This is a genomic window from Leuconostoc sp. S50, from assembly GCF_016624925.1.
GTDB lineage: Bacteria > Bacillota > Bacilli > Lactobacillales > Lactobacillaceae > Leuconostoc > Leuconostoc pseudomesenteroides.
This window is the reverse complement of record NZ_JACVUE010000009.1, coordinates 1-57,671: the sequence shown is the minus strand read 5'-3', so window position 1 is coordinate 57,671 and position 57,671 is coordinate 1. Positions and strand designations below refer to the sequence as shown.

The window sequence follows — 57,671 nt, the reverse complement described above, 5'->3', positions numbered from 1 at the left end:
CATACAAGTCTAGAGGAATAATATGTCAGCAGATATTTTGAATAGTTTGAAAATTTTCAAGCGTGAATTGACGCCAGCCCAAGTCGTAAAAAAATCTCGAGAAGATCGCTTCATGGCACGTGAAATTATTGATGGTATATTCACTGATTTTGTTGAATTACATGGTGATCGATTGAGCGGGGATGATATGTCCGTTATTGGTGGGATTGGGGCTTTAAATGGTCAGCCAGTGACGATTATTGTCATTGACAAGGGAACTGATATTCATGATAAGTTGAGTAAACGCAACGGTTCGCCAGAGCCTTGGGGCTATCGCAAGGCGCAACGTTTAATGCAGCAAGCGCAACGGTTCCATCGACCAATTATCACGTTTATCAATACACCGGGTGCCTTTCCGGGCAAAGAGGCTGAAGCACAGGGACAAGGCGAAGCGATTGCCAAGTCTATACTTGAATCAATGAAGCTGACGGTGCCAATGATAGCCATTGTCTATGGTGAAGGTGGTTCGGGAGGTGCACTAGCGCTTGCCACTGCTAACCAAGTATGGATGTTTCAAAATGCCACGTATTCTATTTTGTCGCCAGAAGGATTTGCATCAATTCTTTGGAAAGATAGTAAGCGCAGTGATGAAGCTGCCGCCGTTATGGGGCTAACAGCAAAGGATTTGTTTGAAAAAGACATTATTGAGTATATTGTGCCGGAATCGCACAATCATCCCCGTGTCTTTAATTTAATCAGAAAAAGACTGGATGACGAAATTAAAGCGCTGAACCAGTTAACACCGAGTGAACTAGTCAATCAACGACGTGCGCGTTTTAGAGCTTTTTAAACATGATTGATATTTAACCTGTGTTACAATTAATATGATGACAGTTTATAATAAATGGTTCATTATATTTTGGGTCTGTTTTTTGGAATTCGACAGGCTGTTTAGAGCATTGGCTGCGTTTCGCCGTCCGGGCGTTAAACGGGCAGACATTTTAACTGCAAAAAACGAAAACTCTTACGCAATCGCTGCTTAAAAACCAGCAATACGTAGCTTAATCTTGGTTTCTGACGTCTGAGATTAGGCCATAAAAGGTCAGATCGCTTTGTTGTTTACATCTGGAATGGCAATGTTAAATTTATCAGATTAGTTAATTTGATTAGCCGTGTGTTATGGCGTACAAATTGATGAAATTCAAATGATAGCACTATAAGCGTAGGCGCCAATGTATCGGACGGTTTGGACAGGGGTTCGACTCCCCTCAGATCCATTTTAGCATTTCAAGACGTTGCATAGGGTTTCAAAACCTTGATGTAACGCCTTTTCTTTTGAAATACTTGATGGCAGTGTCGATAAAATTACCAAAAATCAATAAGTTGAAGGACGTTTGTATGGCTTTGTCAAAGAAAGAATTAATGATTGCTATTATTGAGTGATTTAGGGGAGAGAAAGATGATGTGGCAGATGATTTATTGGGTTGTTATTGTTTTAATTGTACTAGTTGGCTGTTATTTGGTGTACAGAAGCCACAAGCATCGTGAAATTGAGCTGGTTTGGTGGGATTATTTGCTATATATATCTGTATTTATATCATGGATTATGGTCGGACAAACAATGGATACTACAGGTTTTGTTTCTCTGGGCACCACTTTGGTAGTACTATGCTTAATGTTAATGACACAAAAGAAAAATCAATAAAAAAGTCAAGTGCTGAACTCATTTAGTACTTGACTTTTTGGTAAGCGAAAAATTATGTTGTCTTTTCGAATGCTTTACCATATTTTTTTGGTGTATTTGCCGTTAGTGTGATTGATTATTGTTGCTAAAATCGAGGGCGGTGCATTTTTTCTATTGTGAGCGTGATTAACGTTGCTTTGCAAACCAGTCATCTTGAAAGATGGCATAGTAATCAATGTCAACCCATTTGCCATCATAAAAAATTTCATCTTTTGTGGTACCTTCCTTGACAAAACCGACCTTTGTGTATGCTTTTACGGCACCAGTATTGAATGGATAGACGGATAACTTGATTTTATGCATATTAAGGTTATTAAAACCATAATCAAGAATCAGGTTCATTGCTTCTGTACCGTAGCCTTTAGAACGGTCTTCAGCTTTAGGAAAACCAATCCCCAATTCGCAGGAGTGATTACGAACGCTAATGTCGGTTAGCGTCACATAACCAACCAAATTATCATCATTTGTTTTTCTGATTGTGAACGCCACATTTTCAGAACTGTCAGTGTTTTCTAAAAATATTTTTTCCCAGTCATTAGCTGGGTAAGGATGAATCATATCACTAGTTAATGTGGACAGGAAGTTTTCATCCCATTGCCAGTTTGCTAAGTTTTCACCATCTGTTTCATGATAATGTGATAGTTTTACATTTTTTCCAATAAACATGTTTTAATTCTCCTGTTTTGAATAAAAATTAACATCTATAAAAACTGTTTCCGCACTTGCCTGTGATTGCCTTTGTGTCTGACAATGACGTTATAGATTTTCTGACTCTCGTATGAGTGCTAATATTTCTTTGTTTGCTTCATGCTCAAACAAAAATTCGGCACATTTTATAGCACCTTCGTTAGTTTCTGATAAACCTAATGAATAGTTATACATAGAAGCATTCATCAACATAGCAAGGCGCCAAGCTTCATCATTGTATTTGATAACATTAGTTTCAATGACGGTAGCAAAGTCAGACTCACTAAATTTCATGTGACTTAACATCAAACCAGCGTTTTTAATACTTCTTTTTAATTCTTTTTGCATGGCGAACTTCCCATATATCTTTATGTACTCACTCAGTGAGTGCTTTTTTATACTAGCTAATCAGTCATCTAACTCAATATCAGGACGGCGTTGGACAACAATCTTTTTATCTAAGGTAATTGATACACCTTGTTCAAAGTACCTACTAGCTTTTACCGTGGCTTCGTTTTCGTTAACTTTTAACACTATAAATGGTCCACCACTAAAATCATTAGAACTATCCCCAATGACGATATTGCCTTGTTCATTATCGGTAACGATTGTGTTTTCGGGTGTAATTAGTTGCCAACCATAAGCTACTGTTTGTGTATTAGTTTCTTGACTATCTTTTGACATTGTTTATTTTCCTAACTGTTTTATTGAATGCTTTTAATGTGGTTCTTCACGTACTATTTGATGTTAAGTACCGAACTAATTACCTAAAAAGCGCGATTATTGCGATTAATAGTAATGCTGACACGCCAACCAAAAATAAGTCCCATTTTAAATATGATTTTGAGTGCGTGTTCTTGTATCTATCAACTGCCAGGGCAATCCACAATATAACAAGGAGTATAACTTGAGTTGCAGACAAATATATTGAGGAAGTATTTGTTGAGAGTTTATATAGAAATGTGCCTAAAAATCCTAGTGTGGCAATTGTTCTAAAAAGAGTTGCTTTTGTCATTTTATTATCTGCGCTCCGGTAATCAATGTATGCAAGGAAGTGAGACACAAAGTTGGCTTTCCTGTTAAAATAGCTCGTTATTTTTCGTTTCATGTCACTGAGGAAAGATGTGTCTAATTCATAGGGAGTGCTTTTTCCATTTGCGAATTTTGGTTCTAAATGTTTTAAACGGTGCGACAGAATTGATATGAACCCATTTCCATACTGGCCATTGTGCGGGTGTCGTTGCCCACTGACGTTTATTCGGTTCAAAGAGGACATCGTCCGGCAGTGATTCAACTAAGTGGCAGAGTTCTGCCACACGTGAGTTTAATAATTCAATCAATTCTGTTAACGAGTAGTTACTGTAAGTTTCATAAAACGAGGTATATAATCCACCTAGATTGTTCCATTTGTAGCCTTTTGCTGGTACATCAACTTTTTTACCTGCTTTCTCATCTCGTTCCCAACTTAATAACGAGGTGAGCCAGCCAAGTTGATATGAAAGATTTTCAGCTGGTGTGCGATCGACTTCTTCAATGCGTTTATCTTTCAAATCATTTGGTATGTTACTAAATTCATTGATGTATTTTTGATAGTTAGTCTTAATGGCCATAATTAACTCATCTTTACTACCATACGATTGCATTTTAAAACGCTCCTATGTTTTAATTTTTCGGGGCAATAGTTTATTGCGTTGGTTGTAGGTATTGCCATTAATGTTAAATAGTGGAAATTTTTAAATTTTGTCCTGTTACTAGTTTGATAGTCTCATTATTCTCGTTATTTTAAAATGATTAACAACGCAATGACAGTGATTGGCTCCTAAGTTTTAAAAACTAAACGCTTAGCACGTGGTTTTGCTTTTAATGAAGGGGTTGAAAGCAAAGTTATCCACAGACAAATACTGATCAATGCGTGATTGACTGCTTGACAATATTCAGCGCCTTTTCAGCTTCTGGGATGGGAAAAGTAACAAATACATGATTCATTTTAGGAAAAATATAGAAATTGACATTATCATTATCGCGACGTGATAATTTTTTCACATCGGCATAGAGAATATCATGCGTACCGGAAAAAATATCAACGGGTGGGAATTTGCTGAAATCAGCGTTGATTGGGCTAACAAGAGGCGCGTCAGTCTTGAAGCTACCACTATATATTTCACCTTGATAAGCTAGTGCTTCTATATTTAGGAGCGGATCCGTGTGCTGAATTGATTTCATGTCAGGATTTGAGTTGCTGATATCTAGCCAAGGAGAAAATAACATAACACGATGGGGTTGCGCTATTGTTTCATGTTCTAATAATTGTAATAGTGACAAGCAAAGACCACCACCGGCAGAATCGCCCATCAAAGTGAGCGCGGATGACATAATATGGTACTTGTTAATCGTTTTTTTGTAGTTATCTAAGATATATGGCAACACATCGTCAGCAGTGTAGCGTGGCGATTTGGGATAAACTGGCATGATGACTCTTGCTTGATTCTCATCAGCTAATTTTTGTAGCATTTTGAAGTGTAAATTAGAAGGTTGCCACCAGTAGGCACCACCATGAAGGTAATATATCGTTTTAGAAATTTTGTTATTTTGTGGCTGTATTTCAAAAGTAGTTTCATCTATTTGCGCAACTTTGTGAATGTTGAATTTTTTTTGCGCTGCTTTGGGTAGTTGATAGGGTGTTTCACTATCAATCAGTGCTTTTTCAAAATTTTGCTCCTTTCTTTCGTCTTTGACTAAGGGGATGGGTCGGATTATTTTTTCCAATAACATGGCGCGCCAACTTCTTTTATTATTCAGAGATACGATAGAAATCATAATGTGTGTCCTTCTCCTTAAAATTGTTTGTTCTTCATGATACTTTTTTGCGTTTCGTGTTCATGATTTATTGACTTAATAATATCAGACATGCTAGTACATTAAAAGCGATTATGAGGTATTCATGGGGAAAAAGTCATTATGGGTTAATTAAACAAATTTTTGTAATCGGATTTCGTATGATTAATTGTCAGGATAGGTTTTTTTTCGTAAATACCTTTTGATCATGATTTTTTTGATTAACGACCATTAATCATGTATTATCACATTAAGAATAGTTTTTGAACAAAGGGAGCCAGTCATGACACTAAAAACAGCAGAATATGTGATGAACATTAGTTTATTGAGTAGTATGCTATTATCTTGGATTATAAATGCTTTATGGTTTAATATTTTAGCGAGTATCGTTATCACTACATCATTATTGAATTACTTTATTATTTATAAAAGACAATCAAGTGGTGATAAATAACGAATTAGGAGAGGTTTATGAAAGAGAGTTACAAAAAGTTCTTGATGTCTGGTTTTATTAATACGGATTTGAAACACCCTAAAAATTTTTTGGCTGGATTACCAAAAAAAATAGAATTTTATTTAATCGAACCAGAAAATATTGGCTATTCAATCACAAATGACACGAATGAAGTCGTATCGGTTGATAATATTTATCCCGATGATTTGCCATATAGTGATGATGTCGCTTTGCAAAAGTCTGAAGAACTTAAAAAATTAGCTTTGGAATTTTATAAGGATTTTGGTGATACCGAAGACACGATGTGGGTACAATACTTTGTTCAGAAAAGTATTGAAATTATTTTGGATATCTCATGAGTGCAGCCAATCAGTGTTAGATAAAAATAAGATTACAAAGCTATTTTAAGTCTGGTCAGATGATATTGCCGTATGTTGAAAGGGGTGTTATTTGTCATGTTAAGTATGTACGCACTCGACGAGTGCATGATTTTCAGTAATTATTGCTATTTACTACCGAAGAAATAATAGCTGCGAAGAACATAAAGTACAATACCATGATTGCGATGGCAATGATAAATTGAACGATTCCAGCACGGTTCCAAGTTGCCTGTACAGCTTTGAATGTCTCGACATCCTTATAATCGCCTTTTTGCCATGCCCATTCATTGCCTTTAAAACCGCAGACAAAAATCCACACAAAGTTGAAAACTGGAATCAGGCAGAGCAGTGGTAAGTATGTTTTATTACCAATACCCCAAAAAATGTTGTACATAAAAGCGCCCCAATTCCAACCTTTAACTTCTGCTGGTACATTGATACCATTTTCATCCATAATTTCTCTCCCGAATGCTTTTAACGTGGTTCATTGCACGTAATTTTTAGCACAATTAATATTCAACATTGAGTGCTGGTTATTTCTTTAATATGTTAGCTTAATTTTGATATGGTCGATAGATATTGTGTTTTGCTGCGTATTCATCAATGGCAATGATTTTATGATTATCAAATTGAATTTTTGATACGCCATCAAAGCAGTAGTTCTGAGTTTCTCGAGCTTTGAAAAACCACTCGACGAAAAATGTTTGGTCATCTATTTGCTGAATGTTTTTTATTTGCCACATTAAAACAGTTTGTTTTTGTAATGATGCCTTGATCCATGCTTTTAATTCAATCATGCCAATATACATAGCACCAGTGCATTCGTGATAAGTGATGTTACTCGAAAAAATGCGTTGTAGTTGTGTAAAATCGCGTTTAACCCACATCTCAAAATATTCGGCAATTATTTTTTCTGCCACAATAAATCCTTTCAAAAACAAATATTTTAGTTGTTTCACCGCCAACTTGTTTCATCTGATATCTTCTTATATCATACCAAACGTAATGATTATTTAAAAATTAGTAAAGTGGTCACTGCTATGACAAACAATATGAAATAATGAGAGATAAGATGATTGGTAAAACAACAATGAGCCAATCGTACTTAAATTAAACGATAATCACAAAGTATTTCGCAAAAATCGGCGTCTAAGCCGTTTTTTATTGGCATTTTTTTATTTATAGTTGTCAAAAGTAGGAGGGTGATATGAAAAAAATTGGGTTAATTTGGTTGGCAGCAGGTGCTTTTTTGAGTAGTGTCGGTATGAGTTTTATTTGGCCATTGACCAGTGTGTATTTGCATAACGATTTGGGGATATCATTAACAATGATTGGGATTGTTTTGTTTTTCAATTCATTGGCAAGTGTGATTGGAAGTTATGTTGGTGGTGCAATGTTTGACCGTTTTAATCCTGCACAACTTATACGTTATGGTATTTTTGGCGCGCTATTGAGCTTTATTTTGTTAGCTTTTTTTCATGGGTGGCCAGCTTTTGGTATTTTGTTGTTTTTGAACGGATTAAGTGCTGGCTGGAACTCGACATTGGTTTATGCAATGGGAACTAACGTTGATAGCAAAGATAGTCGGCGTGTCTTTACAATACTTTATTTTGTTCAGAACATGGGTGTTGTGATAGGGACATCTTTGGTCGGCTTTGTTTATGATGCTGGTATAACTTATCTCTTTATGATTGCTATTTTCCTCTATTTGATCTTTTTATTGATTGCTTGGACAAAATATTCTTCGTCTGGTGCAAACGTTACGAAATCATTAAATTCTGATGAAAAAAATAAAGGCAAAGCTGTCGTGCCAAAGCCAAATTTGATTGTTTTATTTACGCTGTTTATTTCACTGATGATCATCTGGACAATGTATCAGCAATGGGATTCTAATCTTTCAGTATACATGACAGATTTAGGTATTCCGCTTAGTCAATATTCGTTATTGTGGACACTAAATGCTTTCTTGATTATGGTCATGCAGGTGATTATTATTTGGTTGTCACGCTACTATGAAAACTACATTGTACAAATTATATTTGGGCTGATTTTTGTGACAATATCATTTGTGACGCTTGTTTTTGCCCATGATTACGGTTATTTTGTTGTCGCGATGATTTTGTTAACTATCGGTGAAGCAACTGCTATTCCAACAATTCCGGCCTTAGTTAATAACTTGGCACCATTGGGCACCAAAGGACGCTACCAAGGGTTAGTTAACTCATGGTCGTCAGCGGGTCGTGCAATTGGTCCATTAATTGGTGGTATTATTATAGAAAAGAAATCATATACGTCTCTATTTGAAATAGCAACTTTGGCGTTAGCAATTGTCGTTATCTTAGTTCTGATATCATGGCTGCTAAACAGGAAAAAGATCACAATGTACTAGTAAAGGTTGGTTGCTAAATATGGATTGACCGTGTTATGATGGAAAAAATAAATCGCAATCGGTTGGGTGAAAACTTCAAGATTGGTTAGTCGGGGAACTAACCATTTTTGAAGTTTTTTTGATTGCAAAAAGGAGAAACACGTGTCATTTTTACTGATTATTGTACTGATTATTATTACTATTTTATTAGGAAAATTAGCTGTTAAATTAGGATTTTCGGAAGTTGTAGGGCAGCTATTGGCTGGTGTTATTTTGGGAACCAGTGTGTTAAATTGGGTGCAGTCAACGGCACTTATTCACCTCTTGGCCGAAATAGGCATTGCAATGCTAATGTTTCATTCTGGCTTATCATCAGATTTGAAAGTCATGAAGCAACATATTAAAGCATCTTCTGCTATTGCCGTATTTGGTGTTGTGGTACCTGTGCTAGTGATGCCGCTGGCATTTATTTTGTTAGGGTATGATTTACGGGTTGCTTTGTTTGCTGGTGTTGTTTTTGCAGCAACATCAATTTCAATTACATTAGCTGTTTTAGCTGAGCAAAGGAAATTAGCCACATCTCTAGGCGCTATTATTTTGTCAGCAGCGATTCTTGATGATGTGATTGCTTTAATTGCCATGACAGTATTTTCTGTTGTCTTGGGTGGTCAACTGGGATTGGGCGGATTAGTGCCACTAGTGGCTTTTACCGTGGGGATACTCATTAAAAAATATACCCTAGCTGACTATTTGGGAAAAGGCACTGCAATGGCAGGAAAATGGTTTTTCTATCCAATTTTCTTTGGGTCAATTGGCCTTACGCTAGCTTTGCCCAGCACATCTGACAAGATTATAGCGATAATTATTTTTAGCATTTTAGCTATTTTGACCAAACTGATTGGCTCTTTTTTGGGTGCAAAACTATCAGGATTATCGTCTTCTGTGGCCACTGCCATTGGTGCAGGAATGGTATCACGAGGAGAAATGGCACTAGTCATTATACAGATTGGCATTAGCTCTGGTATTGTCAGTCAAAATCTCTCAAGTGAAATGATTGTGACAGTGATGATTACAACAATCGTGGCGCCTCTCATCATGAAACCATTGTTTAAAAATATCAAGGAACTATAGGACCATCGCGTTGGTGGTTAGTTTTTGTACTATAATAAGGATATATTTAAGCCTATACAAGTGAGGGAAAAGACTATGAATGTTATTGTACATATTGATGAATCAGAAAAGTGGCAAACGGTCCTTTCAAATTTGAAGCATTTAGTTGAATGGTACGAAAACAATGACATTGTGGGTACGATTGAACTTTTGGTTAATGGTGGCGCAGTTCAGCAAGTTGTTAAACAATCTGACTTGCAGTTGAACAAGTTGATTAGTTCTTCTGTTGTTATTTCGGTATGCAAAAATTCACTTGATCAAAGGCATATTTCATCTACCGAATTACAAGATAATATCGTAATTGTTCCTTCAGGCGTTGTGGAATTGGCAATCAAGCAAAATGAAGGCTACGGTTACATTAAACCATAATGACAGTGCCTTACGACTAATTGAAGCAATGATTTTCACTGCTTAAACTGATAACAAAATAAAGCCCACAATTATGAAAAACAATAGCAAACCAATGTTTAAAAACGAGAAAGTTTTGAAGAATCCAAACGTACTGTGATGATGTGATAAAGCAGCATATTGACGTAGAGCTAAAAGGTTAGCCAGTGAAGCAATGAGCGTACCTAATCCACCGACAGTGACACCTAAATATAAGCCATAACTATGTTGGGTGAATTTGGAGATTAGAATAGCAGCAGGCACATTACTGATGAATTGGCTAGTTATCATACCGGAAAAAAACGTTTCTAAGCTTGATGTGGTATGTTGATATAATAAAGTCTGCACGTATTTGATACGACTGATTGCGCCGACAATAATGAAAAAATTAACGAAAGTTAAAATAATCCCGTAATCAGCATGTTTGAAAACCGTCTTTTGTAAACAAACCGCCGCTAAAATACTAACGATTAGTGCCATATAAACAGGTATGACTGACAAAATCCCTAAAAGAACGATTAACGTGGCGCCTAACAATAGCCAAGTTTTATGTTGGTTAATTTCAATTGATGGTAAAGTAACATCATCAATGGGTTGATTTTTGATGACTAATAAAACAACAAACATGGATAATAACGCCACCAAACCAAAAGGTAACGACATCATCATAAATTGACCAATTCCGAGATGGTAATGAGACACCAAATAAATGTTTTGTGGGTTACCAAAAGGTGTTAAAGCGCTGCCAAGATTGGCATATATAGTTAATAAACTGATTGTTAATATTTTTGGTACATTAATTTTTTGAGCAATATTAAAAACAATTGGCACAAGGGTCAAAATTGCAACGTCGTTTGTAAAAAACATTGACCCCAAAAAAGAGCAAAGTAAAAGCACTAAAATGACAGAACGGATCGTGTTACATTTTGCAACAATGTAATTTGCTACGAATTTGAGTATATTGAGCGCTTGATAAATTGTAATGAGTAGGATTAATGCCGCTAGTGACGTAATAGTATTAGCATCAATGTCTGATAATTTTACAATACCAAACGTTATTGAGAAAACTGCAAGGATTAAGGTAATTAAAAATGTTTTATCAGTAATAATTCTTTTTAAAATGGCGTTCATCAAATTGACTTTCTTTGAAGCAAATAGGTTTTGTAAATGATAATATTACAATTAGTATAGCATTTTAGGTGGCTGTTAAAACCAGTAACATGGATAAATATGAACTATTGGTAAAATATAATCTATTTAACTAGCAGTATATTTTGATATAGTGAAAAAAATAACAATATTGGTGATATCTTAAAAATAAGACAATAGTTTAAACTATGTTTTTGTAACCAGTTACTATTAAGCTAATTATTTGATGTTTATTAAAAATTAGAATATAATAATGTCTGTAATTAAAACTTGCGTGGCAAATGCTGCGCTTTTTTTACGCACTAAAATACTTATCATGTGATAAGTATCATATTTTTATCGGAGGATATCATGGAGAAAAATAAAGTATTGGTGCTGGCGGGCACTTTAGCGGTTTCAGGGGCAATGTTATTGCACAGTGATGTTGTGAACGCTGCAAGCACAACTGGCTCAGCGACTGTTACGACTACGGCGGCTTCCAGCTTGCAGAATGGCAGTTACACGGCAACTGCTAATTTTCACAAATCGGGGACTAGTGAGGACTCAAGAATGAGCACAATGCTAGTTAACCAAGCTGACATTGTGATAAAAGATGGCAATGCAACGATTCAGTTGTCATTTACAGAGGCTGATACTGCTAAGATGGTAGCTGGTTGGGCTTTTGATGGCGTGGCCGCTGAGATTGATGGTGCGAAGGTTACAGTTACAGTGCCAGTTGCAGATTTAAACAAAGTTATAACTTCTGAAATTAGTATTCAAGCGGGAACTTTTAGTGAAAAACAACCTGTTGATTTGCAATTGACTGATTTGAAGTTTGTGGCACGTGACCCAGAGGAAGTTGCTGCCGAAGAAAAAGCTAAGGCTGATGCAGCTGCCAAAGCCAAAGCTGACGCGGTCAAGGCAGCAGCGGCGGAAAAAGCTAAACAGGAAGCGGCTGCTAAGGCTTTAGCAGAAGCAGCGGCCAAAGCAAAAGCAGAACAAGAAGCTGCCAAAAAGTCGCAAAATGGTACTTACACGGCGACAGCTAAATTGTACAAATCTGGTACAACAGATGATTCAATGATGTCGTCAATGGTGTTGCCAACCGCAAATGTTGTGATTAAAAATGGACAAGCCATCATTACGTTGCAATTTAAGGACTTAAATACGAGTGATATGGTAAAAAGTTGGGTCATTGATGGTGTTACTGCGGTTAAAAAGGGCAACAATTTTAATGTGGTCTTACCAGTTTCAGATTTAAATAAAACACTCGATTCAACCATACACGTGGAAACAATGATTGGCCCAATGCCATTTACTGAAACCCAACCGGTTGACATTAATGTGACTGATTTGAAGTTTGTGGCACGTGACCCAGAAGAAGTTGCTGCCGAAGAAAAAGCTAAGGCTGAGGCGGATGCCAAAGCAAAAGCTGACGCGGTCAAGGCAGCAGCGGCGGAAAAAGCTAAACAAGCAGCTAAAGATAAGGCGGCGGCAGAAGCCGCTGCTAAAGCCAAAGCAGAACAAGAAGCTGCCAAAAAGTCGCAAAATGGTACTTACACGGCGACAGCTAAATTGTACAAATCTGGTACAACAAATGATTCAATGATGTCATCAATGGTATCACCAACTGCCTATATCGTCATTAAAGATGGTCAGGCAATAATTACAATGGCGTTTAAGGATATGGCAACCATTAACATGGTTAAAACATGGGTTATAGACGGTGTCTCTGCGGTGAAAAGTGGGCAAAGTTTTGTTGTTGTTTTACCAACTTCTGAATTAGGTAAGACGCTCAAGTCGACAATACATGTGGAGACGATGATTGGCACGATGCCATTTACTGAGACGCAACCTGTTGACTTAAAGTTAAGCGATTTTAAACGAATTCCATCGTGGTCAATGCCAGATAACCCAAGTAACTTGCCAAACAATTATGTATCGTCTGACCAAACAATTGGCAATGACGTGCCCTTGACATCACAATTATCAAGTACATCAAAATTGCCGAACACAGCTACTAACGAGACGACAACTGCAGCACCACTTTTGGCAGCGTTAGTTTCTGGTGTTTTGGCTTTGGGTATTTGGTTTAAGAAGGTTTTGCGTTAATGCGACGATTTCAATGGTTTATGCTAACTTGCGTTAGTTTACTATTAGGGTTCATTAATGTTACCCAAACAGTATCTGCAGAAACTTATTCAGTGCCCTTTAGGGTCGTCAAGGATGGCACAACAGAAACATCTGTTGCTGATCAATACTTTCAAAAGCCTGCAACGGTGGCGATTGATGGTGACCACTATGTTGTCATTATGACAATCAGAACGACACACGATTTGGGTCTTTTCCCTGTATCTGTGACGGATTTTAATGGTCAAACACCGGCAATCTCAAGAACAACGCAAGGCAATACAGATTATTACCAGTATCAGTTCACAGCGACCAATTTGGACTCGCGTTTGGATGGTCACATGACAGTCAACATTCAAGCAATTCGCTACAACCACTATTATGGTTATGGTGTGGTTTTTGATACGAGCAGTCTTCCTAAAATTGGCGAGAATAAAGAGCCTGCGTCGTCGTCATCAGCGAGTTCAACCAATGCGACATCTGAATCAACGGGCAGCTCATCAACATCATCGTCACAATCTGCTTCGAGTACCTCCTCGCAAGCGTCATCATCATCAAAAAAACTACCAGTCAAAGTAGTGCCTCATGTGTCTGTTAGTAAGAAAACTACTAAAAAAGCATCACCAACAAAAACGAAAAAAATTATTTTGTGGCCATGGCTGTTGGTGATTGTTGTAGGTATTGCAACCGTCATTTTCTTTGAGAGACGATCTCGCAAATAATTTGTAGCGCCACTATTAATGTGACTTGACGATAGCATTATTTTAAGGTAATATTAAAAATATCTTAGAGGAATAAGCAAGCGCGTGTTTAGAGAGTTGATGTATGGTGTAAATCAACCACGTTAATGCCCAAGGTTGCTAAGGATTAACTCATCACATTAAAATAAATTAAGTGGTCGTTTCGTAACGACAATTTAGGTGGTACCACGCGTCAGCGTCCTATATTAGGATGTTGACGTTTTTTTGTGGTAACGCTTTAAAATGAGTTGACAAAGTAGCTAATTTACTGAATATATAAAGGAGAAATAACAATGCGCGATATTGATATGTCAACAAAATATAATCCCACTGCTGTTGAAGCTGGTCGGTATGATAACTGGCAAAGCAAAAAGCTTTTTGCACCAGAATCGAATCAAGAAATTCAGGGGAATGAACCAGAACCTTATTCAATCGTCATTCCACCACCCAATGTCACAGGTAAGTTGCATTTAGGGCATGCTTGGGATACGACATTGCAAGATATGATTATTCGTCAAAAGCGCATGCAAGGATTTGATACTTTGTGGTTGCCTGGCATGGATCATGCCGGCATTGCAACACAAGCGAAGGTTGAGCAGCGTTTGCGCGGTGAAGGTATTTCACGCTATGATTTGGGTCGTGAGAAGTTCGTAACACAAGTTTGGGATTGGAAAAATGAATACGCCGCCACTATCAAACAGCAATGGGGTAAAATGGGGCTTTCATTGGATTTTGATCGTGAACGTTTCACATTAGATGAAGGTTTGAACAAAGCAGTTAACAAAGTCTTTATTGATTTGTACAACAAGGGATTGATCTATCGTGGTGAATACATCATTAACTGGGATCCACAAGCACGTACTGCGTTGTCTGATATTGAAGTAATTTATCAAGATGATGAGGGTGCTTTCTATCATGTTAAGTATCCATTCACCGATGGTACGACTTTTAATGGTAAGAATTACATTGAAATTGCAACGACTCGTCCAGAAACAATGTTTGGTGATGTTGCTGTTGCCGTACATCCGAGTGATGAACGTTACAAAGATTTAATTGGAAAAACAGTCATGGTACCACTCGTTGGTCGTGAAATTCCAATTATCGCTGACGAATATGTTGAAAAAGATTTCGGGACTGGTATGGTAAAAATCACACCAGCTCATGATCCTAATGACTTCCAAGTCGGCAATCGCCATGATTTGGAACGCATTAACACAATGACTGAAGACGGTCATTTGAATGAGCATGCTGGCAAATATAACGGCATGGAACGATTTGAAGCGCGCAAAGCAATCGTGGCAGACCTTGAAGCGGGTGATTACATGCTCAAAGTTGACCCAATTGTTCACTCAGTTGGTCATTCAGAGCGGACCGGCGTGCCAGTAGAATCACGCTTGTCTACGCAGTGGTTTGTCAAAATGGCACCATTGGCAAAGCAAATTTTGGACATGCAGCAAAATGAAGACGAGAAAGTTGAATTTGTGCCAGCACGTTTTGAAGACACATTCACGCATTGGATGGAAAATATTCGTGATTGGGTTATTTCACGTCAATTGTGGTGGGGACATCAAATTCCTGCGTGGTATAAGAACAAAGGCACGGCTGACGAAGAAATTTATGTTGGGACAGAGGCGCCTGAAGGGGATGGTTGGGAACGTGATCCTGATGTGCTTGATACTTGGTTCTCAAGTGCACTTTGGCCATTTTCAACAATGGGTTGGCCGGAAAAAATGGATGGCGATTTTGCCCGCTATTATCCAACCAATACATTAGTAACTGGTTATGATATTATCTTCTTCTGGGTTGCACGAATGATGTTCCAGGGTAAGGAATTCACTGGTCAGCGACCATTTAAAAATGTCTTAATTCACGGTCTTATTCGTGATGGTGAAGGTCGCAAAATGTCAAAGTCATTGGGTAATGGTGTTGACCCAATGGACGTTATTGAAAAGTACGGTGCTGACGCATTGCGTTGGTTCTTAGCAACAGGTTCAACTCCGGGACAAGATGTGCGTTTCACTTACGATAAGATGGATGCAGCTTGGAACTTTATCAATAAGATTTGGAATGCTTCGCGGTACGTTATCATGAATCTGGCAGAAGACACGCCATCACAATTGCCTGATTTGGATAAATTAACACTAGCCGATCAATGGATTTTGGCACGTTTGAACACAACAGTTGCTGATGTGACACGTAATTTTGATAAATTTGAATTTGGTGAAGCCGGTCGTTCATTATATAACTTCATTTGGAATGATTTTGCCGACTGGTACATCGAAATGACCAAAGAAACATTGAATGGCGATGGTGACAAAGCACCTGTTCAACAAACATTAGCTTATGTTTTGGATCAGACGTTACGCTTGTTGCAGCCAATTATGCCATTCGTAACAGAAGCGATTTGGCAAGAAATGCCAGATCAGGCGGGAAAAAATGCTGATTTTGCTATCACACGATATCCTGTTGTACATGACGAATTGACTAATGACGCAGCAGAAACAGCGTTTAAGTCGCTGCAAGATTTGATTGTTGCAGTGCGTAATATTCGTTCAGAAGCCAACGCACCAATGTCAACTGCCATCGACTTGTTGATTAAGACAAACGATGACAATTTGATCCGTATATTTAATGACAATGCAGATTATATTAACCGTTTTGCGCATCCTAAGTCATTGACGATTGCCGCTGATGTACAAGCACCGGATTTGGCAATGTCACAAGTGATTACCGGCGCAGAAATATATGTGCCACTTGCTGAATTGATTGATATTGATGATGAGATAGCACGTCTTGAAGGAGAAACTAAGAAATTCTCTGGTGAAGTGAAACGTGCTCAAGGCAAATTATCTAACGAAAAATTCGTTAATGCTGCCCCAGAAGCAGTTGTTGCTGCTGAAAGAGAAAAATTGGCTGATTGGCAAGCTAAACTTGCCGCCACACAAGAACGTTTGACGTCTTTGCGCTCAGCAAAATAATAAACAAAAAACATGATTATACGAGATAATCATGTTTTTTTATTTTGCGATGATATTTCGAGTCTGCGCTAAGAATACTTTAGCAATTAATAAGAGCATACCAATCACCATCACCCATAACAAATTAAATGTAGGTGTGTGCCAAATACCATCATGATAGTAAATAATGCCGCGCATACCGTCAATTAAGAATCGCATTGGCAGCCAAGGATAAATGCTGTCGCGGTAAAAGTGAGATAGCATTTCTGGGGCTAATTGTAGAATTGGTAGGGCAAAGAACATCAATAAAACGAAGAGTGGCAAACCAATAAAGCCCGTCCAACTCAATATTCCTAGAATTATCATGATGAATGAAAATTCAGCAATTGTCGCAAACAGCGCAATGGTCCAAAAATTTTGGAAGTGATAGTCGAGTAGCCATGTTGTATACAACGGCGTCATAATACCAATAAAAATCGCTAAACTAGCAGCAGTAATGAGTTGCATGGTAGCAAGATGGTATTTATTTTTACCACGAAGTTGACTATCTTTAGCAGCGTAGAAAAGCATTAGGCTGATAATAACACTGCTGAGCCAAAGGGGCTGAAAATAAATCGCTGTTGCATTAACTTTATTTTCAGTTGGATGAACAATTTGGTTAGTGACATTTAGTGGTTGGGTAATTGTTTTGGCAACCACAATCGGAATCGATTGTTGGTGCAAGGCAAACTGTGTGATGATGTTTTTTGAAATCGTGCCACTGATAGTTGTTGTCATGTGACTGAACAAGTTCGTAACCGCAGTACTAACAGTTGGATTTTTGGCTTGATTGATGACTGTTGTGACACTTGGTTTAGTGGGTGTTGCTGTTGCTAGTGTCGCCATGTTTTCTCCAAAATGACGTTTAATAATGATAGCGCCGTAGAATTTTTGTTTGGACATATCTTGTTTGAGTGCTGCGGTTGACTTGACGGTTGTCCATTTAAGGGTAGTGGGATTTTTATCACCAACACTAGTCACCTTTTTGAGTTGATCAACTATTTTTTTGCTGATGGAATTAGTTGGATCTTCATTAACAATGGCTAGTGGTAAATTTTTGACCGTTGTATGGACTGTTGGTATTTGTGACAAAACCATGATGAACGATAAGGCGATGCCACCAACAGCTGCTAATAGCCAGAATTTATATTTTTTAAACATGTAAAACCTCCTAAAATTGAACGTTGTGTTCTTTTTTGATATACTTAGCGTAATCTTGAAATAGGTGATTATCAATCGTCAAAAATAGGCGATATGTCGCAAATGCAACATAACATGAGAAAGTGTTTTAAAATGGCTTATCAACATAAAACGACGCAAACCAAAACAATGCTATTAAATAGTTTGCTTGATTTAATGGTCAATACAGAACTAGAAGATATTACAGTTCGTGATATTACTGAATATGCAGGTGTTAATCGTGGCACTTTTTACCGCCATTTTAAAGATAAAATGGATTTAGTTGAACAAAAAGAACGACAAATTTTTCAAGATTTGAAACAGGTAGAATTAGATATCAAAGTCTTTGATGATACGGCTAATATTGTGATATCTTCGGAAAATGTCTGTAAATTAACGACTTATTTATATACACAACGACGTTTTTTGGCAAACTTATTGGGATCAAATGGTGATATGACATTTGAACACCAATTATTGACGTGGCTATATAGCACCATTATTGACAATTTGGCCAGTGCTGGGCTGGATGTGACACAAAAACATTTGAAAATTGTGGTTCATTATCAAGTGTCAGCTATGCTTGGCGTGATACGCTACTGGTTCATCGAAGACCAAGGGGCGACGTCACCTGAAACAATTGCTCAAATTATTTACAAGCTAAATCATGACGGGGTTTGGCGAAACTTTGAAAATCGTCCATTATGAGGTGGTATATATGGTAACAAAATTATATAGAATCAACGCTTACCATCCAGATAATTGGTTAATTAATGATGTTGAGAATATTAACGAGGATAATATTAATGTTGTTAAATCACTAGCAAAAGAAAATTCTAAAGGTGTGATAGCCCGTGTCTTTGATGACACCAGTTATCAAAAATTTGTACGTGCTGGCTTCAAGCTGGTACGTACAACCTATTTTGCGCAACTTTTGAGTGAAAACCAAGGTGCGGTTTCTGATGTTTTTAATGTTGCACAACTGGATGATAATCAACGACACCAATTGGTGCAAAAGTTTAAACAATATTATGAAAGTGTCCATCAAATCAATCCTGCTTCTCCCAACATTAATTATCGACGCTTGACATTTGATGATTCAAGTTTTGATGAACAACACAGTATTGTCCGTGTTGATAATCATCACATAACTGCAGCCATTTTGGTTTTTGAAGATGGACAGAATTATGAAATGGGTTGGACATTTGGTGACAATAATAAAATATTGATTGCTTTGTGGCAGAGTTTTCAGTCCATTTTTCCGGAAAAAAGTCTGATTTCCGGTGAATTTGATGACACTGATCGACAAGCTATGGCTGTATATCAGGAATTTGATTGGCACGAGACCATGCCCTGTCAACTAACGATGCTCTGGCATTAAAACGAACAATTTGCGTAATTCTCAAAATCCGCTACAATAATATGAGATGAATTGAAGGTGAAAAGACATGTCTGGAAGTAAAATACTCGCCAGTGCACATTATGTGCCAAGTGATATTGTGACAAATGATGATTTAGCCAAAATCATGGATACCAATGATGAGTGGATTCAAGTACATACGGGTATTAAAACACGTCACATGTCATTGCAAGGTGAAAATACAAGTGATTTAGCGACTCAAGCTGCACGGCTTGCTTTAGCGCAAACTAATCTAACAGTCGAAGAAATCGACCTGATTATTGTGACAACGTTCACGCCTGATGGGCTGGCACCATCAACTGCGGCTTTGGTACAACGCAATTTGAAAGCAACGAATGCGTGGGCTTATGATATTTCAACTGCTTGTTCTGGATTCGTTTTTGGTGTGAGCACGGCTGATAAATTTTTGCGCTCAGGCGTCTATAAAAATGCCTTAGTGATTTCTGCTGAGGTAAACTCAAAGATGATGGATTTCAAGGATCGGACGAGTACAGTATTTTTTGGTGATGGTGCAGGGGCAGTTGTAATGACCGCGACCCAAGGAACAGGTGTCTTATCGAAGGAAGAAATGCACACAATTGGTAATGAAAATGTTGTACATTCCGGTAGAATAGCACCACTGACCTCACTTTCTGTGGAAAACTATCCAAAAACGGATGCTTTTGCACAACAAGGCCGTGAAGTATTTAATGAAGTGACAACACTAATTCCGCAACACATTAAAGATTTTCTAGGGGACAAACAACTACTGCCTAAAGATATCGATTATTACATTCCACATCAAGCTAATTTACGCCTAATTGAATACATTGCAGAAGCTTTGAATGAGCCAATGGCTAAATTTTCAACCAACATCATCCAAAATGGTAATACCTCCTCAGCTGGCATTGCGATTGGGTTTGATGAATTAAATCAAACAGTTGATTTAACTGGTAAGCGTGTCCTGCTAACAGGTTTTGGTGCAGGATTTACGTACGGCAGCTTATTACTCGAATTTTAAAGAAAATATTAAGAAATTTAAGAAGTTTAAATTTAAAAAAAGACGATTTAAATCATTATAAAAATGATTTAGTCGTCTTTTTTGGCAAAAACTATTGAAAAATCCAAAAAAATTTCCCTTTAAAACCTTATAAAATCAGCCTAAAACGGGTGTTGTCATAATACTGTAACATTGTTATCTGATTGAGAAAACGATACAATGTTTGCGTTACACCGAGTAGGTATACTGGATATTGTTCTTAAGAAATACTTAATAACACATCAAAAATTTAATGTTTGAATTGAATCTATCCAGGAGTTAATACATATGAGCAATAATATCAAGAAGACCTTGTTAGCAACAGCAGCTGGAGCAGCCGCTGTTGTCGGTGGTCATGCGGCCGCATCTGCTAATACAGTAGAAGTCAAGTCTGGTGACACGTTGTCAGCTATTGCTGCTGCAAACAACACAACAGTTGCTGAACTAGCTAAGAACAACAACATCAGTAATGAGAACCTCATCTTAGCAGGTACTTCACTAGAAGTTAGCACATCAACGCAATCAGTTTCTGGTTTGTCTTCTGATGGTAGTTCATATACTGTGCAAAGTGGTGACACGCTATCAAAGATCGCCGAAAAAACAGGTGTTAGTGTTTCAACTTTGACATCGTTAAATGGTGTTTCAAACCAAAACTTGATCTTAACTGGTCAAGAGTTGTCACTTAAAACAGCGACATCGGCTGCTTCATCTGCAGCAACAGTTTCAACTGTTGCCGCATCTTCTGTAGCGTCAACTGCTTCATCAGCAGCAGTTGATACAAGCAATTTGAAGTATATTGCGGCTGCTGATACTAACAACGATGGTTTCATGAGTTTGAGTGAGTATAATACTTATGTTGCTAACGGTGGCTCAACCACTTCTTCTGCAGCTACGACAACGACGTCAGCTGCAACAAGTTCATCTGCATCTTCAGAAGCAATCACTTATATTGCGGCTGCCGATACTAACAAAGATGGCTACATGACAATGGCTGAATACAATGCGTATAAAGCTAATGGTGGTTCAACGGCAACAACTACGACACAGACAACCACTGCACAAACTACTCAGACAAGCACATCAACATCAGCATCTACAAGTACAGGATCAACGACAGCAGACGCAACAATCAATGCATGGAACGCAATGCGCGCTAAGATGGGATTGAATCCAATTCGCATTTCATCTGCATTGACAGCCCAAGCACAAGGTCGTGCACAAGCGATTGCAACGTCATCAAACTGGTTTGGTACACATGCTTCTTCGGGCACGCCTGAAGTGGTTGCTAATGGTTTTGGTGCTGGCGCTTCAGTTATTAACGCCTGGTACTATGAAACAGGGATGGTTAATGGTGGTCACACAGCTTTCATTATCAATCCTAATTTCACTGAAGCAGGTGTTGGATATTATAATGGATGGATTGTTATTAACGCACAGTAATATGCAAAACAATTATTTACAACTTGCCTTAAATAAAGTTGGCCAAACATATAACGACCGCGATAGCGGTCGTTTTGTTTCACAACAACTTATTCATGCTAAAGTACCAGTTAATGACGGTAGTCGCTGGTCTAAAGACCCTGAAAAGTTAATTGATCAAATGGATCACTTACTGGGGGTATTACAAGTGACACCGGGTGACATACTTTTCTGGGGTACTCAAAATAAGCCTTATGAAATAGGTATATACGTCGGCGGTAATCATTTTATTGCAGTACATCGACGAACGCACCAAGTTCGCATCCAGACATTATCTAAAAATTGGTATCCCAGCATTGCTGGTTCGATCATATGACACATAAAAGAAATCAATTTGACACAGAAATGACATTAAAGTGCCCGTTTTGCAATGAATGTGATTAAACAGAATTATTGACAACAAAGTGAAAAATATCCCCAATATACACGACATAGCCATTTGATACACTAATACTTGTCGAGAAGACCAAACAAATAACAAATACTAATTATGAAAATCTCTTTCAGGAGTTCAAGAATATGAAAAAATCTACTATTACAAAGTCAGTTGTTGCAGCTGCTGGTGCATTTGCTGTTGCAGGTGCTGCACAAGTTTCTGCTAATACAATCACTGTTAAAGCTGGTGATACACTTAATAAAATTGCGGCAGCCAATGGTACAACAGTTGCTGCATTGGCGAGTGCTAACAACATTTCAAATGTTAACTTGATCTTTGTTGGTCAAACATTGCAAACTAATGGTACGTCAACATCATCAACAACGACATCATCAAGTACAACAACGTCTTCAACATCAACAACTAGTGGTACATACACAGTTAAGTCTGGTGATACTTTGAACTCTATTGCAGCAGCCAATGGTACAACAGTTGCTACATTGGCTTCTGCTAATGGTATTTCAAATGTTAACTTGATTTATGTTGGTCAAACATTGAAGTTGTCAACAACATCTACTTCAACTAGCACATCAACATCATCAACAACTAATCAATCTTCGTCAAACAGTTCTTCTACTACAAACACTAGTTCAAATACAACAAGTAACACGTCAACAGTTACAACATCTGATGCAACAATTAATGCATGGAACGCTAAGCGCGCCTTGCTTGGTTTGAAGCCAATTCGTGTATCAGCTGCTTTAACTGCACAAGCGAATGCACGTGCACAAGCAATCGCCACTTCTTCAAACTGGTTTGGTACTCATGAAGCGTCAAATACACCTGAAGTTGTTGCAAATGGTTTTGCCGCTGGTGCAACAGTTATTAATGCTTGGTACTATGAAACTGGCATGGTTAATGGTGGTCATACTGAATTTATCGTCAACCCTAACTTCACTGAAGCAGGTGTTGGTTACTATAACGGTTGGATTGTTATTGACGCACATTAATGAATGTTTAAAAGTGGATAATCGTTATCCACTTTTTTTGTGTTCTCATGTATAGTAGAAGGCAGAGGTAAAATAATGTCATATCAATTTACAGAATTATCTGAATCAGATTACGCAAATTTTGAAAAGCAGAGTGAAGCTGGCTCGTTTTTGCAATCTATCGAACAAGCCCACCTTTTGAAAAAAAGAGGGTACACAATATGGTTGCTAGGTGTTAAAGAAAACGAACAAGTTGTTGCGGCTGCACTGGTGATGCGTGAAACTGTCAAACTGGGTTATATCTTCTCAATAGACCGTGGGCCATTACTTGATTTTGAAAACCAAAGTCTATTTCATTTCTTTATGACAGAATTTGCTAAATTTTCACGCCAAAATGGTGGGCTTTATGTTGAAGTTCGTCCTAATGTGACACTCAAGCTTGCAAATGATCATGGTGAAACACTTGGTGATGAAAACAATAGCTTTATTTCGGAAATGACAAGTTTAGGTTTCACACATGTGCCTTTTGTGGATGGATTTACAACGGCTGGCTCACCTGAATGGGAATATTTAAAAGACATTTCTGAATTAACTGACGTGAAAAGTGTGCGTGCATCATTTACAAAAAATGCACAGTACTATCTGAAGAAAAATGCGCAATTTGGCATTAAAATACGACAATTATCACGTGAAGATCTACCTGATTTTAAAGAGTTGACACAAAAAACAGCAAATAGATTACATTATAAAGATAAAAATTTGAATTTTTACCAAACAGTGTATGATGAGTATCAAGATGATGCAACTTTTTTATTTGCTGAGTTAAATTTTGATGATTACATTAGTGAAGAGACACATAAAATTTCTGAACTAGATCAAAAATTAGCAAAAATCAATCAGAAAATAGAAAAGTATCCGAATAATGACAAATTCAAGCGTCAATATGCTGAATTTGATGATCAAAAACAACAGCATATTAAGCGGATTGACAAAGCAACTGACCAAAAGAAAACGGCGGGTAAAAATGTTGTGGTTGTCGCTGGTGCTTTGTTCATTGAACAACCTCAAGAAATGAATTATCTTTATTCAGGTACTTATGAGGAATATATGGACTACTATGGTCCATATCAAATACAAGATCTTATGATTAACCGTGCAGTTGAGCATGGGATTAAGCGTTACAATTTCTATGGCATTGCTGGTAAATTTAATGGTAGTGATGGTGTATTGGGCTTCAAAACTTCATTCAATGGGTATGCCCGTCAATTAGTTGGTAACTTCACCATGCCTGTCAATCCTATTAAATATAAAATCTATCGTTTATTGAAAACTTTGATTGGACGCGGTTAATTATCTCAGGAAATTTTAGCGAGTGAATGTGTAAATGTGGTAAGCTAGATAGAGTAATTATTCAAACTTGGCGGTAAAAACATGAAACGCAACCCATATTTAGAGGATCGTGATAATAAAAACGACGCGCGGGCTAATTTGCCAACACGATTAAATATATTGTTAGGGATTTCCTTGTTACTGATGATTGCACTCACCGTGCAATTAGCTTTTTTAACGATTCAGCAGGGATCTGATTATAAAGCAGAAGTTAATCGAAGTGATGAAACAGTTGAAAAAGGCAACGTACCGCGTGGGCTTTTTTATGATTCAACTGGTCGTGTTATTGCTGGAAATAAGGCGCAAACAGCTATTACTTTCACTCGTGGAACCAATATTAGTTCTACGACCATGCGCGAAACGGCTGAAAAATTAGGTAAATACCTGACTGTTGATACATCTCGGTTAAGTGATCGATCCAAGGCTGACTTTTATTTAGCAGATGCCAAACAGGCAGCAGCTGTCCAGAAAAAAATTAACAAATCTAAGAAAAAGGGTGAAACTTATACAGCGACACAGTTAACTGATTTATCTGTTAATTATGTTGAAAAAAATCATCTGATTGATTCTGTTAATGAAAATGATGCGATGATTTTTCAGCGCATGAGTGGTGCATATGCGCTGTCAACGACATTTATTAAAGAAGATGATGTGTCAGAAACAGAATTAGCTGAAATTGGTGAACGACTCAGTCAATTCCCTGGTATTAAAATTGGGACTAGTTGGTCACGACAATACCCTCAAGGTGATGACTTTAAGGCATTGATTGGTAATGTTACTAATGAGTCAACGGGTTTGCCTGATGATCGCTTGCATACGCTGCTAGCCCAAGGTTATTCTCAAAATGAGCCAGTTGGAAACTCTAGTCTTGAAATGACCTATGAATCAATGCTGAAGGGTTCAGCCTCACAAACGGTTGTGACGACTGGTACAGATGGCACTGTGAAATCGTCAAGCATCAAGTATGATGGACAGGCTGGAGACAGCTTAAAGCTGACTATTAATGCAGAATTCCAAAAGGCGGTTCAAAAAATTCTTGAGGATAATTTACCCGGCGGTGATGTTCAAGGCGCTTATGCCACTGTTATGAATCCATATACTGGTGGAATATACGCTATGGCCGGTGTTGATCAAGAATATGGTACTAATAAGAAAACGGCCGACCCAACCGGTAACATTAACCACGCGATTGTTATGGGATCGGTTGTGAAGCCAGCGGTCTTGACGACAGCTTTCCAGCGTGGTGTCTTATCAACGTCCAATACTACAATGTATGATCAAGCTATCAAAATCCAAGGTACACCAACAATTACGTCATATTGGAACAAGGCTGGAACACCAATAGCCGTTGATGCACAGACTGCTTTGGAACGATCATCTAACACCTATTTCGTACAATTAGGTATGAAAATAGGTGGACAAACATATAGTGCTGGTTCACCTCTAGCCCTTAATTCCGATGCTTTTCAGACGCTACGAAATGGGTTAGCACAGTATGGACTAGGCATTAAAACAGGTATTGACATTAGTGGTGAAACAGCCGGTTATAGAGGGCCAACCACAGGTGAAAACATTGGTAAGTATTTATATGAGTCGTTTGGACAATATGATACATACACAACGCTGCAACTAGCGCGTTATGTTTCAACAATTGCCAATGGTGGTTACCTCATACAGCCACACTTGGTTGATTCTGTTTTGCAGAGTATTCCTAATAGCACTAAAATGAAGACAGTATGGAAAGCTTCTCCCAATGTACAGGGACAAGTTCAGTTGAGTTCTGCTGAGTGGCAAGTTATCCATGAAGGGATGGATCGCGTTGCTAATGGTTCAGATACCTATAATACCGGCGGTACGCAATTGCATAAATTAACACCACATGTCTATGCGAAAACAGGTACGGCTGAAACAACAACTAATGGCCATCAAACGTTTACAGAATCGATTGTTGCTTATGTGCCTGGACAACCTGTGGCAATGGCGATGGCAATTCCCGGGATGAATAATTATTTGGATGGTACTAATGGTAAAATTGCAGCAGCAATTATAAATGCCTACTGGAAGTATGTTCAAAATAAACCTTAAAACAGCGAGAGCTGTTTTTTTTTTAAGTAATAGATAAATATGATTTTTGTGTCAATGGTATATGATTTTTTTGTGAACTTATCCTTTTCTAATTTTTATAATGTTATACTACACGTATTGATTTGTTGTCTTGAGGTTCAGTTGTAAGTTTTTAGTATCATAATTATGCTAATCACTTATGGTTACATTTGAGAGGTGATGCGAATGGGAAAAACATTTAGATTTGATTTTATATTTGTAATGATCATGGTAAGTTGTTTAGTGGCTATTCTTGTTGTTAGTGGCGCTCAAATTGATTCACCATCTCCCAATTAAGCATATTAAATACAAACATATTGATGGTAGTTCTGAAAAATTAGATGCAGAGACATATCAAAAAGAATTAAATTCAGATGATTTTGGGACAGTGGGTGCTGCACAAGATTCTCATATTTGCCCCAAGCCGACCCAAATTATTAATAGTGGTAATACTATCATTTATTGGTCATATAATGATACAGTTCACTTGTTTGACTATTTAAGTGCAAATTCATCTTCTGATTCTGTTTCGATTAGTGGAGGAGCAATCGGATTTTCGTTTTCATTTTCTAACACATCGTTGAGGACAGAGGCTGATCAAGTAACTGATGATGGTTTTGGATTAGCAATTAAGCTTTCTGGTGGTCAACAAGCTAAAAATGGCTGGTATTGTAATGACAGTTGGCCAAACGCATCAGCTGCATGTTTTGTAAAAGCAACCCCTTCTCAGTGGGATCATACACACGTCTCTCATTTTACAGAATTAGGTGCAATTACGACAGCTTTTTATGGCGGTTGGTCTTGTGACTATAATGGCACTGCCAATGGTGCAACTTGGGCGGGAGTAGGGAAAGGGCACAAATAATGAAATGGATGAAGTGGCTAAAGTTTGGCATGGGTGTATATATTGTGTGGTTCGCTGTTGTTTTGATAATTATAGGACTGGCTGTTTATGTTTATTTTCACCCTTTTTGGTTATTTGGTTGACTAATTTAAAATTTTATATGGTAGTATAGTGTCTAAAACCTTAAAACAGCGAAAGCTGTTTTTTTTGTTTGTCACAACTCAAATCATTTATTTAGTTTATAGTTGACAAAACAAACTAAAAAGACTAATATATATTTTGTTAATTTAAATTTAAACTAAATAAATATTTAAGGAGTAAGTAATGGATAACACAGAAATTTTTGATGAGTTAACGCGGTTGGTACATCAACCAGCAATTTGGGTAGCAGCGCGCACACTGTATGGCGGACAAAACCAAAAACCAGATAATAGCCGTCGATTATTAAGAATTTTAGTAGAAACAACGAATCACCTGACAGCGGGGACCATTGCCGATATATTAGATATTCGGCCGGCATCTGTGACACAGCTAATTAAAAAGCTTGAGGCTGCAAAATATGTTGAACGTGTCCAAGATTCAGAAGATGCTAGAGTTGTTCGTGTCAAAATTACGGATGATGGCAGACAACATCTTGAGTATTTAGACAATACTCGTCAAGATTTTCAGGCTGATATTTTTGGTATCTTTAGTGAGGATGAGCGGCAGGCATTTGGTGAATATTTGAAGCGTTTAAATGAACATGTTGCTTCGGAGACTTTTATTAAAAGTATTAGTGATAATTTCAAAGGGCACGAACGCATGATGTTTAATCATATGCAACAAGCGCACCTCAAACAAAATGAGCGCTTTACTAAAGCCATGCAACAACAACGTGAACATATGGCAAAACACGGCTTTAATCGACACGATAATAATTGGTTTTCATAACCATCAATTATTGTCGTCATTGTTAAAATTTATGTATTAGGAGAAATGCAGTATAATGGCAGAATTTGATCATAATGGGCATGCAAAGGCATACCAAAATAGTCAAGGACAACCTAAAGCAAAAGTGTCTGGGTTGTGGCACTTAATCAAAATATCTCGCCCACAGTTTAAATGGATGGCGTCTGGTTTGTTTTTTTCAATCATTGGTGTTGTCTTTAATTTACTGACCCCGAAGTATGCAGGAAATTTAATTAACTCTTTTACAGGAAAAAATTTCAGTCATATTCATTTAAGTAGTTCATTGGTGACGTTAATTTTAGTTCTTTTTGTTGGTGGGGCGATTATTTCAGCATTAGGTAGTTTTTTAACTGGCGTTGCTGGCGAACAGTTAGTACGAAATTTGCGACAAATCGTCTGGGATAAACTTGTTGTTTTTAAAATTTCTTACTATGATCAAGTTAAATCTGGTGAAACAACGTCTCGTCTGACCAGCGATACTGCGCAAGTGAAAACACTAGTTGCTAACGCTCTACCAAGTTTTTTAACTAACTTAATTGCCATGGTTGGTGCTGTGATATTAATGTTTACTACTGACTGGCACATGGCCATTTGGATTTTTATTGCCGTACCCGTTACTGCTCTTTTGGTAACACCAGTCTTTATTTTTGGATCAAAAGTAGGTCATGCAACACAAGATGCAATGGCTGAATTTACTGGCGCTTCACAAGAAACGCTATCAGAAATGCGGTTAGTTAAGTCATCTGGTGCGGAAAAGTTTGCATTGCATCGGGGCGCTCAACAGATTCAAAATTTGTTTAAATATGGTCGTCGCGAAGCAATTGTTGATGGTGTTATGGGACCCATCATGACCATGGTGATGATGGGATTGTTTGTTTTAATACTGGTAGTTGGCTCTCTGCGCGTGGCTAAGGGCGAGTCCAATATGGGAACGTTGTTTAGTTTTATTATGTATTTGTTCCAAATTATGCCTGCACTCGTGTCGGTAGGGACATTTGGATCAACTTTTGCTAAAACACAAGGCGCAACACAACGCTTAATTACGTTACTGGACACACCAGTTGAAGATTTAACTAAGGGTGACAGTATTAATGTTGAAGGGCAAACAATTGTCGCTAATCAAGTTGACTTTGAATATGAAAGTGGTAAACCTATTCTAAAGAATGTCACTTTTGAGGCTAAACCAAATACGATAGTCGCTTTTGCGGGCCCGTCTGGTGGCGGCAAATCCACTATTTTTCAATTACTTGAACGTTTTTACCAACCCACGTCAGGTGAAATAAAGGTGGGTGACTATAATATTGACAATGTTAGTTTGAGTTCATGGCGGCGACAAATTGGATTTGTATCCCAAGATTCTGCCATTATGGCGGGAACAATTCGTGAAAATTTGACTTACGGTCTAGAAGAAACCTACACTGATGAGCAACTGTGGCATGTATTGCATTTGGCGTATGCAGAACAATTTGTGTCTGAAATGCCCCAAAAACTGGACACACAAGTTGGCGAGCGTGGGGTCAAAGTTTCAGGTGGGCAGCGACAACGTTTGGCGATTGCGCGCGCATTCTTGCGTGATCCAAAAATTTTAATGTTAGATGAAGCAACTGCCTCCTTAGACTCTGAATCAGAAGCGATGGTACAACGTGCTTTAGAAAAATTGATGGAAAATCGCACAACTTTAGTCATTGCGCACCGTTTATCTACAATTGTTGATGCGGACAATATTTACTTTATTGAACATGGTGAAGTTACTGGTTCCGGTACCCATCAAGAACTTTTGGCGTCTCACGAACTGTATGCAGAGTACGTGCACGAGCAAATTGTGACCGATTAAACTTTGCTTTGATTACCAGTCTCTGGACTACTGTGTAACGAAGAATAATTTACATCGTGGAATACTTATGATAAACTAAACACACATTATAGAAAAGAGAAATCAGCCATGGCATTTTTAAAACTAACTGATATCCACAAATCATATTTTCTCGGAAAAGATGAATTTCCTGTTTTAAAGGGCATTGATTTGTCATTTGAAAAAGGTGAATTTGTCTCAATTCTAGGAGAATCTGGTGGTGGAAAATCAACCTTAATGAACATCATTGGTGGCTTAGACCGAAATTTCGAAGGAACGGTTGAAGTTAATGGTGAGAAGTTAGACCACAAACAAGAAAAGAAACTTGATGTTTACCGCCGCCAAACAATTGGTTATATTTTTCAAAGTTTCAATTTGATTAACTATCAAACTAATTTGGAAAACGTTGAAACATCATTGAATATGACGACGTTGTCAGCTTCACAACGTAAGCAACGTGCTACGGAGTTGTTAAAAAAAGTTGGCTTGGCAGAACACATTCATAAATATCCTTCTCAACTGTCAGGTGGACAAAAGCAACGTGTTGCAATTGCTCGCGCGTTGGCGGCTGATCCTGACGTGATGATCGCTGATGAGCCAACTGGTGCGTTGGATTCTGTGAATACCAAAGAAGTATTGGAATTACTTGAACAAATTGCGCAAGAAGGCAAATTAGTCATTGTTGTCACACATTCTCAAGCAGTTGCAGACTACGGCACACGTATTTTACACATGGCTGATGGTAAAATAGATGAGGAAAAGAATCTTAAGCCACGGTTTGAAACACCTGCTACAACGGATCGCCTAACATCTAGACCTCTATCACAAGGATCAGTTTGGGACATGGCGTTTGACCATTTGAAATTCAAAAAGCTACAAAACTTCCTGATTATCTTAGGATCAGCAATTGGAGTTTTTTCAGTTATTCTATTCTTGGGACTAGGAAACGGTATTAAGGGTTATATTAATGATCAAGTGAACTCGCTAGCTAACCCTAATTACCCAACTGTGTTAAAAAATACGACGGATAGCAAAGACGCTACTGCTACTGAACGTGCGCAAGCAACAATGCAGGCGGCTGCTACTGATTACACATCTACTACCATATCAGATCAACTTATCAAGAAGATTGATCAGGTTAAGCATGTGGATAAAGTCTATAAAGGCTATCAATTCAATGGTGCTGTCTTCCAATATGGTAATACGCAATCACAGGCTGGTACACAGATTCAAACATGGACACCGGCCTATGCCGACAAAGTTATTAAGGCTGGTCGTAAGCCAAAGGCAAGTAATGAAATTGTGATCGACAAGGCTTTTGCCAAGAAGGCCAACAAAAATTGGAAGTCATTACTCAATAAAAATATCACTTATACGTATGTTGCTTATAACGCTCAAAACCAACCAGTACCAGTGACATCAACGATGAAAATTGTTGGTATTACTGATGGTGGTCAAAGTGGCACAATCTTTGCTGCAACAGCATCTGGTATCAAAAAGGATTTAACCAAAGCAAATGCTGTGACGACAGCCAATTTCTTGACACTATCAATCAAAGATACTCAAGAAATTCAAGCAACTGTTGATGCAGTCAATGACTTGAAAGACAATGGCAAACAAGCTGTCGCTGCCATTTCACTTGGTTCCGTGTTGAAAACAATTAACACGATTACCAGCTTAGCGTCGTATGTATTAGCTGCAATTGCTGGTATTTCATTATTTGTCTCAGCAATTATGATTATCGTGACAACATACATGTCTGTTTCAGAACGTACAAAAGAAATTGGTGTGTTACGTGCCTTGGGAGCACGTTCAAAAGATATTCGTGGCCTCTTTACGAATGAAGCCCTATTAATGGGTATTATCTCAGCAATATTTGGTATTGTGGTGGCTTACTTAGCTCAATTTGCAATGAACGCAGCCCTTTATGGTTTGATTAAGTTTAATATTGTTCAGGTTTCTGTTGGCAATGTTATCTTCGCAGTTGTTATCTCACTAGTTATTGCCTTAATTGCTAGCTTTGTGCCATCGCGCAAGGCTGCCAAGTTGAATACAATTGACGCATTAGCTGCCGATTAATGAACCTTTAGCATAATAACATCTCATAACGAATTAGCTAGTGAATGATTATTCATTAGCTTTTTTTGATATAGCCACTACTGTAAATCTTCAACATATTTTAAGACAATCGGTAAATCAAAACGATAATGTGTAAATAATGGTATAATAAATTTTTAGAACGCACTAGGGGTACAAGTTATGGAAAACAATATGAGCCGCGCGGCACGTCGACAATCAGCACCAGTACCAAATGGACAGCCACCACGACCACGAAAGCGACGCAAAAAATGGCGATGGATTGCTGCAATATTACTATTGCTGGTAATTGTCGGCGGTGTCATGATGTCAATGGTGTTGAGTAATGTGAAAACATCTGTTGACAAAATGTATCGTAGTGCAAAGGTCACAAAAGCGCGTGATGTCCAAGAAGTTTTGAAAAAAGGAGAACCTTTTTCGATTCTAGTTTTGGGGACTGATACTGGTGCCTTAGATCGTGATCGCACAGGATTGACTGATTCGATGATGCTTATCACAGTCAATCCAAAAAAGAAAACCACTACAATGATGTCTATTCCACGTGACATTATGGTAGCGATTGTGGGCCATGAGAACACTTTTCCACAAAAGTTAAATGCGGCATTTCCTATTGGCGGTGTGAGTTCGACGATACTAACGTTACAAAATTATTTGAATGTTCCGATTGATTTCTATGCGTTAGTCAATATGGGTGGTTTGGAGAAGTTGATTAATCAGGTTGGTGGTGTCAAAGTAGTGTCACCATTGACATTCACTTATCAACCAGACAACGATAAGCCAGACGTGTATAAATTCTATAAAGGTAAAGAAAAGTTTGAATATGCGGCCGATGGCAAGAACTTTAAAACTTACACAACAATGAATGGCTATGCAGCCTTGTCATTTTCTCGGATGCGCTATGATGATCCACAAGGGGATTATGGTCGTCAGTTGCGTCAACGGTTAGTTTTAAAGGCGTTGCTTAAAAAGTCGGCCAGTGCAAAAACATTACTCAACGCTAAATTTATGAGTTCGATTTCCAAAAATGTTCAGACAGATATGAAGTTCAATAATCTTACCACGGTAGCGTTGAAATATATGTCTGCTACTAAAAACCAAACTTCAGAACATATACAAGGTGTTGGCGATATGTATAATGGTGTCAGTTATCAAATGGTCACTGAGACAGAAAAACAACGCGCTACAACGCTTTTGCGCAAGTCATTAGATTTGAAAGCTAAAAATACAGGGACCCAGTTTGGTGGATCTGTACCAGCCTTATATGCCTACATTGCTGAGTATAACTTGAATATGATTAATGAAACGCTTGATCCACAATGAGAAAGCTAAAAGGCACCAACAGTGCGCAAGTAACTGTCGGTGCCTTTTGTGTTGCCTAATTTATCCACATTATTTGTTATTATTTTTCATAAAAGGAATGCCATCACGCCAAAGATAACCACGATAATAGCTTTCCATAGAAATAATTTGTGTCAATGAAGTGAGTGGGAGGACGATTTTTAGCCACACTAAATCAGTTGTGAAGAATGGAATAGCCATCATGCTAGCCGTCACCAAATAGATGATGATACGAGCTTTTAAAGGGAGCTGGCGTTCAAAGACACCTTGATGAACGTATTGCTTGTAATATTTATTATTTTGTAGCCATGTGTCGAGTCGTTTTGAAGATTTAGACCATAAAATAGCAGTCAAAACGTAAAATCCGGTCGTCGGGATGCCTGGGATCCAAATTGCAACTGTGCCAATGGCAAAACTCAGTGCGCCTAGCGCCATCAAAAGTATTTTCATAATAACCAGTTTAACATGGACTAACCAATTTATAAATAATAGTGATTTTTTTAATATATTATTACTATTTTAAGAAGTTATCCTTGTTATCGGTTGCTATGACTAGATGTGTTACAATTAAATTATTAAAATCAAAATTAGGATAAGACTATGAGCTATTTAGCGATCGTTGACCTAGGCAGCAACTCTGCTCGAATGGTGGTCGAAGAATTACATAAAGATGGCACGTATACCGAGATTGTTCGGGAAAAGCAGGACACGCGCATTGCGCAAAATATGGGTGCGGAGCTGATTTTGCAAGAAGAACCAATGGTGAGAACCATTGGTGCATTACGTTATTTCCAGACGCGTTATGCAAGATTTGAACCGGAAGTACGAGCGATTACCACAGCAGCCGTGAGAACAGCCAAGAATCAATCAGAATTCTTGGCGCGTGTGAAATCAGCTACGGGAATTACATTTCAAGTTTTGACAGGTGACCAAGAGGCTTATTATGATTATCTAGGTGTTCAAGCAACGCTAAAAGTTGAAGCGGGCGTAATTTTAGATACCGGTGGGGCATCAGTTGAACTCATTGCTGTTAATCACGCCAAAAACATGGCGGCGGTCAGTTTGCCATTTGGTGCGGTGAATTTATCCGAACAATTCATGCTAGCCAATGATGTGATTCAGAGCAACATTGAAGTGGCTAGTGAGTACATTGTGCAATCTTATCAAAATTTACCTTGGTTATCTTCACAAAAAGGCCAGCCTGTTATTTTGTTAGGTGGCGCCAATCGTTCACTAGCACGCATGGCACGCACGCGGTCTGGCGAAGCCGAAATTAATCAAATTCATGGCTATGAGATGTCCTACGAATTGGTGATGTCGATCTTTGATGAAATTCGTTACATGACACGAGCAGATCGTGAGCAAGTGGCCGGTCTGGAGACGACACGTGCTGATATCATTATTAGTGGCCTTTTACCGCTCATTAATTTGATGCGCTTGATTGAAGCGCCCAAAGTTATTTTCTCAGAAAGTGGGGTTCGCGAAGGCTTAATCGCGGAAACTTTATCACAAAGACATGACTAAAAAGTTTTATGAATTAACACCTGATGAACGGCTGGCGCTGTTAACGATTGATGATGATGTCCGTGCTGCCTTGTCAGAACAACAAAGTACAGTTAATGCACAACTAGTAGAAAACTATATTAGTGATTTTCGAGTACCGATTGGCGTTGTCCGTGATTTACTGATTAATCGACAACATTATCAAGTGCCGATGGCAACTGAAGAACCCAGCGTGATTGCTGCTGCAAATAATGGTGCAAAAATGTTGTCTGCGGGCATTGATGTTCAGATTGGTCGCACAGCGATGATTGGGCAAATGATGTTTGTAACTGAAAAATCTTTAGCTGATTATGTACAAGCCCATCGTTTAGAAATATTGGATATTGCGCGACAAGCACGACCATCAATCTATCAACGTGGTGGTGGCCTTTTAGACGTCGTTGTGCGTCAGGTATCTGAAAATGAAACAAGCGTTGACTTTATTATTGATACACAAGACGCCATGGGCGCTAATATTGTCGATACTATTTTGGAAGCTGAGTTACCACTTTTTGAATCGTTTCATCCACTGGGTGTTATTTTGTCTAATTATGCGACCCAACAGTTAGTGACTGCTACGGCAGACATTGCATTTGAACGAGTGGGGGGCGAACACGTAGCACGTCAAATTGTTGCGCTCAATCATTTTGCGCAAAGTGATCCTTATCGCGCGACGACAGAAAATAAGGGGCTTTTCAATGGCGCTAGCGCTGTAGTTTTAGCGACTGGCAATGATTGGCGTGCCGTTGAGGCGAGTGGGCATGCTTATGCCAGTCGTAACGGACAATATCAGGCACTGACAACTTGGTCCATCAAAAATAACCAATTGCATGGCGAACTGACTATGCCAATTAGCGTGGGAACAGTTGGCGGTGCGATTTCTGTTCTGCCAGCTGCTCAAAACGGCTTAGCTATACTAGGACATGTCAATGCGGATGAGCTACGTATGGTCATTGTCTCAGTTGGTTTAGCACAAAATTTAGCTGCTCTCAAGGCGATTGTGAGCGGCGGCATTCAGCAAGGACATATGCGTATGCAATACCGTGCATTAGCCATGCAAGTCGGTGCTGAAGTTGATGAAGTTAAACGCTTGGTGCCAAGATTAATGGCTGAAAAGCATGTTGATACTGAATTAGCAACTAAAATATTAATGGAGATAAGAAATGAATCCAAAAGTTAAATCTTTACTAGATGCTGTCAACCAGCTTTATCCCGGCACAGTTATGAGTCGAGTGGGCACCGAAAACACTGGTGCTTTGCATATTGATCGTGTCAATCAAGAAATCTTGGGACAACGTTTATTGATTGAAATTGCGGAAGAAACAGAGAGCGATTTTTTGTTAGCTAATGAACTGTTGAAGATGTTACTAACCTTCAATGGCATAACACCACAAGTATTTTTTGCATTAACATTTAAGGATGACAAATTAGATGAGCAATTAATTCAAATTGCAACGCGTATGCATCGCGTAGTTGTTCACGCGATTACTTACCGAGAATTAGCCAAAAAGCAAATGTTGACACAACAAACGGCTGATGCTTATTTGGCAGGTGTTCAGTCTGAACTAACGCCAGAAAATGGTGATCTGGATGATGAGAGTTTATGGCGTTTGCTCATGGTATTAGATGCCTTGGTATTTGCCGATAATTTAGTTGAGGCCAATGATTTTACAGCTGTTCTAGCAAATAAGTATCCGCTCGCATATACGGCTGCGCAGAAACTTTCCGAGCCAATATTAAAGGCAGATTTGAAGCAATCACGCCAAATTCGACACCAAATGGTAACATTATTTGTTGGTGTTGACGAAGTTTTAACCCAGTGGGGAAAGCCTACTGTAAATGCAAAAGAGTATGTTACCTTAACAAGTGTTTTGTCTCAACGCCAGCTCGCATTACCAGTTAATCAGGTATTTACGATTTTCCATTCGGAAATGACAGATTTTCAGACCAAAAAGACAGCTTATGTCGGTCTAAATAAGGGGGATGAGCAGAATAGTTTTGTCATTACACCACCTGAAAACGAAGCGGATCGACCAGCTTTTTTCAAAGCATTATATGCTATGAAAGTCTCAGAATTGTTTAAAAAATTAGCATTACCTTACATCGAAAGAGTTTAAATTATGTTAGTCACACCAGAAATTCAAAAGCGATTTGACGACGCTAATCATATTGTGTTTATGACGGGAGCGGGCGTGTCAACGCTCTCGGGCATTCCTGATTACCGTTCTAAAGGCGGAATATATGATGGTGTTGCCTTACGACCAGAGTACTTGTTGAGTGCCACGGCTTTTCAAAATGAACCAGAAAAACAATATCAATTTATGATTGATAATATGTATTTTCCTGAAGCTAAACCGAATGTTATTCATGACAAAATGGCTGCCTTGACACAAACTAATCGAGCCAAAATTATCACGCAAAACGTTGATGATTTACATGTTAAAGCAGGCTCGAAGCCAGAAAATTTGATTCGTTTTCATGGTTCTCTCTATGATATTTATGCACCACGTGATGGCCAAAAAGCCGATTATCGTGATTATTTGCAGAGCATGAGAAGAGCTGATGGCGCCATTTTACGAACAAGAATTACATTTTATGAAGAAATGCCCTTTGAGGTTGAGCGTTCAGCACTCTGGGTTCGAGAAGCTGACTTGATTGTGATTGTGGGGACGAGTTTTCAGGTCTATCCATTTGCCGGACTGCTTGAATATGCTAGTCCGCAAGCAACGGTTATGTCTGTCAATTTAGAATATATTGCAACGCCCTATTCCATTGATCAAATTGTTGGAGACGCGGGTGACTTTTTCGCAGCATTATCTTAATCTTCAGCAAACTTGAAATATATGAACAGTTTTTCATATTAAGTGGTAGAATGAGTGTAGTATATTTCAGGGGAGACGAGATGACACTTACAAATCAAACTTTAAAAATGAAACAAAGACCTTATGTGATTGGGATTACCTTAAACATTGTTTTTGTTTTGGCAGAATTAATTTTTGCAAAAATTGCCCATTCGACGGCACTTTTTGCTGATGCGTTTCACAATTTGAGTGATGTCTTAGCGCTCATAATTGCTTGGTTAGCAGTGGTTGTTTTTGGTTTGAAAGCTACTAAACAACATACTTACGGATGGCATAATTTGTCAATACTAGCCAGTATTTTTAATTCTTTACTCTTAATATTTGCCGTCGTAACTATATTTTATGAGGGTGTTAGGGATTTGATTACTGCGAATGTCAGTCATGCTAGTGGGACTACAATTATGATTGTAGCAGCTGTTGGTATTGTGATTAATTTTTCGACCGCATTCTTGTTTAGAGTTTCTGGTGTACCTGATGAGCACGGACATCAGTCACATGACCTCAATGAAAAGACAGCGTACGTTCATTTATTAGCTGATGCAGGTGTGTCTTTGGGTGTTGTTGTGGCTGGCTTGCTCATTCAATGGACCGGTTGGGTTGCAATAGATGCCATTGTTTCGATGATTATTGGTGTGGTGATTGCAATCACATCATGGCCAATGATTAAATCAACATTTAACTTGGCGTTGAATGGTGTGCCCGATGGTATTGACGAGGCAGCTATTGCGCAGTATATTGCTAATCATAACGGTGTGGCGCAGTTTCACGATTTGCATATATGGCCATTGTCAACTACTGAAACTGCCTTAACGGTTCATCTCTCGTTAAATGGCACTGCCACTGAGGGGCAAGTTATTTTAGAAGATATCACCAGTGCCCTGCGAACAACCTTTCATATTAGTCATGTCACCATTCAAATTGAAACATCTAGCTTTGACCAAACGTGCAATCAAATTTAAAATTGTGATGTTACGAAAATGTAATAATTTAATGAAAGGGATTACAAAAGTTGATTTAGAGAGAATTTTCTTTCATTATTAATCACCAAAAAGGCGAGTTTTTAAAATGCGCTTTTTTTTGTTGTTGACGTTTTGTGAATAGCGTGTAATATGTATTATGTACTGGAGCGACAATAGTCGAGTTAGGTAATTTTCATAAGCTTTCAACTGCGGTGTTGAATGAAACCCTTTATGAAATTTATTTAGCACTTGTTGTATCTGTTTGGCACGCAGTAAGTTTGCCGACAAGTGAATATTCACGATATGTCAAGTCGAAATTCGTTTATTTTGTTCTGAGGAGAAATCTAAAGGAGAGATAGAATGCAAGATTCTACAAGCGTTAACCCAAAGCATCATCTAGTTGAAAATGCTGATGACACTTTGAGTTTGAGTGATGTTAACAGCTCGATTGAAGCACCGAAAGATGGTTCATTCTGGCGAAAATTATTAGCCTTTTCAGGCCCTGGTGCTCTTGTTGCCGTTGGTTATATGGATCCGGGTAACTGGGTAACTTCTGTTGGTGGTGGTGCACAGTACCGTTATGTTTTGTTATCAGTCGTATTGATTTCATCATTGATTGCCATGATGTTACAATATATGGCCGGTAAATTAGGTATTGTCAAACAAGAAGATTTGGCACAAGCAACGCGTGATCGCACTAACAAACCAGGTGGTATTGCACTTTGGATTATGACAGAGTTGGCATTAATGGCCACAGATATCGCTGAAGTTATTGGTGGCGCGATTGCCTTACACTTGTTGTTTGGTTGGTCAATGATTGCCTCTGTTCTGACGACAGCCTTTGATGTTGTGTTGCTGCTGTTACTAATGAAATTTGGTTTCCGAAAGATTGAAGCGATTGTGATGACGCTTATCATCACAATCTTGGTTATCTTTGCTTATCTCGTTGTGCTATCAAAGCCTGAATTGACAGCTTTGTTTGGTGGTTATTTGCCACAACTACAAGATTTAAGTAGTGCTTCACCTATTGGTGGTGGCGACTCTAAGTTGACACTGACTTTGGGTATTATTGGTGCTACAGTTATGCCACACAACCTTTACTTGCACTCATCAATTTCACAAACACGTAAGGTTGATCGTAATGACAAATCTGCAATTAAAGAAGCGGTTCGCTTTATGACATGGGATTCAAATATCCAATTGTCTTTGGCTTTTGTTATCAATTCATTACTTTTGATTTTGGGAGCGGCTTTGTTCTTTGGTCACGCTGATAAAGTTGGTACTTTTGGTTCAATGTATAGTGCTTTGGGTGATAAGACAATTGCTGGTGCAGTTGCTTCACCAATACTATCAACACTATTTGCGGTTGCTTTGCTAGCATCAGGTCAAAACTCAACCATTACTGGTACATTAACCGGTGAAATCATTATGGAAGGCTTCTTACACATGCGTATCCCAATGTGGTTACGTCGTGTCGTAACACGTGGATTAGCTTTGATACCAGTTGTTGCTTTCACATTGATTTACGGTGGCGCTGAAGATAAACTCGATCAATTGCTGGTTTATTCACAGGTCTTCTTATCAGTTGCCTTGCCATTCGCCATGGCACCATTGATTTTATTCACGTCATCAAAGAAGATTATGGGTAAAGAATTTGCTAATCCAATGTGGATGACAATTTTGGGATGGATTACATTTGCTGTCTTAACAGTTTTGAATATTCAGTTGGTTGTACAAATTATTGGTCAACTATTTGGTGCCTAAGAGGAGAGATATCATGAGTGAATTAAACTTAAACATCGAACCAATGCAATTTAAAAACATCTTAGTTGGTGTTGATGAATCACAGCAAGGCTACTTTGCTTTAGCTAATGCGATTCATCAGGCTAGTGAAGACGGATCAAAGTTGACAATTGCCACAGTTTTAGAAATGGGTGATTTGTCAACAATCGACGCACTACACCTTGATTTTATTAAAGAAAAACGTGCCGAGTTTGAAGCTAATTTGGAAAAATATCGTGCGTACGCTGTCTCAAAAGGGGCCGTTAACGTTGAAACGATTTTTGCGGATGGTGCTAAGGCAGGCGAGGTACTTGTGCAGGATATTGCACCACGTGTTGGCGCTGACTTGATTATTGTTGGTGCACATTCGCGTGAAGGTTTCTGGGGATCGCTAGGTTCACAAGCCGCTTACGTTGCTCGCCATGCAAAGATTTCATCAATGGTCGCACGTCACGATAGTTAAACACATAACTGCTAATTGATTAAAACGGTTATTTCAAAGAGTGTCAACGCTGTTGAAAATGGTTGATATCAAGCGGCAGCTATTTTTTTGGTCTATACATGAAAAATATTTCATGTTATAATTTATATGAATAAAATTTCATATAAAGGTAATTGAAAACATGTTACAAACATTAATAACGGCGGCACTATCATATATTGGGACGACAACTGATTATTTTATTATTTTGCTATTTATTTTTGGACAATACCGCAAATCAGCGCAAGTACGATCAGTCGTTTTCGGCGCTTATCTTGGTAATGCGGTGTTGGTGATGATTTCGGTAGGCATTGCTTTGGGTCTCAAACAAGTACCGGAAGAATGGCTATTAGGCTTGTTAGGTATTTTGCCAATTTTTATTGGTATCAAAAATTATTATACCAACTCAGATGAGGTGGCTGAAGTTGCGGATAATTTACGTCATTCAGACAATCAACAATTAATTTTCAAGATGGTGGGCATTACGATAGCGACATGTGGTGCTGATAACATTGCGCTGTATGTGCCGTATTTTACAACGATTAATTTAACCTTGTTACCATTAATTTTTGCAATCTTTATTGTGATTTTATCGTTGGCTTTATTGCTTGCTTATAAAGTGACACAGATGCCGATTATTTATCGACTATTAGAACGCTTTGGTGATAAAGTACAGCTGATTATCTATGTTGCACTCGGTATTTATGTCATGTTTGCAGCTGGTACATTACAACATTTATTTACCCTGTTATAATAGGGGTATGAAAAAAGATGTCATTATTGAACTAGAAACCATTTTTAAATTATTGGGTAATCGCCAGCGATTAACGATTTTAGAGCTTTTGCGTGAACGCGCTTATAGCGTCTCAGAAATCATCGCAATCTTAGATATGGAACAATCGGCTGTTTCTCATCAGTTGAAACTCTTGCGTGAGGCACAATTAGTGCAAACCAAACGTCAGGGGCGTGAAATTCTATATTGTTTGAGTGATTCTCACGTTTTGACGCTTTTAGACAACGCCCTAAATCACGTTTCGCACGTTCTGAAAAAAGAAACGCACGAAGAATTTTTGGCTGAAGAAAGAGAAAAAAATAAAAAGGGTTGACAGGGTAGCGATATCTTGGTATTCTAGTGTAGTTGTTTGAAATCAAGCAATCATACAGCGCATGCCGCTGTGGCGGAATTGGCAGACGCGCTGGACTCAAAATCCAGTGGTGGCAACACCGTGTGGGTTCGACTCCCACCGGCGGCATAAAAACAAAACGAACAGTCTAATCGACCGTTCGTTTTTATTTTGCATATAAAAAGCAAATGTAATATTTTTTTCTCGACGAAGTAAGGCTGCTTTAATTACTTAACTTTAATCAAACTATGCCCAACCGTTTTCCTGAAAATCAGACAAAATACGTGCTTGTTCTTTAATCCGATTGTCACGTGGTAGTGCACGCGCATGAGATGAGTCACGCCATAAATGGTGGACACGATCTGATACATTGACCAATTGCGTATCGCCAGTCGCAATAATATATGCGGATTGCTTCCAATCCGTTTCTAAAATATATTCTATACCAATCATAATTTTACCTCGCTAAAATAGCTATATATATTGATTTGTTTATCTTGTTAGCCCTTAGTATAAGACAATATTTTTGTTCTGTCTATGTTATTACATAAAATATATATAATATTCCTGAAAATTGGTACATATTCGTCATCAATGTTTATTCATTAGACTAACCGTGAAAAAAGTGCCTAATTATTGCATTTATACAGCCGATTAGTCTTTAATGTGGTAAAATGAAAAAATACGGTAGAATATAGTGAGGATATTTTAATGAAGAAATGGCAAAAACTAACAATTGGTGGTGTAGTCGTTGTGGCTGTTGTCGGTGGCACTCGTGCAGCTGGCTTGTGGGGGAGTTCTGGCACTAGCAGTGATAAAACACTACACTTTTCGTTACCGACACCTTTGAATGGGTTGGATTCGGCAACAATTACTGATGAATATTCAATGGATGTTGTTGGTAATGCTGGTGAAGGTTTACTTCGCGCTGACAAGAATGGGAAGCCACAGTTGGCCCTTGCCAAATCAATTAAATCTTCTGCTGATGGCAAAACTTGGACGATTACCTTGCGCAATGGGCTCAAGTGGTCTGATGGCAGTAAGTTAACGGCAAAAGACTTCGTTTATGCTTGGCAACGTGCCAATGATCAAAAAACGGCGTCAGAATACGCTTATTTGTATAGCGGAATTAAAAATGCTGACGCGATCCAAGCGGGTAAGGCTGATAAAAGTACTTTGGGTATTAAAGCCAGTGGTAATACCTTAACAGTTTCACTGGAAAAGCCAATGCCGCAATTTAAAAGTTTGTTGACGTTCCCAACTTTCTTCCCACAAAAGCAAAGCTTTGTTGAAAAATATGGTAAAAAGTACGGGACAACCGCTAGCAAGACGCTTTACAATGGACCTTACGTATTTAAGGGTTGGAACGGAACAAACAATAAGTTTAAGTTAGTTAAGAATAAGTATTACTGGGATGCAAAAGCTGTTAAGACACCTGAAATTGATTTGCAAGTGATTCAAAAAGCTGAAGTCGCTGTGCAAATGTATAAGACAGGTAAGCTGGACTCTGCATTGGTTAACACGCCACAATTATCAGAGGCAAATAAGAATAATAAGGGATATCGCATCACGCCGCAAGCAACGACTGTATTTTTGGCTTATAACCAGTCCGGAAATGTCAAGGCGTTGAATAATACGAAGATTCGTCAAGCATTGAATTTAGTGACGAACCGTTCAGAGTTAAATTCACAAGTATTGTCAGGTACGTCAACACCAGCCACATCATTTACACCTAAAGGATTGAGCTCGGTAAATGGGACTGATTTTGCGACGTATGCTAAACAAGACTACAAGTACAATAAAGAAAAAGCGCAACAACTATTCCAAGAAGGACTAAAAGAGTTGGGTGAAAAATCAATTACCCTCGAAATTGAAGCCGATACGGATCGTGTTGCCAACGCGAAAGATGTGGTCAATTATTTGCAAGGCCAATGGAGTAAGAATCTGCCTGGCTTAAAAGTGACCGAAAAGTTTGTGCCATTCAAGCAACGTTTGCAAGATGGCTCGAATGCTAATTTCCAAATCATGTTGACGCAGTGGGGTGCTGATTATGCCGAACCAACTACATTCTTAGATTTGGCTTCGACTGGCAATGCTAATAACTACAACCACAACTCAAACGCTGATTACGATGCATTATGGAACAAAGCAAAGGGTGTTGATGCTACAAATGATACTAAACGCGCGGCTGACGAAAAGGGATTGGAAAAAATTATCAATCAACAAGCCATTTTGAATCCGCTGTATTACCAAGCACAACCAGAATTAGTTAATCCTGATGTTACGGGATTCTATCACCATGCTGTCGGCGTTCCTTTGGATTTCAAACTCGCAGCACGTAAATAATTATTTGCAAAAGCACACCGATTTGGGGTGCTTTTTTATTTGGCAAATGACATGTAAAAGGCAATAAAAAACCACGAAGCAGAATCTAAATCAAACTTGCTTCGTGGTTGCTGCAATCGAATCGACCGCTTTTCCTATTAAGCGGCCAAAACGATTGAGCGTTTTCCGTTAGAATTACTCAAAAGTTATGACCCCCTTTCCTAGATTAAGACCATAATAAAACGGACTTTCAAAAATGTCAAGTTGAAAGCTTTGGTATAATAATAACAATAATAACTAAAGGGGAAAACATGACAATTCCGATTATTTTTGACACTGACCCGGGCATTGACGATGCTGCGGCACTCAGCATATTACTGACAAATTCTGCTTTTGATGTGCGATTGGTAACGACGGTTGCGGGAAACGTTTCTGTCGATAAAACAACGCTGAATGCGCTGAAGTTAACGCATTATTTCAATCGACAAGATGTTAAAGTAGCTCGCGGTGCAGAAAAACCACTCGTCAAGCCATTTAAAGATGCAGCGGCAATTCATGGTGAAAGCGGCATGCCGGGCTATGGTTTTGGCACATTATCCACTCAAACAATTGCCGACGAAGCAGTTGTGGCCATGCATCAGGCCATACAGGCATCACATGAACCGATTACGTTGGTTGCGGTTGGGGCATTTACTAATATCGCGATGTTGATAGAGCGATTTCCAGACGATTTGCAGAAAATTGAGCGATTAGTGATTATGGGTGGCAGTTTGTCTGGTGGAAATTTGACATCAGTAGCTGAATTTAATGTTTTTACTGATCCGGATGCTGCCAAAATTGTGTTTGAAAGTGGTTTGTCTATTACAATGTTGGGTCTTGATGTAACAGAAAAGGCTGTTTTGACAACTGATTCTTTAGCAACATTAGCACAGATCAATGAAACGGGACGAATGTTGTCAGCGTTATTTGACCACTACGCTGATCACACGGGAACTGGTAAGCCAATGCATGACGTTAATACGTTATATTACTTATTGCACCCCGAAAAATATCAAATGAGGGACATTTGGATTGATGTAGTGACAAGCGGACCGGCAATTGGTGCGACTGTCGGTGACATTTTACAAAGTACCCATGATACGACAAATACTCATGTGGCACTTGATATTGATGGACCAGCGTTTAATGCTTGGTTTTTGTTGATGGTTGCGCAAATCGATGATGCAAATATCAACGCGGGAAAACTTGAAAAATAGCCCATTTTTAGGTATTCTAGTAGTAGTTGAAAATGGCGCTTTTTGTGTGCTGAACTAATTAAAATTGGAGAACACAATTGACAAACGAAGACTTCATGAATGCACTCAAACAAGCCGGCATGACATTAACTGATGCGCAATTAGCGCAATTTGAACAATATTATGAATTATTAGTGACAGCTAATGCCAGTGTTAATCTGACGGCAATCACTGAAAAATCAGAGGTCTATCTCAAACATTTTTATGATTCACTGACAGTTGCATTTTATGAAAAAAACTTGCAGGATGGTGAGCATAGCTTAATTGATATTGGTACTGGCGCTGGCTTTCCATCGATACCACTCAAAATTGCCTTTCCAAATCTTAAAATCACCTTGGTGGACGCTTTGCAAAAACGGGTTAAGTTTTTACAAACCGTTGTCGAGGAGCTTAAGTTAAGTGACGTTACTATTGTTCATGGGCGTGCTGAGGATATCGGACAAAACCCAACGCTCAGGGAGCAATTTGATTATGCAACAGCGCGTGCTGTTGCACGGACGAGCGTATTGGCCGAGTATACGTTGCCATTTGTCCACATTGGTGGTGAATTTCTAGTCATGAAAGGTGCAGCTGCGCAACAAGAATTGGCTGATGGTCAAAAAGCCTTGCAAACTTTGGGTGGTAAAATGCGCGATGAATACGCGTTTGAATTGCCTAATGGTGATTCACGATTTATACAAATTGTTGATAAAGTGACTAAAACACCTAAGAAGTATCCGCGTCAAGCGGGTACGCCAAGTAAAAAACCAATTGCTTAAACTAAAATAGGAGGCGCCTAAAATGGCACAAATAATTGCATTAGCCAATCAAAAAGGTGGTGTTGGTAAGACCACTACAAGTATCAATTTAGGCGCAGCATTAGCACAAGCTGGGCAGCGTGTCTTATTGGTTGATATTGATGCGCAAGGTAATGCGACTAGTGGATCTGGCGTTGATAAATCAGCTTTAACAGTTGATAGTTATGACGTTATCGTTGAGCAAACACCGTTGCATGATGTTATTATTCCAACGGATAATTATGATTTAGTGCCCGCTACCATTCAATTATCAGGCGCTGAAATCGAATTATCAAATCAAGAAAAACGTGAATATCGTTTGAAAACAGCACTTGAAAAAGTGCGTGATGATTATGACTTTATTTTGATTGATAATCCACCAGCTTTAGGCTTGTTAACTGTCAATGCATTTACGGCAGCAGATGCTATTCTTATTCCTGTACAAACTGAATTTTACGCCTTAGAAGGGTTGGGCCAATTGTTGAATACAATTGAGCTGGTTCGCCAGCAATTCAATCCAGAGTTAGACGTTGCCGGAATTTTATTGACAATGTATGACGGACGCACAAATTTGGCCAAGCAGGTTGCGCAAGAAGTGCGGAATTACTTTGATGACAAAGTCTATGAGACAATCATCCCAAGAACAGTTCGTTTGAGCGAGGCGCCATCTTATGGACAAGCAATCATTGATTTTGACCCAAGAAGTGTTGGTGCTCAAGTTTACAATGATCTGGCACAGGAGGTCTTGAAGCAATATGGCAAATAAAAAAGGTGGCCTTGGAAAAGGCATGAGTTCACTATTTGGCGCCAATAATGTGTCAAAATCAGCAGTTGAACATACAAAATCTGCAACAAAAGAGCCGACTGCAACCGAGAATGTTGTGCAGCTTAACTTGAGTGCTATAAAGCCTAATCCATTTCAACCACGCCGTCATTTTGACGAGACGAAGTTACAGGAATTGGCAACGTCGGTTCAAGATAGCGGTGTTTTAACACCGATTATCGTTCGTGAAGACGGTAAAAGCTATCAAATTATTGCTGGTGAGCGACGTGTACGCGCTTCACGATTAGCTAAATTAACCACTATACCAGCTATTGTGCGTCAGGTTGATGATGACACGATGGCAGCCGTGGCACTAATTGAAAACTTACAGCGTGATGATTTGAATGTCATTGAAGAAGCGCAAGCATTTGATGCTTTAATGACAAGATTGTCACTTAGCCAAGCTCAACTTGCTGAAAAAGTTGGTAAAGATAGAGCAACTGTGGCAAATGCATTGCGACTGTTGAAGTTACCAGAAAATGTCCAAACATTGTTACAAGATGGTGATTTATCAATGGGACAGGCAAGAGCTGTATTAGGCTTAAAGAAAAAATCACAAATTGACAAAGTTGTTGCTACAATTATGGCGCGTGGTTTAAATGTCCGTCAAGTTGAAGCATTAGTTAAACAAATCAATGAATCTGGTGATGAGCCTGCTGCCTCTGAAAAGCCACAAATTTCACCGTTCATTGCGGCAGTTGCCACACAACTAGAAGAAAAATTTGGCACAAAAGTTAAAGTCAACACAGCCACCAAAGGGAATGGCAAAATTGAAATTAACTATGTTTCAAATGATGATTTAAGTCGCATTTTAGCGTTATTAAATATCGAGGTAGATTGATGGCAACACCATTAACATACAATTTACATGACATTGTTGAAATGAAAAAACCACATGCTTGTGGTGCCAATGCTTGGGAAATTACGCGTGTTGGCGCAGATATTAAATTATCTTGTACAAAATGTGGACGTGGGATTATGATGTCGCGTTTTGATTTTAACAAACGATTGAAAAAAATACTTGAAGAAGCAAGTCAGAAAGAAGATTAACATGGCACTTACTGCTGGAATCGTCGGCCTTCCAAACGTCGGCAAATCAACATTATTTAACGCAATTACGAAAGCTGGTGCAGAAATGGCTAACTATCCTTTTGCGACGATTGAGCCCAACGTTGGTATGGTAGAAGTACCAGACGAGCGTTTGGCACGCATTCAAGCCATTGAACCTGCTGATAAAGTTATCCCAACAACTTTTGAATTCACAGATATTGCTGGTATTGTTAAAGGCGCCTCACAAGGTGAAGGATTAGGGAATAAATTCCTAGAAAACATTCGTCAAGTGAATGCCATTGTCCACGTTGTCCGCGCTTTTGATGGTGATGAAATTATTCATGTGAATGGTGTTGTTAATCCGTTGGATGACATTGAAACAATTAACACTGAGCTGATTTTGGCCGACCTTGAAACGGTTGACAAGCGGTATGCCAAGGTAGCTCGCGCGGCTAAGGGCAGCGATAAGGCTGCTAAAGCTGAATTTGCAGTTCTTGAAAGATTAAAGCCAGCACTAGAAGCGGGACAATCCGCTCGAACAGTTGCGTTTAACGATGATGAACAAAAAATTGTCAAAGGCTTATTCTTATTGACTACAAAACCCGTTTTGTATGTTGCTAATTTGGCTGAAGATGATATGGCTGATCCTGAATCTTCAAAGTACTTTAATGAAATCAAAACGTTTGCTAATAGCGAAGGTGCTGATGTCATTGGTTTGTCAGCAAGTGCAGAAGAAGAAATTGCCGAACTACCAGATGATGAACGTGCTGAATTTTTGGAGATGGCTGGGGTTGATGAGCCTGGATTGAATAAGTTGATTCGAGCAGCCTATCATTTGCTTGATTTGCGGACTTTCTTCACAGCTGGTGGTAAAGAAACACGTGCTTGGACTTTTAGAGCAGGTGCCAAGGCGCCACAAGCTGCTGGTGTCATTCATTCTGATTTTGAACGTGGTTTTATTCGTGCTGAAACGATTAGTTTTGACGACTTAGATGCTTTAGGCTCAGTTAAAGCAGTGAAAGAAGCCGGAAAACTGCGCTCAGAAGGTAAGGAATATGTCGTGCAAGACGGCGATATTATCGAGTTCCGATTTAACGTTTAATCAATATAAAGGTGCACTCGCGCCGTACATAACCTAGGGAGGCAACAACGCATGTCAGAAAATCGTGAATTAACGAAAAAAAATCAGGATTTTATGTTCCAATTCAAAAAACTATTGGCTCAAAATAAAAAATTAGATGGTGAAAAAATAGACGCCATTGTATCAGAGGTAGAAGCTAAACTGTTGGCAACACAAGGTCAAGGACAAACAGCGGCGCAATTGTTTGGTACACCAACACAAGCTGTTCAACAGTATCTTGATCCTAAAAAAACAGCTAAAAAACTTTTTGATTTCAAATTTAGTACCTTAGCGATTGATACATCATTAGCCATATTTATGTTATTTGCTTTAGTCTTTGGTTTGACACTGTTTTTCTCAAAAAACAATCGCAATCAAGGCGCAGGAATTATTTCTTTGTTGCTGATTGCCGGACTGGGTGGGTCGATTTATACAGCAGTGGTTTTGAAGTTAACACCTAACCCAAAAGCACCTGAACAAACTAATTCTCGTAGCCGTCGCTGGGGTTATCTTATTGCTGCGATGGTAGCTTGGATTTTAGGATTCGTCGTTTTGGGTATGTTGCCAGCTGTTATTAACCCAACATTGCCTGCGATTGTCTATATTGTCTTGGCGGCCGTTGCTTATCTTGCCTTCCGTTGGAATCGTCAACGCGCTGGCTTAAAGGGTGGTTTCTTCGCCATTAGTCAATTATCACAACAAGCGCGCTTAGAAGCTGCGCAAAAGTAATTGAAAGGAAATTGAACCATGAAAATTCTAGTCGTTGATGATGATCTTGAAATTGCAGAGTTATTAGAAATTTATTTAAAAAATGAAGGCTATGACCCAATTATGGCCGGTGATGGCAAAGAAGCAATGTCAAAGCTGAACACAAACCCAGACATCGCTTTGATGATTTTAGACGTGATGATGCCAAATATGAATGGTCTAGAAGTTGTCAAAGCGGTACGTAAGGATAGTCGTATTCCAATTTTGATGTTGTCAGCTAAGTCAGGCGACATGGATAAAATTCAGGGATTGATCACAGGTGCTGACGATTACGTTACTAAACCATTCAATCCACTGGAAGTAATGGCGCGCGTTAGGTCACTCTTGCGTCGTGCAGAAAATGCTGTACAAGACCAAACACCCGACGTGTTAGATATTGGGTCACTTGTTATCAATAAAGACAGCCATGAAGTTAAAACATCAGATGGTGATTTGGTCAATTTAACAGCATTAGAATTTGGTATTTTGTACTTATTAGCTTCTCATCCTAATCGTGTTTTCTCAGCTGATGATATTTTTGAGCGTGTTTGGCAACAAGAATCGGTTGTATCAGCAAAAACAGTTATGGTGCACGTTTCTCATTTGCGTGACAAAATTGAAGAAGCCACTAATGGTGACCAAGTCATCCAAACAGTTTGGGGTGTTGGCTATAAAATTGAAGTGAACCAATGAAAAAAATAGCGATATTTTTTAAACATAATCGCACAAAAAATTATTATATCATCGTTACTTTGCTGTTGCTTTGCCTATATAGTTGGACAACTATGACAGGGTTTGATGCTTTAGCGCAGCGAGTTAATAGATTTTCCAGTAATACTTGGCAGGTACTGGAATTTTTTGTATTTGTACTAGGTAATTTTGCAATTATTATCGTTCAGTATGTTAAGTGGCGACGAGATGAAAGTTTGTTGCGATTAATTAGGGAATTACGACAAATATCTGCCGACAATGCGGATATGGCTATTGATTGGCACGCTACGTATGCGCCCAAAACGCAAGCGCTGATTGATGTTTCTAACACGATTGCGACTAACACGCGACGTATTCGAGAAGAAGAACGCGCTAGTGAACGCTCTAAAGATGAAATGATTACCAATATTTCACATGATTTGCGTACGCCATTAACAGCGATTATTGGTTACCTCGGATTGGTAGAAATGGGTGAAAATCTTAGCGACGATAACCGCAAAAAGTATATTCATACGGCTTATGATAAATCCAATCAAATGAAAGTGTTGGTTGAGGATCTATTTGAATTTTCAAAGACACAGGCTCAAGATGCGTCTTTGAATCTCACATCATTAAGTTTAAGTGATTTGTTTGGTCAATTATTAGCGAGCTACGAACTTGAAGCACAGGAAAAAAATATTAAGTTGACGCAATTAACCAATCCAGAGATGATTGTGATTGAAGCTGATTCTGATAAGTTAGCGCGTGTGTTGATGAATTTAATTACGAATGCTTTTAAGTATGGTGATGGCGCCACGTTTATTAAGTTAACAGCTCAAGTACGAGATGAGAATGTTGAGATTCGTGTGATTAATGATGGGGCTAAAATTCCGGGGGATGCGCTAGACGATATTTTTGATCGTTTTTATCGCGTAGAAAGTTCTCGTAATAGTAAAACAGGGGGAACGGGGCTTGGTCTCGCGATTGTTAAAGGTATTGTGACACAGCATCATGGTCTTGTGTCTGCTGAATCAGATGATGATTTAACAACTTTTGTCATTAGTCTCCCGCTCAAACAAAAGGGAGTAAGTTATGAAGAGGAATCAAACTAAGCTAATAATTGGCGGAGTAGTTATTTTACTGATTGGTTTAATTGTTGGGCTATCAACGAGTAAAAAAGATGTTTCAAAGCCAACGAATGTCAAACACGTGACTGATAAACCAATCAATTTGAGTGTCAATGCCACTTCAGCAGTTGTAATTGACGCAAAAACTGGTCAAGTACTTGGTGTCAAAAATGCTGATAAACAGGTATCGATTGCTTCGCAAACCAAAATGTTGACAGCTTATGGTGTCTTACAAGGCATTAAGTCTGGCAAAATTAAATGGACAACTAAAGTACCAATTACAAGTAAATCAGATTTATCTGATCAAGACAGCCATCTGTTTTCTCATATAGCCGTGAAGGCTGGCGATAAATTATCTGTTAAAGAATTATATGACGTTATGTTTGCTAATTCTGCTAATGATGCTGCATTTGCACTAGGTGAGTTTATGACGCCTAAAGGTAAAACAACTCAGCAAGCCTTACAAATGTGGGCAAAGTCATTACATTTAACCGGTTCTCAGTGGTACAATTCTGCTGGTCAAGTCAACGGTGATGCCTTTGAAAATCAAGTTAAGAGTGCTCCAAAGACTGCTGCCAATCATGCGACGGCGAAACAACTTGCAATGATTGCCAAAGCAGATTTGGCATTGGACCCAACATTGCGGAAACTATCTGAAAAACTGACTGTTTCGTATCATTTAACGCCGTCCTATGTGGTAACTGACAAAACTGACTATTGGCAATTGATGACACAAACAATGCCAAAACTGTCTAATCCAAACAAACTGGTAATTGAAGGGCTAAAAACCGGCTCAACACCTGAATCTGGTGCAGCATTTACAGGTATTATTAAGGATCAGAATGGGCATGAGTTTATCACTGTTGTCAATGGCGCCGGTGATTATATGGATGAAAAAACGCGGTATCAAGCTACTTTGGATGTGGTCAATGAAGTATTAACCAAAAAGCAAGGTCACACATTTACAAGTAATCAAACAATACAAAATATAAAATTTAAAGCATTAAAGAAGACTGAAGTTCCGGTCAATTTGGCGGAAACCAAAACTTTTTGGACAAGTAAAAAAACGCAACTTAAATTATCGAATTTGAGTGTGAACACTAAGCTTGCCAAGCTAAATAAAAATCAAACGATTGGGTATATCAGTCCTGCTTTAGACGCCCAATATTTACCTTATACTCCAAAAACTGATAAACAATTAACTGTAAAATCTGGTGTTAAAGGCACGCAAGCCAACTGGTTTGTGAGACTTTGGCGCAATCTGTTTTAGGGGTAGACAACGCAATCGATCGAAAGATCGATTTTTTTGTGACTATTCAAATTGTGACCTTGTTATTCCGTTAAAATAATGCTATTATATTGGTATAGACCAAAGCGGTATAGACCAATTAAGAATGGAGACCACATCATGAATATTATCAAAGTTAAAAACGCTGACGAAGGTGCTCAAAAGGCATTTGAAATTTATCAGAATGTGATTAAGGGCGGGGCAAAAGTGTTAGGCTTGGCAACAGGTTCTTCACCAATTGCATTATATGATCGTTTAACAGCAAGTGATTTAGATTTTTCAAATATGACATCAGTCAACTTGGATGAATATTTGGGATTAGATGGTGATAATGACCAAAGTTATCGTTATTTTATGAATCAACATCTCTTTAATCAAAAACCTTTCAAACATTCTTATGTTCCTGATGGTAAAAGTGACGATCATGAAGCAGCAGCTAAAGCATACGATCAAATTATTGCGGAAAATCCTATCGACTTACAATTACTTGGGATTGGTCGAAATGGACATATTGGTTTTAACGAGCCGGGAACATCTTTTGACTCAACAACGCATATTGTTGATTTAACGCAATCTACAATTGATGCAAATGCACGCTTCTTTGAAAAAGAATCTGACGTGCCAACCCAAGCTATTTCAATGGGGATTGCGTCAGTTATGTCAGCTAAACAAATCCTGTTAGTAGCTTATGGTGACAGTAAGGCAGAGGCAATTGCTGCAACTGTTAATGGCCCAGTATCTGAAAATGTGCCAGCTTCTGTTCTACAAAATCACGAAAATGTTACAATTATTGTTGATGAGGCAGCAGCGTCAAAGTTGTGATAAAATAATAGTGAAAACGATTTCATAATGTTAATAATAGGAGCGAAAAATGGCACACATTACATTTGACACAAAGAACATTGAGAATTTTGTTGCACCACACGAATTGGACGAAATGCAACCATTAATTACGATGGCTGACCAACAATTGCGCAATCGTACGGGCGCTGGTGCAGAATATTCTGATTGGTTGACTCTACCTACTGATTACGACAAGGAAGAATTCGCACGTATTCAAAAGGCGGCGCAACAAATTCAATCTGATTCAAAGATTTTGGTTGTCATTGGTATTGGTGGTTCATATTTGGGCGCGAAGATGGCGGTTGATTTCTTGAATCCAATGTTTAATAATGAATTGTCGGATGACCAACGTCAAGGTGTTAAAATTTATTTTGCTGGTAACTCAACTTCTGCAGCTTACTTAAATGATTTAGTTCGTGTCATTGGTGATCAAGACTTTTCTGTCAACGTTATCTCAAAGTCTGGCACAACAACGGAACCATCAATTGCTTTCCGTGTGTTTAAACAATTGTTAGAGAAAAAGTATGGTTCTGATGCTGCTAAGAAGCGTATCTATGCCACAACAGATGCCAATCGTGGTGCTTTGCACGATGAAGCAGCGGCATCAGGTTATGAAACATTCACAATTCCTGATGGTGTCGGTGGTCGCTTCTCTGTTTTGACAGCTGTTGGCTTGTTGCCAATTGCTGCTTCAGGCGCTGATATCCAAAAATTGATGGACGGCGCTCGTGATGCGCAAAACGAATATACTGATTCTGATTTAAAAAAGAACGAGGCATATAAATATGCAGCCGTTCGTCGTATTTTGTATGATAAGGGTTATACAACAGAATTGTTGATTAACTGGGAACCTTCAATGCAATATTTGTCAGAGTGGTGGAAGCAATTGATGGGCGAGTCTGAAGGTAAAAATCAAAAGGGTATCTATCCATCTTCAGCTAACTTCTCAACTGACTTGCACTCACTTGGACAATACATTCAAGAAGGACGCCGTGATTTGTTTGAGACAGTGGTTAAGTTAGACAATCCTGTATCTAATTTGGACCTACCACATGAAGAAGGCAACAATGATGGTTTGCAATATTTGGAAGGTATCACGATCGATGAAGTGAATACCAAAGCATCTCAAGGGGTTACTTTAGCTCACGTTGATGGTGGTGTGCCTAACTTGGCTGTCCACTTGCCGGCACAAGATGCTTATTCACTCGGTTACATGATTTATTTCTTTGAAATGGCTGTTGGGGCGTCTGGTTATACTTTTGGCATTAACCCATTCAACCAACCGGGTGTTGAAGCCTATAAGACAGCTATGTTTGCACTATTAGGTAAGCCTGGCTATGAGGAAGCGACAAAAGCATTCCGTGCCCGCTTAGACAAATAAATAGTAATTCTCATTTCAGACTAAAGTAGTTAGCTTTCGGCTAGCTACTTTAGTTTTTTTGTTCACAAAAAAACCTGAAAATATGGATAAAACACCAAAAATAGTGATTAAAAATCTAAATGTGAAGAAATGTTGACTTTTTTGTGAAGTAAAGTTATAATATTTCATGTTACAAAATGTAAGTGAAATAAATGGTGGGATATAATATGAGTAAGTCAGCAAATAATTTTACACCGGTACGAACAATCAAGTTTAAAATGTATAAAGCTAAGAAACAGTGGATGATGGCGGCATTAGCATTTATGGCAGGCGCAGCTATGATGACGGATTTAACAACCGTTAGTGCGGACGATAATGCGACCCAATCTAGCACTGTTCAAACGAATACTGATGATAGCAGCACATCATTAGTGACAGAAAGCACGAATGGGGATTTTAGTACCCAACTTGTGAATAATCAAACAAGCAGCAGCGATATTGCGACGTCAAATAGTGAATCTGATGGAAATGGAACAACTAGTTTGAGTGCTACTGATGCAACCAGTGCAAGTAGTTTGAGTACAGGTAGCAATGATAATTCAAGTGAAGCAGCAGCGACATCAACAATAGGTGCACTTAAAAAAACTGACACGTTGCAAAGCGTTGATGATGCTTTGTCCGCTGGATATGTTGCGACGGGTACAAATGAGACGATTGCTTCAAATATTGCTGACAAAACAGATGCACAAGCAATCGCTGATGAATATGTTGGCGCGCACGTTGGTGTCGATATCGATCAATTTTATAGTTTTGATCAATGGCAGAATCTATCAGTTCAGAGTGTTTATTTAAGTACACAGGGGACTGGTCCTATCAAAACTAATATAGGCCCAATGCAGTCAAATAATTCTGATAATCGTAGCTATTTTACTGGCACAATTAATTTGGCAGAACCATGTGTTCCGTTTGTAAATACAAGTGTTGATGGCAGTACAACTTTAACTGCTGCGCAGGTACAGTCTTTCTTGGATTATATCTATAATAATTTGACAGTAACCAATAGCACTACTGGTGATACTTACGTGTTGGGTGACTTTGTATCATTCAATGGCACACAAAAAGTGGACAGCATAGATGCCACGGGTTATTTTCCAGTCTTAAATAAGAATGGTGTGATTGCTCAAGATGCACAAGGCAATGCGCTTTCATTTTACACAACATTGGCTGCTGGCGACAGTATTTATAAAAATTCAGACTTGTATATTTCTTTTGGTTCTTCAGATGTGATACCAACTTATAGTGTTGTTGCGCCAGTCTTTGATGCAACTGTTCCAATGGAATCTGAATCAGCAAGTACGAGTGAATCGACATCAAGCGAGTCAGCAAGTTTGAGTAACTCAACATCATTGAGTGATAGTGAATCGACATCAAGTGAGTCAGCAAGTTTG

At 38.6% G+C, this 57,671-nt stretch carries 58 protein-coding genes, 1 tRNA gene and 1 other RNA gene (1 of these 60 running past the window's edge); 49 read left to right on the top strand and 11 right to left on the bottom strand.

The annotated features are described in order from the left end of the window. The 4 genes from IAE53_RS08200 to IAE53_RS08185 all read left to right on the top strand — a co-directional run. Nucleotides 1-21, top strand: the 3' portion of a protein-coding gene (locus IAE53_RS08200; RefSeq protein ID WP_148423513.1) for an acetyl-CoA carboxylase carboxyltransferase subunit beta. Its footprint begins 819 nt before the window's first position; 21 of the gene's 840 nt are visible here — the last part of the coding sequence; the start codon falls outside the window, past its left edge; it ends in the stop codon at nt 19-21. Nucleotide 22: 1 nt separating this feature from the next. Then, the gene (gene accA / locus IAE53_RS08195; protein WP_148423514.1) at nt 23-829 is read left to right on the top strand and encodes a carboxyltransferase subunit alpha; all 807 of its coding nucleotides are present in this window, start codon (nt 23-25) and stop codon (nt 827-829) included. Nucleotides 830-900: 71 nt separating this feature from the next. Further along, nucleotides 901-1,259: a transfer-messenger RNA gene (gene ssrA, locus IAE53_RS08190) on the top strand. Nucleotides 1,260-1,438: 179 nt separating this feature from the next. Continuing rightward, complete coding sequence (locus tag IAE53_RS08185; protein ID WP_148423515.1) at nt 1,439-1,684, top strand: hypothetical protein; 246 nt, start codon at nt 1,439-1,441, stop codon at nt 1,682-1,684. Nucleotides 1,685-1,849: 165 nt separating this feature from the next. Here the strand turns inward: IAE53_RS08185 and IAE53_RS08180 are convergent, their stop codons facing one another. The 5 genes from IAE53_RS08180 to IAE53_RS08160 form a co-directional block, all read right to left on the bottom strand. Continuing rightward, complete coding sequence (locus tag IAE53_RS08180; RefSeq protein WP_148423516.1) at nt 1,850-2,389, bottom strand: GNAT family N-acetyltransferase; 540 nt, start codon at nt 2,387-2,389, stop codon at nt 1,850-1,852. Nucleotides 2,390-2,479: 90 nt separating this feature from the next. Then, complete coding sequence (locus IAE53_RS08175; protein WP_148423517.1) at nt 2,480-2,758, bottom strand: hypothetical protein; 279 nt, start codon at nt 2,756-2,758, stop codon at nt 2,480-2,482. Between the two features lie 60 nt (nt 2,759-2,818). Then, the gene (locus IAE53_RS08170; protein WP_148423518.1) at nt 2,819-3,094 is read right to left on the bottom strand and encodes a hypothetical protein; all 276 of its coding nucleotides are present in this window, start codon (nt 3,092-3,094) and stop codon (nt 2,819-2,821) included. Between the two features lie 449 nt (nt 3,095-3,543). Continuing rightward, on the bottom strand, nt 3,544-4,053 hold the full coding sequence (locus tag IAE53_RS08165) for a ClbS/DfsB family four-helix bundle protein (RefSeq protein ID WP_148423519.1): 510 nt from the start codon (nt 4,051-4,053) through the stop codon (nt 3,544-3,546). Nucleotides 4,054-4,315: 262 nt separating this feature from the next. Then, nucleotides 4,316-5,227, bottom strand: a complete 912-nt coding sequence (locus IAE53_RS08160) for an alpha/beta hydrolase (RefSeq protein WP_148423520.1) — start codon at nt 5,225-5,227, stop codon at nt 4,316-4,318. Between the two features lie 301 nt (nt 5,228-5,528). On the opposite strand from IAE53_RS08160, the gene IAE53_RS08155 reads away from it, so the two are divergent. Both IAE53_RS08155 and IAE53_RS08150 read left to right on the top strand, forming a co-directional pair. Then, complete coding sequence (locus tag IAE53_RS08155; RefSeq protein ID WP_200136281.1) at nt 5,529-5,699, top strand: hypothetical protein; 171 nt, start codon at nt 5,529-5,531, stop codon at nt 5,697-5,699. A gap of 17 nt (nt 5,700-5,716) precedes the next feature. Then, nucleotides 5,717-6,058 (top strand): hypothetical protein, encoded by a 342-nt coding sequence (locus IAE53_RS08150; protein ID WP_148423521.1) that lies wholly within the window; start codon nt 5,717-5,719, stop codon nt 6,056-6,058. 133 nt (nt 6,059-6,191) lie between these two features. Here the strand turns inward: IAE53_RS08150 and IAE53_RS08145 are convergent, their stop codons facing one another. Next, nucleotides 6,192-6,533, bottom strand: coding sequence for a ribonuclease G (locus IAE53_RS08145; protein WP_114667355.1), 342 nt, complete (start codon nt 6,531-6,533; stop codon nt 6,192-6,194). 100 nt (nt 6,534-6,633) lie between these two features. Continuing rightward, nucleotides 6,634-6,999 (bottom strand): nuclear transport factor 2 family protein, encoded by a 366-nt coding sequence (locus IAE53_RS08140; RefSeq protein ID WP_242019387.1) that lies wholly within the window; start codon nt 6,997-6,999, stop codon nt 6,634-6,636. A 287-nt stretch (nt 7,000-7,286) separates the two neighbouring features. Between IAE53_RS08140 and IAE53_RS08135 the strand changes: the two genes are divergently transcribed. The 3 genes from IAE53_RS08135 (at nt 7,287) to IAE53_RS08125 (ending at nt 9,986) form a co-directional block, all read left to right on the top strand. After that, nucleotides 7,287-8,468 carry an MFS transporter gene (locus IAE53_RS08135; protein ID WP_188353221.1) on the top strand — a complete coding sequence of 394 codons (1,182 nt, stop codon included), beginning with the start codon at nt 7,287-7,289 and terminating at the stop codon, nt 8,466-8,468. Between the two features lie 141 nt (nt 8,469-8,609). Then, a complete protein-coding gene (locus IAE53_RS08130; protein WP_188353220.1) occupies nt 8,610-9,578 on the top strand; it encodes a cation:proton antiporter in 969 nt (322 codons plus the stop codon). Between the two features lie 75 nt (nt 9,579-9,653). Further along, nucleotides 9,654-9,986: a DsrE family protein gene (locus tag IAE53_RS08125; protein WP_188353219.1), complete on the top strand. Its 333-nt coding sequence runs from the start codon at nt 9,654-9,656 to the stop codon at nt 9,984-9,986. Between the two features lie 42 nt (nt 9,987-10,028). Here the strand turns inward: IAE53_RS08125 and IAE53_RS08120 are convergent, their stop codons facing one another. Continuing rightward, complete coding sequence (locus IAE53_RS08120; RefSeq protein ID WP_188353218.1) at nt 10,029-11,135, bottom strand: SLC13 family permease; 1,107 nt, start codon at nt 11,133-11,135, stop codon at nt 10,029-10,031. A 369-nt stretch (nt 11,136-11,504) separates the two neighbouring features. On the opposite strand from IAE53_RS08120, the gene IAE53_RS11430 reads away from it, so the two are divergent. From IAE53_RS11430 to IAE53_RS08100, 3 genes are all read left to right on the top strand, one after another. Beyond that, the gene (locus IAE53_RS11430) at nt 11,505-13,244 is read left to right on the top strand and encodes an NEAT domain-containing protein (protein ID WP_233610713.1); all 1,740 of its coding nucleotides are present in this window, start codon (nt 11,505-11,507) and stop codon (nt 13,242-13,244) included. Next, nucleotides 13,244-13,984, top strand: coding sequence for an NEAT domain-containing protein (locus tag IAE53_RS08105; RefSeq protein WP_188353217.1), 741 nt, complete (start codon nt 13,244-13,246; stop codon nt 13,982-13,984). Before IAE53_RS11430 ends, IAE53_RS08105 begins: the two co-directional genes overlap by 1 nt. 311 nt (nt 13,985-14,295) lie before the next feature. After that, nucleotides 14,296-16,980, top strand: coding sequence for a valine--tRNA ligase (locus IAE53_RS08100; RefSeq protein ID WP_188353216.1), 2,685 nt, complete (start codon nt 14,296-14,298; stop codon nt 16,978-16,980). 39 nt (nt 16,981-17,019) lie between these two features. Here IAE53_RS08100 and IAE53_RS08095 read toward each other — a convergent pair whose 3' ends face one another. Continuing rightward, nucleotides 17,020-18,159, bottom strand: coding sequence for a YhgE/Pip domain-containing protein (locus tag IAE53_RS08095; RefSeq protein ID WP_148423530.1), 1,140 nt, complete (start codon nt 18,157-18,159; stop codon nt 17,020-17,022). Between the two features lie 132 nt (nt 18,160-18,291). Here IAE53_RS08095 and IAE53_RS08090 point away from each other — a divergent pair, with 132 nt between their 5' ends. The 13 genes from IAE53_RS08090 (at nt 18,292) to IAE53_RS08030 (ending at nt 34,012) form a co-directional block, all read left to right on the top strand. Next, the gene (locus IAE53_RS08090) at nt 18,292-18,885 is read left to right on the top strand and encodes a TetR/AcrR family transcriptional regulator (RefSeq protein ID WP_200136280.1); all 594 of its coding nucleotides are present in this window, start codon (nt 18,292-18,294) and stop codon (nt 18,883-18,885) included. Between the two features lie 10 nt (nt 18,886-18,895). Then, entirely contained in the window at nt 18,896-19,558 is a 663-nt protein-coding gene (locus tag IAE53_RS08085; RefSeq protein WP_148423532.1) for a hypothetical protein, read from the top strand. A gap of 67 nt (nt 19,559-19,625) precedes the next feature. Continuing rightward, nucleotides 19,626-20,597, top strand: a complete 972-nt coding sequence (locus IAE53_RS08080) for a beta-ketoacyl-ACP synthase III (protein WP_148423533.1) — start codon at nt 19,626-19,628, stop codon at nt 20,595-20,597. Nucleotides 20,598-20,903: 306 nt separating this feature from the next. Next, nucleotides 20,904-22,055, top strand: a complete 1,152-nt coding sequence (locus IAE53_RS08075) for a CAP domain-containing protein (RefSeq protein ID WP_188353215.1) — start codon at nt 20,904-20,906, stop codon at nt 22,053-22,055. A 1-nt stretch (nt 22,056) separates the two neighbouring features. Beyond that, nucleotides 22,057-22,410, top strand: coding sequence for an NlpC/P60 family protein (locus tag IAE53_RS08070; RefSeq protein ID WP_233610712.1), 354 nt, complete (start codon nt 22,057-22,059; stop codon nt 22,408-22,410). Nucleotides 22,411-22,613: 203 nt separating this feature from the next. Beyond that, the gene (locus IAE53_RS08065; RefSeq protein WP_148423536.1) at nt 22,614-23,480 is read left to right on the top strand and encodes a LysM peptidoglycan-binding domain-containing protein; all 867 of its coding nucleotides are present in this window, start codon (nt 22,614-22,616) and stop codon (nt 23,478-23,480) included. Between the two features lie 75 nt (nt 23,481-23,555). Next, a complete protein-coding gene (locus IAE53_RS08060) occupies nt 23,556-24,809 on the top strand; it encodes an aminoacyltransferase (protein WP_200136279.1) in 1,254 nt (417 codons plus the stop codon). An 81-nt stretch (nt 24,810-24,890) separates the two neighbouring features. Next, a complete protein-coding gene (locus tag IAE53_RS08055; RefSeq protein WP_148423538.1) occupies nt 24,891-26,933 on the top strand; it encodes a penicillin-binding transpeptidase domain-containing protein in 2,043 nt (680 codons plus the stop codon). Between the two features lie 292 nt (nt 26,934-27,225). Beyond that, a complete protein-coding gene (locus tag IAE53_RS08050; RefSeq protein ID WP_188353212.1) occupies nt 27,226-27,816 on the top strand; it encodes a hypothetical protein in 591 nt (196 codons plus the stop codon). A 303-nt stretch (nt 27,817-28,119) separates the two neighbouring features. Then, nucleotides 28,120-28,725, top strand: coding sequence for a MarR family winged helix-turn-helix transcriptional regulator (locus tag IAE53_RS08045; RefSeq protein WP_188353211.1), 606 nt, complete (start codon nt 28,120-28,122; stop codon nt 28,723-28,725). Nucleotides 28,726-28,780: 55 nt separating this feature from the next. After that, on the top strand, nt 28,781-30,577 hold the full coding sequence (locus tag IAE53_RS08040; protein ID WP_148423541.1) for an ABC transporter ATP-binding protein: 1,797 nt from the start codon (nt 28,781-28,783) through the stop codon (nt 30,575-30,577). 108 nt (nt 30,578-30,685) lie between these two features. Beyond that, on the top strand, nt 30,686-32,674 hold the full coding sequence (locus IAE53_RS08035) for an ABC transporter ATP-binding protein/permease (protein ID WP_148423542.1): 1,989 nt from the start codon (nt 30,686-30,688) through the stop codon (nt 32,672-32,674). Between the two features lie 180 nt (nt 32,675-32,854). Further along, entirely contained in the window at nt 32,855-34,012 is a 1,158-nt protein-coding gene (locus tag IAE53_RS08030) for an LCP family protein (RefSeq protein ID WP_200136277.1), read from the top strand. 69 nt (nt 34,013-34,081) lie between these two features. On the opposite strand, the gene IAE53_RS08025 is transcribed toward IAE53_RS08030, so the two are convergent. Continuing rightward, nucleotides 34,082-34,480, bottom strand: coding sequence for a YbaN family protein (locus tag IAE53_RS08025; RefSeq protein ID WP_148423544.1), 399 nt, complete (start codon nt 34,478-34,480; stop codon nt 34,082-34,084). Nucleotides 34,481-34,630: 150 nt separating this feature from the next. Between IAE53_RS08025 and IAE53_RS08020 the strand changes: the two genes are divergently transcribed. The 10 genes from IAE53_RS08020 to IAE53_RS07975 all read left to right on the top strand — a co-directional run bounded on the left by IAE53_RS08020 (nt 34,631) and on the right by IAE53_RS07975 (nt 42,908). After that, a complete protein-coding gene (locus tag IAE53_RS08020; RefSeq protein ID WP_148423545.1) occupies nt 34,631-35,554 on the top strand; it encodes an exopolyphosphatase in 924 nt (307 codons plus the stop codon). Then, nucleotides 35,547-36,752, top strand: coding sequence for a hydroxymethylglutaryl-CoA reductase, degradative (locus IAE53_RS08015; protein WP_148423546.1), 1,206 nt, complete (start codon nt 35,547-35,549; stop codon nt 36,750-36,752). The genes IAE53_RS08020 and IAE53_RS08015 overlap by 8 nt, the downstream gene beginning before the upstream one ends. Beyond that, on the top strand, nt 36,736-37,689 hold the full coding sequence (locus IAE53_RS08010) for a nitrate ABC transporter ATPase (protein ID WP_188353208.1): 954 nt from the start codon (nt 36,736-36,738) through the stop codon (nt 37,687-37,689). The genes IAE53_RS08015 and IAE53_RS08010 overlap by 17 nt, the downstream gene beginning before the upstream one ends. Before the next feature lie 3 nt (nt 37,690-37,692). Beyond that, a complete protein-coding gene (locus IAE53_RS08005; protein WP_200136276.1) occupies nt 37,693-38,394 on the top strand; it encodes an NAD-dependent protein deacylase in 702 nt (233 codons plus the stop codon). 80 nt (nt 38,395-38,474) lie between these two features. Next, complete coding sequence (locus IAE53_RS08000) at nt 38,475-39,392, top strand: cation diffusion facilitator family transporter (protein WP_200136275.1); 918 nt, start codon at nt 38,475-38,477, stop codon at nt 39,390-39,392. Nucleotides 39,393-39,752: 360 nt separating this feature from the next. Next, entirely contained in the window at nt 39,753-41,156 is a 1,404-nt protein-coding gene (locus IAE53_RS07995; RefSeq protein ID WP_200136274.1) for an Nramp family divalent metal transporter, read from the top strand. Nucleotides 41,157-41,169: 13 nt separating this feature from the next. Continuing rightward, nucleotides 41,170-41,637: a universal stress protein gene (locus IAE53_RS07990; protein ID WP_010287346.1), complete on the top strand. Its 468-nt coding sequence runs from the start codon at nt 41,170-41,172 to the stop codon at nt 41,635-41,637. A 160-nt stretch (nt 41,638-41,797) separates the two neighbouring features. Then, entirely contained in the window at nt 41,798-42,409 is a 612-nt protein-coding gene (locus tag IAE53_RS07985; protein WP_148423551.1) for a cadmium resistance transporter, read from the top strand. Between the two features lie 7 nt (nt 42,410-42,416). Beyond that, a complete protein-coding gene (locus tag IAE53_RS07980; protein ID WP_139968369.1) occupies nt 42,417-42,761 on the top strand; it encodes a helix-turn-helix transcriptional regulator in 345 nt (114 codons plus the stop codon). A gap of 63 nt (nt 42,762-42,824) precedes the next feature. After that, nucleotides 42,825-42,908, top strand: a tRNA-Leu gene (locus tag IAE53_RS07975). A gap of 117 nt (nt 42,909-43,025) precedes the next feature. Here the strand turns inward: IAE53_RS07975 and IAE53_RS07970 are convergent. Beyond that, nucleotides 43,026-43,232, bottom strand: a complete 207-nt coding sequence (locus IAE53_RS07970) for a hypothetical protein (protein WP_010287354.1) — start codon at nt 43,230-43,232, stop codon at nt 43,026-43,028. Between the two features lie 258 nt (nt 43,233-43,490). On the opposite strand from IAE53_RS07970, the gene IAE53_RS07965 reads away from it, so the two are divergent. The 14 genes from IAE53_RS07965 to IAE53_RS07900 form a co-directional block, all read left to right on the top strand. Then, nucleotides 43,491-45,125, top strand: a complete 1,635-nt coding sequence (locus IAE53_RS07965) for a peptide ABC transporter substrate-binding protein (protein WP_148423552.1) — start codon at nt 43,491-43,493, stop codon at nt 45,123-45,125. A gap of 290 nt (nt 45,126-45,415) precedes the next feature. Next, entirely contained in the window at nt 45,416-46,360 is a 945-nt protein-coding gene (gene rihC, locus IAE53_RS07960) for a ribonucleoside hydrolase RihC (RefSeq protein WP_188353203.1), read from the top strand. 77 nt (nt 46,361-46,437) lie between these two features. Continuing rightward, the gene (gene rsmG / locus IAE53_RS07955) at nt 46,438-47,157 is read left to right on the top strand and encodes a 16S rRNA (guanine(527)-N(7))-methyltransferase RsmG (RefSeq protein WP_200136273.1); all 720 of its coding nucleotides are present in this window, start codon (nt 46,438-46,440) and stop codon (nt 47,155-47,157) included. A 22-nt stretch (nt 47,158-47,179) separates the two neighbouring features. After that, nucleotides 47,180-47,941 (top strand): ParA family protein, encoded by a 762-nt coding sequence (locus IAE53_RS07950; RefSeq protein WP_010287362.1) that lies wholly within the window; start codon nt 47,180-47,182, stop codon nt 47,939-47,941. Then, the gene (locus tag IAE53_RS07945; protein WP_200136272.1) at nt 47,931-48,839 is read left to right on the top strand and encodes a ParB/RepB/Spo0J family partition protein; all 909 of its coding nucleotides are present in this window, start codon (nt 47,931-47,933) and stop codon (nt 48,837-48,839) included. Before IAE53_RS07950 ends, IAE53_RS07945 begins: the two co-directional genes overlap by 11 nt. Next, complete coding sequence (locus IAE53_RS07940) at nt 48,839-49,048, top strand: DUF951 domain-containing protein (RefSeq protein WP_010287367.1); 210 nt, start codon at nt 48,839-48,841, stop codon at nt 49,046-49,048. The genes IAE53_RS07945 and IAE53_RS07940 overlap by 1 nt, the downstream gene beginning before the upstream one ends. Nucleotide 49,049: 1 nt before the next feature. Then, nucleotides 49,050-50,150, top strand: coding sequence for a redox-regulated ATPase YchF (ychF, locus tag IAE53_RS07935; RefSeq protein WP_188353200.1), 1,101 nt, complete (start codon nt 49,050-49,052; stop codon nt 50,148-50,150). Nucleotides 50,151-50,201: 51 nt separating this feature from the next. Continuing rightward, nucleotides 50,202-50,897 carry a DUF1129 domain-containing protein gene (locus tag IAE53_RS07930; RefSeq protein ID WP_188353199.1) on the top strand — a complete coding sequence of 232 codons (696 nt, stop codon included), beginning with the start codon at nt 50,202-50,204 and terminating at the stop codon, nt 50,895-50,897. Nucleotides 50,898-50,915: 18 nt separating this feature from the next. Beyond that, nucleotides 50,916-51,608 carry a response regulator transcription factor gene (locus tag IAE53_RS07925; protein WP_010287370.1) on the top strand — a complete coding sequence of 231 codons (693 nt, stop codon included), beginning with the start codon at nt 50,916-50,918 and terminating at the stop codon, nt 51,606-51,608. Continuing rightward, nucleotides 51,605-52,717 (top strand): cell wall metabolism sensor histidine kinase WalK, encoded by a 1,113-nt coding sequence (locus tag IAE53_RS07920; RefSeq protein ID WP_148423558.1) that lies wholly within the window; start codon nt 51,605-51,607, stop codon nt 52,715-52,717. The genes IAE53_RS07925 and IAE53_RS07920 overlap by 4 nt, the downstream gene beginning before the upstream one ends. Further along, nucleotides 52,698-54,002: a D-alanyl-D-alanine carboxypeptidase family protein gene (locus tag IAE53_RS07915; RefSeq protein WP_188353198.1), complete on the top strand. Its 1,305-nt coding sequence runs from the start codon at nt 52,698-52,700 to the stop codon at nt 54,000-54,002. The genes IAE53_RS07920 and IAE53_RS07915 overlap by 20 nt, the downstream gene beginning before the upstream one ends. Before the next feature lie 138 nt (nt 54,003-54,140). Further along, the gene (locus IAE53_RS07910; protein WP_188353197.1) at nt 54,141-54,842 is read left to right on the top strand and encodes a glucosamine-6-phosphate deaminase; all 702 of its coding nucleotides are present in this window, start codon (nt 54,141-54,143) and stop codon (nt 54,840-54,842) included. A 49-nt stretch (nt 54,843-54,891) separates the two neighbouring features. After that, nucleotides 54,892-56,244, top strand: a complete 1,353-nt coding sequence (locus IAE53_RS07905) for a glucose-6-phosphate isomerase (RefSeq protein WP_010287377.1) — start codon at nt 54,892-54,894, stop codon at nt 56,242-56,244. A 206-nt stretch (nt 56,245-56,450) separates the two neighbouring features. Further along, nucleotides 56,451-57,671, top strand: a 1,221-nt coding sequence (locus tag IAE53_RS07900; RefSeq protein WP_200554212.1) for a KxYKxGKxW signal peptide domain-containing protein, incomplete at its 3' end; no start/stop codon positions are given.

What these genes read in the sequence shown, in the direction of transcription:
- accA (WP_148423514.1), top strand. Translation starts at nt 23, where the DNA reads ATGTCAGCAGATATTTTGAATAGTTTGAAAATTTTCAAGCGTGAATTG.
- IAE53_RS08185 (WP_148423515.1), top strand. Translation starts at nt 1,439, where the DNA reads ATGATGTGGCAGATGATTTATTGGGTTGTTATTGTTTTAATTGTACTA.
- IAE53_RS08180 (WP_148423516.1), bottom strand. Translation starts at nt 2,389, where the DNA reads ATGTTTATTGGAAAAAATGTAAAACTATCACATTATCATGAAACAGAT.
- IAE53_RS08175 (WP_148423517.1), bottom strand. Translation starts at nt 2,758, where the DNA reads ATGCAAAAAGAATTAAAAAGAAGTATTAAAAACGCTGGTTTGATGTTA.
- IAE53_RS08170 (WP_148423518.1), bottom strand. Translation starts at nt 3,094, where the DNA reads ATGTCAAAAGATAGTCAAGAAACTAATACACAAACAGTAGCTTATGGT.
- IAE53_RS08165 (WP_148423519.1), bottom strand. Translation starts at nt 4,053, where the DNA reads ATGCAATCGTATGGTAGTAAAGATGAGTTAATTATGGCCATTAAGACT.
- IAE53_RS08160 (WP_148423520.1), bottom strand. Translation starts at nt 5,227, where the DNA reads ATGATTTCTATCGTATCTCTGAATAATAAAAGAAGTTGGCGCGCCATG.
- IAE53_RS08155 (WP_200136281.1), top strand. Translation starts at nt 5,529, where the DNA reads ATGACACTAAAAACAGCAGAATATGTGATGAACATTAGTTTATTGAGT.
- IAE53_RS08150 (WP_148423521.1), top strand. Translation starts at nt 5,717, where the DNA reads ATGAAAGAGAGTTACAAAAAGTTCTTGATGTCTGGTTTTATTAATACG.
- IAE53_RS08145 (WP_114667355.1), bottom strand. Translation starts at nt 6,533, where the DNA reads ATGGATGAAAATGGTATCAATGTACCAGCAGAAGTTAAAGGTTGGAAT.
- IAE53_RS08135 (WP_188353221.1), top strand. Translation starts at nt 7,287, where the DNA reads ATGAAAAAAATTGGGTTAATTTGGTTGGCAGCAGGTGCTTTTTTGAGT.
- IAE53_RS08125 (WP_188353219.1), top strand. Translation starts at nt 9,654, where the DNA reads ATGAATGTTATTGTACATATTGATGAATCAGAAAAGTGGCAAACGGTC.
- IAE53_RS08120 (WP_188353218.1), bottom strand. Translation starts at nt 11,135, where the DNA reads ATGAACGCCATTTTAAAAAGAATTATTACTGATAAAACATTTTTAATT.
- IAE53_RS11430 (WP_233610713.1), top strand. Translation starts at nt 11,505, where the DNA reads ATGGAGAAAAATAAAGTATTGGTGCTGGCGGGCACTTTAGCGGTTTCA.
- IAE53_RS08105 (WP_188353217.1), top strand. Translation starts at nt 13,244, where the DNA reads ATGCGACGATTTCAATGGTTTATGCTAACTTGCGTTAGTTTACTATTA.
- IAE53_RS08100 (WP_188353216.1), top strand. Translation starts at nt 14,296, where the DNA reads ATGCGCGATATTGATATGTCAACAAAATATAATCCCACTGCTGTTGAA.
- IAE53_RS08095 (WP_148423530.1), bottom strand. Translation starts at nt 18,159, where the DNA reads ATGTTTAAAAAATATAAATTCTGGCTATTAGCAGCTGTTGGTGGCATC.
- IAE53_RS08090 (WP_200136280.1), top strand. Translation starts at nt 18,292, where the DNA reads ATGGCTTATCAACATAAAACGACGCAAACCAAAACAATGCTATTAAAT.
- IAE53_RS08085 (WP_148423532.1), top strand. Translation starts at nt 18,896, where the DNA reads ATGGTAACAAAATTATATAGAATCAACGCTTACCATCCAGATAATTGG.
- IAE53_RS08080 (WP_148423533.1), top strand. Translation starts at nt 19,626, where the DNA reads ATGTCTGGAAGTAAAATACTCGCCAGTGCACATTATGTGCCAAGTGAT.
- IAE53_RS08075 (WP_188353215.1), top strand. Translation starts at nt 20,904, where the DNA reads ATGAGCAATAATATCAAGAAGACCTTGTTAGCAACAGCAGCTGGAGCA.
- IAE53_RS08070 (WP_233610712.1), top strand. Translation starts at nt 22,057, where the DNA reads ATGCAAAACAATTATTTACAACTTGCCTTAAATAAAGTTGGCCAAACA.
- IAE53_RS08065 (WP_148423536.1), top strand. Translation starts at nt 22,614, where the DNA reads ATGAAAAAATCTACTATTACAAAGTCAGTTGTTGCAGCTGCTGGTGCA.
- IAE53_RS08060 (WP_200136279.1), top strand. Translation starts at nt 23,556, where the DNA reads ATGTCATATCAATTTACAGAATTATCTGAATCAGATTACGCAAATTTT.
- IAE53_RS08055 (WP_148423538.1), top strand. Translation starts at nt 24,891, where the DNA reads ATGAAACGCAACCCATATTTAGAGGATCGTGATAATAAAAACGACGCG.
- IAE53_RS08045 (WP_188353211.1), top strand. Translation starts at nt 28,120, where the DNA reads ATGGATAACACAGAAATTTTTGATGAGTTAACGCGGTTGGTACATCAA.
- IAE53_RS08040 (WP_148423541.1), top strand. Translation starts at nt 28,781, where the DNA reads ATGGCAGAATTTGATCATAATGGGCATGCAAAGGCATACCAAAATAGT.
- IAE53_RS08035 (WP_148423542.1), top strand. Translation starts at nt 30,686, where the DNA reads ATGGCATTTTTAAAACTAACTGATATCCACAAATCATATTTTCTCGGA.
- IAE53_RS08030 (WP_200136277.1), top strand. Translation starts at nt 32,855, where the DNA reads ATGGAAAACAATATGAGCCGCGCGGCACGTCGACAATCAGCACCAGTA.
- IAE53_RS08025 (WP_148423544.1), bottom strand. Translation starts at nt 34,480, where the DNA reads ATGAAAATACTTTTGATGGCGCTAGGCGCACTGAGTTTTGCCATTGGC.
- IAE53_RS08020 (WP_148423545.1), top strand. Translation starts at nt 34,631, where the DNA reads ATGAGCTATTTAGCGATCGTTGACCTAGGCAGCAACTCTGCTCGAATG.
- IAE53_RS08015 (WP_148423546.1), top strand. Translation starts at nt 35,547, where the DNA reads ATGACTAAAAAGTTTTATGAATTAACACCTGATGAACGGCTGGCGCTG.
- IAE53_RS08010 (WP_188353208.1), top strand. Translation starts at nt 36,736, where the DNA reads ATGAATCCAAAAGTTAAATCTTTACTAGATGCTGTCAACCAGCTTTAT.
- IAE53_RS08005 (WP_200136276.1), top strand. Translation starts at nt 37,693, where the DNA reads ATGTTAGTCACACCAGAAATTCAAAAGCGATTTGACGACGCTAATCAT.
- IAE53_RS08000 (WP_200136275.1), top strand. Translation starts at nt 38,475, where the DNA reads ATGACACTTACAAATCAAACTTTAAAAATGAAACAAAGACCTTATGTG.
- IAE53_RS07995 (WP_200136274.1), top strand. Translation starts at nt 39,753, where the DNA reads ATGCAAGATTCTACAAGCGTTAACCCAAAGCATCATCTAGTTGAAAAT.
- IAE53_RS07990 (WP_010287346.1), top strand. Translation starts at nt 41,170, where the DNA reads ATGAGTGAATTAAACTTAAACATCGAACCAATGCAATTTAAAAACATC.
- IAE53_RS07985 (WP_148423551.1), top strand. Translation starts at nt 41,798, where the DNA reads ATGTTACAAACATTAATAACGGCGGCACTATCATATATTGGGACGACA.
- IAE53_RS07980 (WP_139968369.1), top strand. Translation starts at nt 42,417, where the DNA reads ATGAAAAAAGATGTCATTATTGAACTAGAAACCATTTTTAAATTATTG.
- IAE53_RS07970 (WP_010287354.1), bottom strand. Translation starts at nt 43,232, where the DNA reads ATGATTGGTATAGAATATATTTTAGAAACGGATTGGAAGCAATCCGCA.
- IAE53_RS07965 (WP_148423552.1), top strand. Translation starts at nt 43,491, where the DNA reads ATGAAGAAATGGCAAAAACTAACAATTGGTGGTGTAGTCGTTGTGGCT.
- rihC (WP_188353203.1), top strand. Translation starts at nt 45,416, where the DNA reads ATGACAATTCCGATTATTTTTGACACTGACCCGGGCATTGACGATGCT.
- IAE53_RS07950 (WP_010287362.1), top strand. Translation starts at nt 47,180, where the DNA reads ATGGCACAAATAATTGCATTAGCCAATCAAAAAGGTGGTGTTGGTAAG.
- IAE53_RS07945 (WP_200136272.1), top strand. Translation starts at nt 47,931, where the DNA reads ATGGCAAATAAAAAAGGTGGCCTTGGAAAAGGCATGAGTTCACTATTT.
- IAE53_RS07940 (WP_010287367.1), top strand. Translation starts at nt 48,839, where the DNA reads ATGGCAACACCATTAACATACAATTTACATGACATTGTTGAAATGAAA.
- ychF (WP_188353200.1), top strand. Translation starts at nt 49,050, where the DNA reads ATGGCACTTACTGCTGGAATCGTCGGCCTTCCAAACGTCGGCAAATCA.
- IAE53_RS07930 (WP_188353199.1), top strand. Translation starts at nt 50,202, where the DNA reads ATGTCAGAAAATCGTGAATTAACGAAAAAAAATCAGGATTTTATGTTC.
- IAE53_RS07925 (WP_010287370.1), top strand. Translation starts at nt 50,916, where the DNA reads ATGAAAATTCTAGTCGTTGATGATGATCTTGAAATTGCAGAGTTATTA.
- IAE53_RS07920 (WP_148423558.1), top strand. Translation starts at nt 51,605, where the DNA reads ATGAAAAAAATAGCGATATTTTTTAAACATAATCGCACAAAAAATTAT.
- IAE53_RS07915 (WP_188353198.1), top strand. Translation starts at nt 52,698, where the DNA reads ATGAAGAGGAATCAAACTAAGCTAATAATTGGCGGAGTAGTTATTTTA.
- IAE53_RS07910 (WP_188353197.1), top strand. Translation starts at nt 54,141, where the DNA reads ATGAATATTATCAAAGTTAAAAACGCTGACGAAGGTGCTCAAAAGGCA.
- IAE53_RS07905 (WP_010287377.1), top strand. Translation starts at nt 54,892, where the DNA reads ATGGCACACATTACATTTGACACAAAGAACATTGAGAATTTTGTTGCA.